The 57,671-nt window shown below is 72.4% G+C and carries 42 protein-coding genes and 1 pseudogene (2 of these 43 running past the window's edge); 21 read left to right on the top strand and 22 right to left on the bottom strand.

The window, feature by feature from the left end; genetic code table 11:
• Both HHX30_RS07045 and HHX30_RS07040 read left to right on the top strand, forming a co-directional pair.
• Positions 1–51 carry the end of an FMN-binding protein gene (locus tag HHX30_RS07045; RefSeq protein ID WP_211591647.1) on the top strand. 615 nt of this gene lie to the left of the window's left edge, so the window shows 51 of its 666 coding nt (coding positions 616–666); its start codon lies off the left edge, out of view; the stop codon is at positions 49–51.
• Positions 48–815 carry an FAD:protein FMN transferase gene (locus tag HHX30_RS07040; protein WP_311922157.1) on the top strand — a complete coding sequence of 256 codons (768 nt, stop codon included), beginning with the start codon at positions 48–50 and terminating at the stop codon, positions 813–815. Before HHX30_RS07045 ends, HHX30_RS07040 begins: the two co-directional genes overlap by 4 nt.
• A 69-nt stretch (positions 816–884) precedes the next feature.
• Here the strand turns inward: HHX30_RS07040 and HHX30_RS07035 are convergent, their stop codons facing one another.
• Positions 885–2,021: an FAD-dependent monooxygenase gene (locus HHX30_RS07035; protein ID WP_169980555.1), complete on the bottom strand. Its 1,137-nt coding sequence runs from the start codon at positions 2,019–2,021 to the stop codon at positions 885–887.
• Positions 2,022–2,104: 83 nt separating this feature from the next.
• Between HHX30_RS07035 and HHX30_RS07030 the strand changes: the two genes are divergently transcribed.
• The 3 genes from HHX30_RS07030 to HHX30_RS07020 all read left to right on the top strand — a co-directional run bounded on the left by HHX30_RS07030 (position 2,105) and on the right by HHX30_RS07020 (position 6,947).
• The gene (locus HHX30_RS07030; RefSeq protein ID WP_169980553.1) at positions 2,105–2,755 is read left to right on the top strand and encodes a TetR/AcrR family transcriptional regulator; all 651 of its coding nucleotides are present in this window, start codon (positions 2,105–2,107) and stop codon (positions 2,753–2,755) included.
• 224 nt (positions 2,756–2,979) lie between these two features.
• On the top strand, positions 2,980–6,072 hold the full coding sequence (locus HHX30_RS07025; protein WP_169980552.1) for a DEAD/DEAH box helicase: 3,093 nt from the start codon (positions 2,980–2,982) through the stop codon (positions 6,070–6,072).
• Positions 6,072–6,947 (top strand): SWIM zinc finger family protein, encoded by an 876-nt coding sequence (locus HHX30_RS07020; RefSeq protein ID WP_169980550.1) that lies wholly within the window; start codon positions 6,072–6,074, stop codon positions 6,945–6,947. Before HHX30_RS07025 ends, HHX30_RS07020 begins: the two co-directional genes overlap by 1 nt.
• Before the next feature lie 60 nt (positions 6,948–7,007).
• Here HHX30_RS07020 and HHX30_RS07015 read toward each other — a convergent pair whose 3' ends face one another.
• From HHX30_RS07015 to HHX30_RS07005, 3 genes are all read right to left on the bottom strand, one after another.
• Positions 7,008–7,937 (bottom strand): diacylglycerol kinase family protein, encoded by a 930-nt coding sequence (locus HHX30_RS07015; protein ID WP_169980548.1) that lies wholly within the window; start codon positions 7,935–7,937, stop codon positions 7,008–7,010.
• A 102-nt stretch (positions 7,938–8,039) separates the two neighbouring features.
• Positions 8,040–10,796 carry an immune inhibitor A domain-containing protein gene (locus tag HHX30_RS07010; RefSeq protein WP_169980547.1) on the bottom strand — a complete coding sequence of 919 codons (2,757 nt, stop codon included), beginning with the start codon at positions 10,794–10,796 and terminating at the stop codon, positions 8,040–8,042.
• Between the two features lie 213 nt (positions 10,797–11,009).
• Positions 11,010–12,212, bottom strand: coding sequence for an RNA-guided endonuclease TnpB family protein (locus tag HHX30_RS07005; RefSeq protein WP_169980545.1), 1,203 nt, complete (start codon positions 12,210–12,212; stop codon positions 11,010–11,012).
• 155 nt (positions 12,213–12,367) lie between these two features.
• Between HHX30_RS07005 and HHX30_RS07000 the strand changes: the two genes are divergently transcribed.
• From HHX30_RS07000 to HHX30_RS06965, 8 genes and pseudogenes are all read left to right on the top strand, one after another.
• Positions 12,368–13,720 carry an FAD-linked oxidase C-terminal domain-containing protein gene (locus HHX30_RS07000; protein ID WP_311922155.1) on the top strand — a complete coding sequence of 451 codons (1,353 nt, stop codon included), beginning with the start codon at positions 12,368–12,370 and terminating at the stop codon, positions 13,718–13,720.
• A gap of 54 nt (positions 13,721–13,774) precedes the next feature.
• Positions 13,775–15,640 carry a serine/threonine-protein kinase gene (locus tag HHX30_RS06995; RefSeq protein ID WP_169980544.1) on the top strand — a complete coding sequence of 622 codons (1,866 nt, stop codon included), beginning with the start codon at positions 13,775–13,777 and terminating at the stop codon, positions 15,638–15,640.
• Positions 15,641–15,805: 165 nt separating this feature from the next.
• Positions 15,806–17,404, top strand: a complete 1,599-nt coding sequence (locus HHX30_RS06990; protein ID WP_169980542.1) for an acyl-CoA carboxylase subunit beta — start codon at positions 15,806–15,808, stop codon at positions 17,402–17,404.
• A gap of 67 nt (positions 17,405–17,471) precedes the next feature.
• A pseudogene (locus HHX30_RS06985) lies at positions 17,472–19,448 on the top strand (acetyl/propionyl/methylcrotonyl-CoA carboxylase subunit alpha); the annotation flags it as partial.
• 389 nt (positions 19,449–19,837) lie between these two features.
• A complete protein-coding gene (locus HHX30_RS06980) occupies positions 19,838–20,638 on the top strand; it encodes an enoyl-CoA hydratase-related protein (protein ID WP_169980538.1) in 801 nt (266 codons plus the stop codon).
• Positions 20,635–22,545 (top strand): acyclic terpene utilization AtuA family protein, encoded by a 1,911-nt coding sequence (locus HHX30_RS06975; protein WP_211591646.1) that lies wholly within the window; start codon positions 20,635–20,637, stop codon positions 22,543–22,545. Before HHX30_RS06980 ends, HHX30_RS06975 begins: the two co-directional genes overlap by 4 nt.
• Before the next feature lie 41 nt (positions 22,546–22,586).
• On the top strand, positions 22,587–22,820 hold the full coding sequence (locus HHX30_RS06970; RefSeq protein WP_169980536.1) for a hypothetical protein: 234 nt from the start codon (positions 22,587–22,589) through the stop codon (positions 22,818–22,820).
• Positions 22,821–22,868: 48 nt separating this feature from the next.
• A complete protein-coding gene (locus HHX30_RS06965; RefSeq protein WP_169980535.1) occupies positions 22,869–23,714 on the top strand; it encodes a helix-turn-helix transcriptional regulator in 846 nt (281 codons plus the stop codon).
• Positions 23,715–23,814: 100 nt separating this feature from the next.
• Here HHX30_RS06965 and HHX30_RS06960 read toward each other — a convergent pair whose 3' ends face one another.
• From HHX30_RS06960 to HHX30_RS06925, 8 genes are all read right to left on the bottom strand, one after another.
• Positions 23,815–24,231: a ferritin-like domain-containing protein gene (locus tag HHX30_RS06960; RefSeq protein WP_169980533.1), complete on the bottom strand. Its 417-nt coding sequence runs from the start codon at positions 24,229–24,231 to the stop codon at positions 23,815–23,817.
• A 62-nt stretch (positions 24,232–24,293) separates the two neighbouring features.
• Entirely contained in the window at positions 24,294–26,489 is a 2,196-nt protein-coding gene (locus tag HHX30_RS06955; RefSeq protein ID WP_311922153.1) for a transglutaminaseTgpA domain-containing protein, read from the bottom strand.
• A complete protein-coding gene (locus tag HHX30_RS06950; RefSeq protein ID WP_169980531.1) occupies positions 26,486–27,658 on the bottom strand; it encodes a bifunctional glycosyltransferase family 2/GtrA family protein in 1,173 nt (390 codons plus the stop codon). The genes HHX30_RS06955 and HHX30_RS06950 overlap by 4 nt, the downstream gene beginning before the upstream one ends.
• Before the next feature lie 220 nt (positions 27,659–27,878).
• Positions 27,879–28,964, bottom strand: a complete 1,086-nt coding sequence (locus HHX30_RS06945; RefSeq protein ID WP_169980530.1) for a hypothetical protein — start codon at positions 28,962–28,964, stop codon at positions 27,879–27,881.
• Complete coding sequence (locus HHX30_RS06940) at positions 28,954–29,946, bottom strand: transporter substrate-binding domain-containing protein (protein ID WP_169980528.1); 993 nt, start codon at positions 29,944–29,946, stop codon at positions 28,954–28,956. Before HHX30_RS06940 ends, HHX30_RS06945 begins: the two co-directional genes overlap by 11 nt.
• A gap of 289 nt (positions 29,947–30,235) precedes the next feature.
• A complete protein-coding gene (locus HHX30_RS06935) occupies positions 30,236–31,666 on the bottom strand; it encodes a cell wall metabolism sensor histidine kinase WalK (RefSeq protein WP_169980527.1) in 1,431 nt (476 codons plus the stop codon).
• Entirely contained in the window at positions 31,663–32,382 is a 720-nt protein-coding gene (locus HHX30_RS06930) for a response regulator transcription factor (protein WP_169980525.1), read from the bottom strand. The genes HHX30_RS06935 and HHX30_RS06930 overlap by 4 nt, the downstream gene beginning before the upstream one ends.
• Positions 32,383–32,484: 102 nt before the next feature.
• The gene (locus HHX30_RS06925) at positions 32,485–34,020 is read right to left on the bottom strand and encodes an NAD(P)/FAD-dependent oxidoreductase (RefSeq protein ID WP_169980523.1); all 1,536 of its coding nucleotides are present in this window, start codon (positions 34,018–34,020) and stop codon (positions 32,485–32,487) included.
• Positions 34,021–34,315: 295 nt separating this feature from the next.
• On the opposite strand from HHX30_RS06925, the gene HHX30_RS06920 reads away from it, so the two are divergent.
• The 3 genes from HHX30_RS06920 (at position 34,316) to HHX30_RS06910 (ending at position 38,169) form a co-directional block, all read left to right on the top strand.
• Positions 34,316–35,218, top strand: a complete 903-nt coding sequence (locus tag HHX30_RS06920; RefSeq protein ID WP_169980511.1) for a pseudouridine-5'-phosphate glycosidase — start codon at positions 34,316–34,318, stop codon at positions 35,216–35,218.
• Positions 35,215–36,114 (top strand): PfkB family carbohydrate kinase, encoded by a 900-nt coding sequence (locus HHX30_RS06915; RefSeq protein ID WP_311922152.1) that lies wholly within the window; start codon positions 35,215–35,217, stop codon positions 36,112–36,114. The genes HHX30_RS06920 and HHX30_RS06915 overlap by 4 nt, the downstream gene beginning before the upstream one ends.
• 75 nt (positions 36,115–36,189) lie before the next feature.
• Positions 36,190–38,169, top strand: a complete 1,980-nt coding sequence (locus tag HHX30_RS06910; RefSeq protein WP_169980509.1) for a hypothetical protein — start codon at positions 36,190–36,192, stop codon at positions 38,167–38,169.
• Between the two features lie 75 nt (positions 38,170–38,244).
• Here HHX30_RS06910 and HHX30_RS06905 read toward each other — a convergent pair whose 3' ends face one another.
• Both HHX30_RS06905 and HHX30_RS06900 read right to left on the bottom strand, forming a co-directional pair.
• On the bottom strand, positions 38,245–38,688 hold the full coding sequence (locus HHX30_RS06905; RefSeq protein ID WP_169980507.1) for a GNAT family N-acetyltransferase: 444 nt from the start codon (positions 38,686–38,688) through the stop codon (positions 38,245–38,247).
• Positions 38,689–38,726: 38 nt separating this feature from the next.
• Complete coding sequence (locus HHX30_RS06900; protein WP_169980505.1) at positions 38,727–39,632, bottom strand: LysR family transcriptional regulator; 906 nt, start codon at positions 39,630–39,632, stop codon at positions 38,727–38,729.
• A gap of 93 nt (positions 39,633–39,725) precedes the next feature.
• Here HHX30_RS06900 and HHX30_RS06895 point away from each other — a divergent pair, with 93 nt between their 5' ends.
• Positions 39,726–40,091: a nuclear transport factor 2 family protein gene (locus HHX30_RS06895; protein WP_169980503.1), complete on the top strand. Its 366-nt coding sequence runs from the start codon at positions 39,726–39,728 to the stop codon at positions 40,089–40,091.
• 102 nt (positions 40,092–40,193) lie between these two features.
• On the opposite strand, the gene HHX30_RS06890 is transcribed toward HHX30_RS06895, so the two are convergent.
• On the bottom strand, positions 40,194–41,168 hold the full coding sequence (locus HHX30_RS06890) for a YafY family protein (RefSeq protein WP_169980501.1): 975 nt from the start codon (positions 41,166–41,168) through the stop codon (positions 40,194–40,196).
• Between the two features lie 120 nt (positions 41,169–41,288).
• Between HHX30_RS06890 and HHX30_RS06885 the strand changes: the two genes are divergently transcribed.
• Positions 41,289–41,684, top strand: a complete 396-nt coding sequence (locus HHX30_RS06885) for a RidA family protein (RefSeq protein ID WP_169980773.1) — start codon at positions 41,289–41,291, stop codon at positions 41,682–41,684.
• A gap of 280 nt (positions 41,685–41,964) precedes the next feature.
• Here the strand turns inward: HHX30_RS06885 and HHX30_RS06880 are convergent, their stop codons facing one another.
• From HHX30_RS06880 to HHX30_RS06865, 4 genes are all read right to left on the bottom strand, one after another.
• Positions 41,965–43,113 (bottom strand): acyl-CoA dehydrogenase family protein, encoded by a 1,149-nt coding sequence (locus HHX30_RS06880; protein WP_169980499.1) that lies wholly within the window; start codon positions 43,111–43,113, stop codon positions 41,965–41,967.
• Between the two features lies 1 nt (position 43,114).
• A complete protein-coding gene (locus HHX30_RS06875) occupies positions 43,115–44,008 on the bottom strand; it encodes a hydroxymethylglutaryl-CoA lyase (RefSeq protein WP_169980497.1) in 894 nt (297 codons plus the stop codon).
• On the bottom strand, positions 43,999–45,954 hold the full coding sequence (locus tag HHX30_RS06870) for a biotin carboxylase N-terminal domain-containing protein (protein WP_169980771.1): 1,956 nt from the start codon (positions 45,952–45,954) through the stop codon (positions 43,999–44,001). Before HHX30_RS06870 ends, HHX30_RS06875 begins: the two co-directional genes overlap by 10 nt.
• Positions 45,955–46,230: 276 nt before the next feature.
• Positions 46,231–47,805: a carboxyl transferase domain-containing protein gene (locus HHX30_RS06865; RefSeq protein WP_169980495.1), complete on the bottom strand. Its 1,575-nt coding sequence runs from the start codon at positions 47,803–47,805 to the stop codon at positions 46,231–46,233.
• Between the two features lie 46 nt (positions 47,806–47,851).
• Between HHX30_RS06865 and HHX30_RS06860 the strand changes: the two genes are divergently transcribed.
• Entirely contained in the window at positions 47,852–48,442 is a 591-nt protein-coding gene (locus HHX30_RS06860; protein ID WP_310741905.1) for a TetR/AcrR family transcriptional regulator, read from the top strand.
• Between the two features lie 81 nt (positions 48,443–48,523).
• Here HHX30_RS06860 and HHX30_RS06855 read toward each other — a convergent pair whose 3' ends face one another.
• Both HHX30_RS06855 and HHX30_RS06850 read right to left on the bottom strand, forming a co-directional pair.
• A complete protein-coding gene (locus HHX30_RS06855) occupies positions 48,524–50,869 on the bottom strand; it encodes a GDSL-type esterase/lipase family protein (RefSeq protein ID WP_169980493.1) in 2,346 nt (781 codons plus the stop codon).
• Positions 50,870–51,025: 156 nt separating this feature from the next.
• Positions 51,026–53,242 carry a transketolase C-terminal domain-containing protein gene (locus tag HHX30_RS06850; RefSeq protein WP_169980491.1) on the bottom strand — a complete coding sequence of 739 codons (2,217 nt, stop codon included), beginning with the start codon at positions 53,240–53,242 and terminating at the stop codon, positions 51,026–51,028.
• A 205-nt stretch (positions 53,243–53,447) separates the two neighbouring features.
• Here HHX30_RS06850 and HHX30_RS06845 point away from each other — a divergent pair, with 205 nt between their 5' ends.
• Both HHX30_RS06845 and HHX30_RS41395 read left to right on the top strand, forming a co-directional pair.
• Positions 53,448–54,776: a hypothetical protein gene (locus HHX30_RS06845; RefSeq protein ID WP_169980489.1), complete on the top strand. Its 1,329-nt coding sequence runs from the start codon at positions 53,448–53,450 to the stop codon at positions 54,774–54,776.
• A 208-nt stretch (positions 54,777–54,984) separates the two neighbouring features.
• A complete protein-coding gene (locus tag HHX30_RS41395; RefSeq protein WP_311922151.1) occupies positions 54,985–57,441 on the top strand; it encodes a protein kinase domain-containing protein in 2,457 nt (818 codons plus the stop codon).
• 11 nt (positions 57,442–57,452) lie between these two features.
• Here HHX30_RS41395 and HHX30_RS06835 read toward each other — a convergent pair whose 3' ends face one another.
• Positions 57,453–57,671, bottom strand: partial view of a magnesium and cobalt transport protein CorA gene (locus tag HHX30_RS06835; protein WP_249349728.1) — the final stretch only. It continues 873 nt past the right edge of the window; the window shows 219 of its 1,092 coding nt (coding positions 874–1,092); the start codon falls outside the window, past its right edge — the gene reads right to left on this strand; its stop codon occupies positions 57,453–57,455.

The raw sequence follows: 57,671 nt of genomic DNA, 5'->3' as shown, positions 1-57,671 counted from the left end.
GACGGCTACATCCGCTCCCTGCAGAGCGCGCTCGACAAGGCGGGCCTGTGACACGCCACGTCGAGCACGTGATGGGCACCGTGTTCTCCTTCGACGTACGCCCCATCGACGGGCACCACGACGACGGGCGCCACGACGACGAGGCCGGGCCGCGGGTCGCGGCGGCCCTGGCGGAGGCGGTGGCCTGGCTGCACCACGTCGACGCGGTGTTCTCGACCTACAAGCCCGGCAGCCCGGTGAGCCGGCTGGGCCGGGGCGAGATCACCCTGGCCGACTGCCCGCCGGAGGTGGCGGACATCCTCCGCATGTGCGAATCGGTGAGCCGCCTGTCCCACGGCTACTTCACCGCCTGTCCCGGAGGCCGCCTCGACCCCTCGGCCATCGTCAAAGGCTGGGCGGTCGACCGGGCCTCCGTCATCCTGCGTGAGGCGGGCCTGCCCGACCACTGCGTGAACGGCGGCGGAGACGTGCGACTGTCCGGCGCGGCGGCCCCCGGCCGTACCTGGCGGGTCGGCGTCGCCCACCCGCTCCGCCCGGGGGACCTCGCCGCCGTGGTGTCGGGCCACGACCTCGCGGTGGCGACCTCGGGCACGGCCGAGCGCGGGGCGCACGTCCTCGACCCCCACACCGGCCGGCCCGCGACCGAGCTTGCCTCGGTGACGGTCATCGGCCCGGACCTCGCCCTCGCCGACGCGTACGCCACCGGAGCCCTCGCCATGGGCGGCGCGGCCAGGGAGTGGGTGGAGGGACTGGACGGCTACGAGGCCTTCGCCGTCACCGCCGCCGGCGCCACCTGGCACACGTCCGGCCTCTGAGGGGACGACCCGCGGCCGGCGCCGGACCCGCGCGGCCGGCCGAGTCCGCCACCGGCACGACGCCCTCGCTCACCACGCGAGAGCGTTCTTGAGCCGCGTGGTGGCGGCCACGACGGGCCACAGGCGGGTGGCCAGGTTCCTGGCGAGGATGCCGCCTCGCGTCGCGGGGACCAGAAGTGCCGACGCCTGAGCGACGTTGCGCTGCTTGGGGTCCACCAGGCGCCGGTGCGCCGCCTCGTACCGCCGGAAGGCCGCCGCGGGATCGCCGGAGTGGGCGGCCAGCGCCTCGGCGAGGGTGAACGCCCCCGCCATGGCCAGGGTGGAACCGTCCCCGAACAGCGACACGCAGGACGCGGCGTCGCCGAGGAGAGCGATGCGGCCCTTCCACCACCGCGGCAGGCGCACCTGGCTGACGGAGTCGAAGTAGAGGTCGCCGGCGGTGCGTACGTGTCCGAGCAGTTCCGGCGCCCGCCAGGACACGTCCGCGAAGGCTTCGATCAGCATCCGCCTGTGCTGCTCGGTGTCGCGGTGGTCGAACTCCGGCGCGGCCGGGCTGCGGTAGAGGAAGAACGCGCCCGCGGGCCGCGGATTGACGGCGATCGCCTTACCGGGCGTGTTGTGCATGAGGATGTCCCGGCCCGCTCCGGCCGCCCCGTCGGCGAGCGGCGTCGTCGCGACGTACAGGCCCATGTGGCGCACGAGATCACCCTCTTGCCCGAACGTCAGGCGCCGCGTCACCGAGTGCAGGCCGTCGGCTCCGACCACCAGGTCGAAGCGGCGGGGGGCGGCGTGCTCGAAGGCGACCTCCACCCCGTGCTCGTCCTGGCCGAGCGCCGTGATGGAGTCGTCGAAGAGGAACTCGGCGTGGTCGCGGCTCGCCTCGTAGAGGATCGACGCGAGGTCGCCGCGCGGCACCTCGACCTCGTCCGGCCGTTGCACGGCGCGCATGTCCATCCGGCCGACCCGCCTGCCGGCCGCGTCGACGAAGCTGACCCCCGTCGTGCCGGTGGCGGCCCGGCGCAGCCGGGGCATGACGCCCATTCGTTCCGCGACCGCGACGGCCGGTCCTCTGACGTCCACCGGGTTGCCGCTGGACCTGGGCTCTCCCCCACGTTCCACGACCGTGACCCGGAATCCGTGTCTGGCCAGCCAGTAGGCCAGCGTCGGGCCCGCGATCCCGGCCCCCGAGATCAGCGCTGTGCTCATGCCGCACCCCCTAACCGGAAGATTTTCCTCCGAATAAACGACGGTATCCTAACCGGAGGAAAATCGTCCAGATCCTTCGCGAGGTGGCAGTGGAGAAGGGGCTGCGCGCCGACGCGCGCCGCAACCGGGACCTGATCGTCGCCGCGGCCCGGGAGCTGTTCCTGGAGCAGGGCGTCGACGTGCCGCTGGAGGAGGTCGCCCGCCGGGCCGGCGTGGGCGTCGGCACGCTCTACCGCCGCTTTCCCGATCGGGACGCGCTCCTCCGGGCGGTCGGCGAGGAGAGCCTGCGCCGGCTCGCGGACCTGGCGGAGACGGCCTGGCGCGATGAGCCGGACGCCTGGCACGCGTTGTGCCGTTTCCTGCGCGGCTCGGTGGCACTGCGGCTGGGCGTGCTGCCGGCGAAGCTCGAACCGCACCTGCACCAGCGGATGCGCGTCGGCCCGGACCTGCACGAGATGCGGCAGCGAGTGATCGCCGCCGTCCTGCGGATGATCGAACGGGCACAGGCGGACGGTGCGCTGCGCACCGACATCGGCCCCGGCGACGTCGCCCTGTTGATGACCCTGAACGTGTACACGCCGCCGGGCATGCACAGCGAGCAGGCCATGGGACGCGTGGTGGAGATCGTGCTGGACGGCCTGCGCGCCGACGCGGGATCGCCCCTCCCTGGAACTCCGCTCGACGAGGACGACCTGCGCCACTACACCGCCGTACGGCTCCCGCCCGCCGAGTGACGCTCGGCCACTGGAATCTCTCGGTCACCCGCGGCTCCAGGCGACGCGGGTCCTCGTACGGTCGGACACGGGCCGAGGTGATTCACAGCCGAGTCCGAGGCGGCCGGAATGCGGAGGAAAGAGGCCGTGGACCTGCTGCGCGGGCCTGGCCGGACGGCTGACGACACCCGGTCCGAAGGCTCCGGAACCGCTGCTAGCGTTCCGAGGTGGCGGGAGGAGACGGCGTGCTCGTGATTCACGCGGCCTGGGACGGCGGACGGCTCGTACTCTGGGCGGAGAACTCCGCCGGCGCCGGGCCGAGCGCCTCCCGGGCCAAGGTTCGGCCCCACCCCTTCGCCGCCCCGGCGAGCGCCCTCGCCGCCGCACTGCCGTGCTGGGGGGACGCGGCGGCCGAGGCGGCGGGCAAGGCCGTGTCCGGCGAAGCCGTGCTGCTGCTGCCGAGTTCGGCGACGAGTCCCCTCCCTTCTTCGGAGACCGGCCTGCGGATCACCGCGCGCCGGGCCGGGATCAGGCCGTGGCGGGTGCCCGCGCTGCTGGTCGACGCGGGCGCGGCGATGCGCCTGCTGACCACGCTCGGCAGACCGGAGGCTTACGAGGCGGCAGGCCCTTCGACGGAGTCGCCGGAGCCGGAGGATCGTCTCGCCGACATTCTCCCCGGGCCGTCCGTACGTTATCTCGCGGTCGTCGCCGCCCACGCCCGTGACCTGGTGCGGCACGGCCGGGTGCTGCCCCAGCTCGTCACCGAGGACGGCGGCTACGCCGCGCGCTGGCGGCCCGTCCTGACCGGCCCCCACGCCGCGCGCTTCCGGGAGCTGGCCGCCGCCATGCCGCCGGTCTGCCGGGCCGTGGCCGAGGAGCGGCCCTCGTCCCACGTGCTGATCGAGGCGGTGGCGGGCCTGGCCGACGCCGCCGTACGGCAGGCGCTGCCGGAGCGCCTGCTGGGCGGGCACCGTCCCGGGCGGCGCGGTCCCCTGGCCGACCGCTGGACGGTGGCGCTCACCGGGGACACGGCGGCCCTTCCCGGAGTGAGCGACCAGGAGGCGGAGACGCTGGCCCGGCCGCTGGAGGACTGGTTCAGGGCCGCTCACCAGCTCGACGGCCCGGTCAAGGTGTGCTTCCGTCTCGTCGAGCCTCTCCTGGCCGAGGAGCGCCCCGGGCAGGAGGCACCGGACGCCGGAACCTGGCAGGTGGAGTTCGCCCTCCAGTCGGCCGAGGATCCGAGCCTGTACCTGCCCGCTCCCCTCGTCTGGGCGGGCGAGACCATGCCCGGCCTGCCCGGGCGCCCGGACGAGACGCTGCTCGCGGGCCTGGGCCGGGCGGCCCGCCTGTACTCGAAGATCGATGACGCGCTGCGGGAGGCCCGGCCGACGCACGTGGGCCTGGACGCCGCGGGAGCCTTCCACTTCCTCCGCCACGCCGCGCCGCTGCTGCAGTCGGCCGGGTTCGGCGTGCAGCTGCCCGCGTGGGCCGGCCGCACCCGGCTCGGCCTGAAGCTCACCGCCCGGTCCCGCTCCGGGCCCGGCGCGGCCGCCGGCCAGGGGTTCGGGCTGGCGCAGCTCGTCGACTTCACGGCCGAGCTCGCCGTCGGCGACGAGACGATCAGCGAGGAGGAGCTGGCCGAGCTGGCCCGGCTGAAAGTGCCGCTGGTCCGGCTGCGGGGGCAGTGGGTCGAGCTGGACGCCCGGCAGCTCGGGGCGGCGCTGAAGGCGGTGGAGCGACGCGGGTCGGGGCAGATGACGGTCGGCGAGGTCATCCAGCAGGTCGTCCACGGCGGGGACGACGAGCTGCCGCTCGTCGAGGTGGACGCCGACGGACTGCTCGGCGATCTGCTGTCCGGCGAGGCCGACCGCCGTCTGGAACCCGTCGCGACCCCGGCCGCCTTCCACGGCACGCTGCGGCCCTACCAGGAGCGCGGCCTGGCCTGGCTCGACTTCATGTCCCAAATCGGACTCGGCGGCATCCTTGCGGACGACATGGGCTTGGGCAAAACCGCCCAGACGCTGTCACTCCTCACAAAAGAACGCGAGTCGGGCGAGCGGGTCGGGGCGACGCTGCTGGTGTGCCCGATGTCGCTGCTCACCAACTGGCAGAAGGAGGCCGCCCGCTTCGCGCCGTCGCTGGACGTCTACCTCCACCACGGCGCCGGCCGCCTGCGCGGCGAGGAGCTGGCCGGGCGGGTCGCCGGGGCCGACCTCGTCCTCACGACGTACGGCACGGCCCTGCGGGACCGCGACGCCCTCGCCGGGTTCACCTGGGCCAGGGTCGTCTGCGACGAGGCCCAGGCCATCAAGAACGCCGCGGCCAGGCAGGCCCAGGCGGTGCGTTCGCTCCCGGCGCGGACGAGGCTTGCGCTGACCGGCACTCCGGTGGAGAACCACCTGGCCGAGCTGTGGTCGATCATGGAGTTCTGCAACCCCGGCCTGCTCGGGTCGGCCCGGGCCTTCCGCGACCGCTACCAGGAGCCGATCGAACGGCACGGCGACGAGACCGCGACCGCCGCGCTCAAACGGGCCACCGGCCCCTTCGTCCTGCGGCGGCTCAAGACCGACAAGACGATCATCTCCGACCTGCCGGACAAGCTGGAGATGAAGGTCTGGTGCACGCTCACGCCGGAGCAGGCCAGCCTCTACCAGGCGGTGGTCGAGGACATGATCGGCAAGATCTCCGGCAGCGAGGGCATCGAGCGGCGCGGCAACGTCCTGGCCGCGATGGCCAAGCTCAAACAGGTCTGCAACCACCCGGCCCACCTGCTCAAGGACGGCTCCCGGCTGGCGGGCCGCTCGGGGAAGCTGGCCCGGCTGGAGGAGCTGGCCGAGGAGCTCCTCAGCGAGGGCGACAAGGCGCTGATCTTCACGCAGTACGCCGAGTTCGGCTCGATGCTGCAGCCCTACCTGGCGGCGCACCTCGACCGCCCGGTGCTGTGGTTGCACGGCGGGCTGCCGAAGAAGGCGCGCGACGCGCTGGTGGAGCGGTTCCAGACCGAGGACGAGCCGATGATCTTCCTGTTGTCGCTCAAAGCCGCGGGCACCGGGCTCAACCTGACCGCGGCGAACCACGTGGTCCACGTGGACCGGTGGTGGAACCCGGCGGTGGAGGACCAGGCGACCGACCGGGCGTTCCGCATCGGGCAGACCAGGAACGTGCAGGTCAGGAAGTTCATCTGCACGGGCACGCTGGAGGAGCGGATCGACGAGATGATCGAGCGCAAGAAGGCCCTGGCCGAGAGCGTCGTCGGGACGGGCGAGGACTGGATCGCCGAGCTGTCCACGGCGGAGCTGCGCGAGCTGTTCCGCCTGTCGCCCGAGGCGGTGAGCTGATGCCGGTCGGCAGGGACGGGTGGTTCGAGGCCGCGCGGCCCATCAGGGTCGAGGGCGGCATCAAGGCGCGCTCGAAGCGCGGGTCCATCGGCGAGCAGTGGTGGTCGCGGCGGTTCATCGACATCCTGGAACGCGTCTGCGACCCGGGCAGGCTGAGCCGGGGCCGTGCGTACGCCCGGCGCGGCCAGGTGCTCGACCTCGACCTCGGTCCCGGGCTGGCGAAGGCCAGGGTGCAGGGGTCGCGCCCGGAGCCGTACGACGTGAGCGTGCGCATCACGGCGTACGGCGAGCGGGAGTGGGCGGGGCTGATCGAGGCGCTGGCCGCGCAGGCCCTCCACCGGGCCAAGTTGCTCGCCGGGGAGATGCCGCCGGAGATCGAGGACGTCTTCGCCGGGTGCGGGCTGCCGCTGTTCCCCGGCGAGCGCGGGCTGGACATGGACTGCACCTGTCCCGACTGGGGCTTCCCGTGCAAGCACCTGTCGGCGGTGCTGTACCTGCTGGCCGAGGCGTTCGACGACGACCCGTTCCGGGTGCTGGCCTGGCGGGGCATGGCCAGGGAAGCGCTACTCGACGCGCTGCGCCGCAGCGGCGGCGAGGCCGGGGCCGCGACCGCGGGCGATGCCGGGCCGCCGGGGCTTCTCGACGTGGCCGACGTCCCGTTCGCCGAGCGTCTCGGCGACTTCTACGAGCCGGGCGCCTCAGCGGCTCGCCTCGGCCCGCCGCCCGGCCCCGAGGGGCATCCCGACCTGCTGCTGCGCGCGCTGGACCCGCCGAAGGTCAAGGCCAGGCACATCCCGCTCCTCGACCTGCTGCGGCCGGCGTACCGGGCCTTCGCGGCCGGGGAGAACGAGGAGGCCGAGGGGAGTGTCTCGTGATCTTCTGCCGTAGCGACCGCAGTGGGCCGGAGAGATCACGGGACACGACCCCGGCGGCGATCAGGTGTCCTCGAAGCTCTGCGGGACCATCACGCGGACGCCGTTCGGGATGGTCCTGAGCACGAGCGGGGTGCGCAGCCGCACCTCGCCGTCGATGTCGGCGGCCATGGGCGGGTCGGTCTCCAGCAGCATCTCCTGCCCGGTGACGAACGGCCCGCCCGCGAGGCTGGTCCACCTGCCGGTGGTCGCCCGTACGAGCGTCTCCCCGAGCAGGCGCAGCCGCTTGCCCGAGCCGAGCTGGTAGGCCACCAGCTTGCGGTTGTCGATGCTGACGTCCCTGGCGATCTGCCATCCGCCGTGGAAGCGGCCGTTGGCGATGTTGAGCTGGTGGGTCAGCAGCTCGTGCCGTTTGCCGTCCACGGTGATGTAGGCGCGGAACGGCCGGTGCCCGGGCAGGATCGTCAGCGCGGTCAGCGGATAGGCCGCCCGGCCGAGCATCCGCTTGAGCCACGGCTTGACCGTGCCCGCGACCTCGACCGAGACGCCGAAGCTCGCGAGGTTGGCGAAGGGCCGGTCGCCGCAGACGCCGAGATCGATGTCGGCCACCTTGCCCTCGGTGAACACGCCGACCGCCCCGGCGAGGTCGAGCGGCAGCCCGAGACTGCGGGCGAAGTTGTTGGTCGTGCCCAGCGGCAGCACGCCGAGGGCGACGTCGCGGCCGGCCACGTGCTTGACCGAGCTGCTCAGCGTGCCGTCGCCGCCGCCGACCACGAGCAGGTCGGGCTGCGGTTCGAGCGCCCGGGTGATGACGTCGCGCAGCCGGGACGGGTCGGTGACCGGGTGGACGCCGGTGAGCCGGAAGTCCCGGTCCCGCAGCAGCCGCACCACCTCCGCGTAGCGGCGGCGGCCTCGCCGGGATTTCGTGTTCACGACGACGGCGGCCCGCCGCTCCCGGTGGATGGCAGCCGTGTGATCCGCCTTGCTCCGCACGCTCACATGCTAGGGGCCTGCGGGCGCGGGCGCGCATGAGTGTGCCCGGCGGCCGTCCGGTGACGGACGGCGGCCGGGCACGGGGACCGCCGGGAGGCGGTGTTACTTCTTGGCGGGCGTGATCTTGACGAGCGCGCCCAGGTCCGACGGCAGCGGGCTGATCAGCGAGATCTGCACGCCGAGCTGCTTGCCCTCGTCGCCGGGGTTGCCGGTGCCGAGAACGATGCCGTCACCCAGGTCGGTGCCGTACAGCTCCTTCGCCGGAGTGCCGTCCGCGTGGACGATCCTCGTCGTGTAGGGCTGGTTGCCCTTGGACGGGACGACGGCCGAGGAGTCACGCTGGCGGAAGTACAGAGTGTCGTCACGGACCTCCAGGCCGGGGTACCAGCCCTTGGCGTCCGTGAACGCGGTCACCGCGGGCTGCTTGCCGAACGAGGTGCAGTACTCCTTGAACGGCTCGCCCTCGACGCACTCCTTGAACGGGTAGGTGCCGACGAAGTTGAACGCCGCGTTGGACGACTGCGGGCGGGACGGGAGGTTCTTCAGGACGCTCGGGTCCTTCTCCGCCGCCGTGCCCGTACGGCGCAGCGGGTCGAAGTGCGAGTCCACGATGAGGAGCTCGCCCTTCGGGCCCACCGACGGCATGTCGAACGCGGTGCCCGCGACGTCGTTGTTGGCGCGCGCGGTGTCGCGGTACCAGATGAGCAGGCCGGGGGCGTTGTACTTGACCTTCTCGACCTTCCAGGCGCCGTCGCGCAGCCAGGTCGTGTCGTAGGCGTACTGCAGGCCCTTGTCGAACCCGTCGAAGTTGCGCCACTCGGCCAGGTAGTACTGCGCCGCCTGCTCCTGGCCGGAGTGGATGATCCAGCCCGCGCCGGTGGTGTCGGTGAACGTGCCCTTGGTGGCCGTCCAGCCGTTGGCGCCGCCCTCGACGTCGTCGGACCAGACCGCGGTGGCGCCGTTGGTCAGCGAGAAGTCGTCGTTGAACCAGCCGCGGTGCACGGACGCCGCGTCGGTAGCGATGCGCAGGCGGATCTGGACGGACTTCCCGGCGAACGGCGCCAGGTCGACGTAGAGGTGCTGCCAGCCGGCGCTGACCCCGGTGACGCCGTACTTCTTGCCGCCGTAGTCCTTGAGGCGGCCGTTGGGGTCGGTGTAGTCGTCACCGGTGCTGGCGAGGCTGCCGTCCTCGTTGAAGACCTTCTGCTCGGTCCAGGTGGCGCCGCCGTCGGCGGAGACCTCGAAGAAGCCGAAGTCCCAGTCGGCCTCGATGTCCCAGTCGCTCCACCACCGGAACTTCACGTCCGACCCGGCCGGGACGTCGACGGTCCTGGCCAGCTTGTTGTCGGCCCAGTCCTGGTCGCTGTTGGACCACCACAGGTTCGACCCGCTGTGCGGGGTGGACATGACGTTCAGCTTGTCCGGCAGGTTGATCCGGACGCCGTCCTCGGTGCCCTTCGGCGTGCGCGAGGTCTGGCCGACCGCGACGAGCTGGGTGTTGCCGCCCTGCTCGACGACCTTCGGGTTGGCCCAGCCGAGCACCCACTTGTCCCACAGGCCCATGTGCGTCGGCATCGACTGGAAGATCGGCCCGGAGTGCGAGCCGCTCGACATCAGGTCCCAGAAGTCGACGTCGGAGTCGCCGGCGCCGGTGGTGTCGTACAGGTCCGGCAGGCCGAGGTCGTGGCCGTACTCGTGGGCGAACACGCCCACGCCGGAGTCCTCCGGCTGGAGGATGTAGTTGGAGATCTTGATGCCGGTGCCCGGGATCGTGTAACCGCCGGCCACGTCGCTGGAGTGGGCCCACAGGGCCATCGTGCCCTCGTTGCCGCCGCCGCCCGACTTGTCCTCACCGGCGTGGATCAGCACGAGGTGGTCGATGACGCCGTCGGGCTCGTCGAAGTTGCCGTCGCCGTCGGCGTCGGAGACGTCCTCGACGTCGTAGTCCGCCCACGGGAAGTTCGGGTTCGACTTCACGAGCGCGTCGACCGCGTCGACCGCGAGCTGGGCGGCGCCGCGCGGGTTGTCCGGGTGGCCGGTCATGTCCTGCGGGTACGTGTGGCACTTGCCCGCGCCGTACCACGCCTCGGAGTGCGGCACCTTGAGCCAGCCGACGGCCTCACCGGTGACGGTGTAGGCGCCCTTCGACATCTCCTCGTACATGTTCTTCATGGTGTAGCCGGAGATGTCGATGCCCTTCTTGCCGTCCCGGGGATCCTTCAGGTCCGGACGGACCCGGGTCGTGATCCCCTTCGAGCTGTAGAGCATGTCGTTGTAATGGGCGGTGTTGAAGTCCGCCACCCACATCGAGTTGTTGTCCTTGCCCCCGCCTGCGGCGGTCGCGGGGTTGGGGATCGTGTTGTGCAGTGGCCCGTTCAGCTTCGTGCCGGGCGGCTCGGTGACGCAGTCGTCGACGTCGTCGATCGACCTCGGGTGCGACCAGCCCGAGAAGTCGTCGTTGGCCTGGTCGTTGAACTCGACCAGCAGCGTGAGCAGCTTGGCGGTGCGGGTCGTCTTCGCCTTCTTGTAGATGAAGTCGAAGGGGTTCTTCCCGGTGCTGATCGCCTGCTTCTCGTGCTTGGCCAGCACACGCGCCGCGACCGGGTTACCGCTCGCGAACTTGTGGTCGACGGCCCGCGCGAGAGCGGCCGTCCGTTTGGCACCCCTGGCGGGGACCTTCTCCTCGGTGGTGGTGAAGTCGCCCTGCACACGCGGCGGCGCGTAGTTGATGTAGTGGTCCTTGGCGGAGGGCTGATAGCCCGCCGTGGGCGCCGCAGCCGCACCGGCCGCAGCCAGACCTCCTGCCGCCAGCCCGAGCGCGGGCACGATCGCGGCGAGACGCCGGATTCCTCTGGACAACGAGATCCCTTCCCGTCCGGGTTCCCCGGACACCCATGCACGGCGCGCCGGGATGAGCGCGCATGCGGGACCTTAAACGAGGGGGTAAAGGGAGGGTAAAGAGGCAGCCGGTATGGTTGTCAAAATGTGATCTGTACCGAAAACCGTTAATAATTCCGGATGAGACCCGATACCGAACCGTGCCGTAAAGTCCAGACTTGACTTCCCCCCCGCCTACAGGCGGGGGACTCCCGCCCTCGCGGGCTGGGCTTCCTGTTTCACGGCCGACCGCATCCGGGAGGACCCGGAGTGACTTACGTCAGCTCCACAGGCGGACACCGCTCGACCAGCGGCCAGGATGTTCTTGGCGGCGTTGACGTCCCGGTCGTTCCGGGTGCCGCATCCCGGGCACATCCAGTGCCGGGTGGAAAGCGGCAGTGCGGGGAGCAGGTGCCCGCACGCGCTGCACGTCTTCGAGCTGGGATACCAGCGGTCGATCACGACCAGGCGCCGCCCGTACCGCTGGGTTTTGTATTCGAGTTGGCGGCGGAACTCGCCCCACCCGCAGTCGGAGATCACCCGCGCCAGGGACCGGTTGCGAACCATGCCGCGCACGTTGAGGTCTTCGAGCACGATCAGGTCGTGGTCGCGGACCAGCCGGGCGGAGGTGCGGTGCAGGAAGTCTGCGCGGGCGTCCCGCACTTTGGTGTGGGCGCGGGCGACCTTCGCCCTGGCCTTCGCCCGGTTGTTGCTGCCGCGCTGCTTGCGGGCCATCCTGCGCTGGTAGCGGGCCAGGTTTTTGGCCTTGCGCTCCAGATGGCGCGGGTTGGGAATCTTCTCGCCGGTGGACAGGACGGCGAAGTCGCTCACGCCGAGGTCAATCCCGGCCTGGCCGCCGGTGGCGGGCAACGGGTCGGGCTCGGTTTCGGTCTCTATCGCAATGGAGGCGTACCAGCGGCCGTCGCTGTCGCGGGAGACGGTCACCGTGGTCGGGTTGATCGTGGTGGGGTCGACCTCGGGCCAGGACCACACGAACGCGATCGGGTCGTCCATCTTTGCCAGGTGCAGTCGGCCGTCGCCCCAGCGGAACGCCGACCGTGTGTAGGTCGCCGATTGCCTACCATGCCGGGACTTGAACCGCGGGTGTTTGGCGCGTCCGGCGAAGAAGTTCGCGAACGCCTTGTGCTGGTGCCGCAGCGCCTGCTGCAGGGGGACGCTGGAGACCTCGTACAGGAAGTCGTGGCCGCCGTCGCGTTTCAGCTCGGTCAGGTACCGGTCGGTCTGCGCGTAGGAGGTCTTCACGCCCTCGGCACGGTAGCGGGCCTGCCGCCACGCCAGGACGGTGTTCCAGACCAGGCGTACGCAGCCGAAGGTGCGGTTCAGCGCCGCGGCTTGTTCGGCGGTGGGATAGGCCCGCACCCTGTACGCCGTACGCATTTTCGCATTTTGCCATCCACTTGCCTGACCGGTGAGCGAAAGGAGAAAGACATGAGCGCTTCGTGCTCTGGGCTGTCCCGGCTTCGCCGGGACAGCCCTTGTGGGGCCCGGATTCCTCCAGGCCCTGAAGGGCCGGGCTTCCTCCGGAGGGTTCGGTGAACGAGCTGACCTCCGCGCTCGCCGCGGCCCTGCCGGACGGGCGTGTCCTCACCGATCCCGGCGTCACCGGCTCGTACGCCGGGGACCGCACGTTCGTGCCGCCGGGCACGCCGCTCGGGGTGGTCCTGGCGGAGTCGCGCGACGACGTCGTGGCCACGATGCGCTGGGCGAGCGAGCACCGCGTGCCGGTGGTCCCGCGCGGCGCGGGCACCGGGCTCGCCGGCGGGGCGACCGCCGTCGACGGCTGCGTCGTCCTGTCGCTCGCCCGGATGACCGCGATCCGCGAGCTGTCGCCGCAGGACGAGATCGCGGTCGTGGAGCCCGGCGTCATCACCGCCGACCTCGACCGGGCGGCCCGCGAGCACGGCCTGATGTACGCCCCCGATCCCTCGTCGTACGAGATCTCGACCATCGGCGGCAACCTGGCGACGAACGCGGGCGGCCTGCGGTGCGTGAAGTACGGCGTGACCCGCGACTCCACGCTCGGGCTCGAGGTCGTGCTGGCCGACGGCCGCGTGCTCACCACCGGCCGCCGCACGATGAAGGGCGTGACCGGCTACGACCTGACCGGCCTGTTCGTGGGGTCGGAGGGGACGCTCGGCGTGATCACCGCCGCGACGCTGCGGCTGCGGCGGGCGCCGGGCGAGACGGCCACGGTCGCCGCCGAGTTCACCTCGCTGCGCGACGCCGCCGCGGCCGTGGCGGCGATCGTCGCCGCGGGCTGCCAGCCGTCGCTGCTCGAACTGATGGACCGCACGACCCTGAAGGCCATCGACGACTGGAAGAGCATCGGGCTCGAGCCGTCCACCAGGGCGATGCTCATCGCCCAGGCCGAGGGCCCGCCGGACGAGACGGCGGCCCGGATGGCGGACCTGTGCGCGGCCGCCTCGTTCGTGGCGGTCTCGTCCACCCCGGAGGAGGCGGCCGAGCTCATCGGCGTCAGGCGCCTGGCCTACCAGGCCAAGGAGCGGCTGGGCCAGTGCCTGGTGGAGGACGTGTGCGTGCCCCGCTCGGCGCTCCCCGACATGATCACCACGATCGAGGAGGTCGCGGCCCGGCACAACGTGATGATCGCGACGGTCGCGCACGCGGGGGACGGCAACGTCCACCCGGTGTTCGTGTTCGACCGCGGCCTGACCGAGCCCCCGGCGGAGGTCTGGGCCGCGGCCGACGAGGTCTTCCGCGCCGCGCTCGATCTCGGCGGGACGCTGACCGGCGAGCACGGCGTCGGCCTGCTGAAGAAGCGCTGGCTCGAATTGGAGACCGGTCCGGTGGCCGCCGAACTTCACCGGGGCATCAAGCAGGTGTTCGATCCACTGAACATCCTCAACCCCGGTAAAGCCATCTGACCGCTGGTAGCGTTTGCCTCCATTGTGAGGTTTTAGTGGTAATCGGGGGCAATAGTGGCGTTAGAGGCTGGTGATCCGGCACGCCTGGGCCCGTTCGCTCTTGTCGACCGGATCGGCGAGGGCGGCCAGGGGGTCGTCTTCCTCGGCCGGGGCCCGGCGGGCGAGCAGGTCGCGGTCAAGTTGCTGCACACCCGGCTGACGGCCGATCCGGAGGCTCGGGAGCGGTTCCTGCGCGAGGTCGCGCTCGCGCAGCGGGTGGCGCCGTTCTGCACGGCCCCCGTCCTGTACGCCGACCTCGCCGGCAACCAGCCGTTCATCGTCAGCGAGTTCGTGTCCGGGCCGTCGCTGCGGCAGCTCGTGGACCGGGAGGGACCGCGCCGGGGGGCCGCGCTCGAACGGCTCGCCATCAGCACGGCGACGGCCCTGGCCGCCATCCACCGGGCGGGGATCACCCACCGCGACTTCAAGCCGGCCAACGTCCTGATGGGCCCCGAGGGCCCGGTCGTCATCGACTTCGGCGTGGCCAGGGCGCCCGACTCGCCGCAGGCCACCGCGACCGGCGCGTCCATCGGAACGCCCGCCTACCTGGCCCCCGAGGTGCTCTCGGGCGGCACGGCGGGCGCCGCGGCCGACATGTTCGCCTGGGGCGTCACGATGGTGTTCGCCGCCACCGGCAGGCCCGCCTTCGGCGCGGACACGATCCCCTCGGTGATCACGCGGATCCTGCACGCGCAGCCCGACCTGGGCGATCTCGCGATGCCCCTGCGCGACATCGTGGCCGCCTGCCTGTCGAAGAACCCCGCCCTGCGTCCCTCGGCCGAGGACGTCGTCGCGCGGCTCACCGGACAGCCCACCACGCCCGTACGGCCCGCCGCCGCGCCGCAGCCGCCCCCACCGCAGGCCGCGACACCCGGACCTCACACACCGGGACCTCAAGCACCAGGCCCCCACATACCGGGACCCCACATACCGGGACCCCACGCACCGGGACCCCACGCACCGGGATCGCACCTACCCCCGTCGGGGCCGGGGGGTGCGGGGGCGCCGGTCCCGCCCGTACCGCGCCGGTCCGGCACCGGCGGGACGAGGCCGCGGCGGCCGGTGCTGACATGGGCTGTGGCCGGGGTCGGGGTGTCGGCCCTCGCGGCGGCGGCCTTCCTCGTGCCGACGTGGGTGTCCGCCAAGCAGATCTCCTCCGAGGACGCCCTCGGCCCCGCCGCGTCGCCCACGGTGACGCCGTCCCAGGACGTGGAGATGCCCATCCCGCAGCCGTCCGAGCTGGTCACCCCCACCGGGCGCAAATCCGGCAAGCCCTCACCGAGCCCCTCGGCACGACGGCTCCAGCCGAGCGCGAAGCCGGCCGTCTCCCCCACGCGCACCCGTCAGGCGCAGCCGTCGCCTTCCAAGGGTCCGGCCCAGGCCAAGCCCACCGCCGCCACCAAGCCGACCGTCAAGCCCACCGGCGCCGCCGAGGTCACTCCTCCGCCCGCGAAGACCACCCCCGCGCCGACCAAGGCGACCCCGGCGCCGACGAAGGCCACCACGGCCCCCAAACCCAGCGCGACGGCCACCCCGACGAAGACCGCGGCGCCCAAGGCCAACACCTACACGGCCACGGGCGTGTGCGGCAGCGGGTACCGCGTCGTCGACTCGCATTCCTATGGGCAGGCGACGACGTATCTGCTCTACAACGCCGCCAACGGCTACAACTGCGTGATCACCCTGTCGAAGTACGTCATGTCGAGCAAGATCAAGATGACCGCGGTGCTGAAGGTCCAGGGCGGGTCGTCGAAGACCGACTCCGGCAGCTACACGGTCTACGCCGGGCCGATCCGGCTGCCCGCCAAGGCCAAGTGCGTCATCTGGGGCGGCGGCTACGGCACCGCCGCCTGGAGCAGCTCATGGTCGCACTGTGGTTGACAATCGGTGGTTGAAAATCGGTGGTTGAGAATCAGTGGTTGACAATCGGCGGCTGACGACCGGTGGTTGACGATCGGCCGGGACGGGAGGCCGGGCCCGGCTCGTTGACGCGGCGACGGGTCACCAGGAGGATCATCGCGTGACAGAACTCGGTTCGGTGATGCCATGACGGTGCTCGTGAGCCGGCTGGACCCCTCCAGCGGCGAGTACGGCGCGCGGCGCGAGGCCATGCTGGCGAAGCTCGCCGAGCTCGAGGCCGAGCACGCCAAGGCCGTCGCCGGAGGCGGGCCGAAGTACGTCGAGCGGCACCGGGAGCGCGGCAAGCTGCTGCCCCGCGAGCGGATCGAACTGCTCGTCGACCCCGACTCGCCGTTCCTGGAGTTGTCCCCGTTGGCGGCCTGGGGCACCGAATATCCCGTCGGCGCGAGCGTCGTGACCGGCATCGGGGTGATCGAGGGCGTCGAGTGCGTCGTCACGGCCAGCGACCCGACCGTGCGCGGCGGCGCGTCCAACCCCTGGACGCTGCGCAAGACCCTGCGCGCCGCCGAGATCGCGCTGCGCAACCGCATGCCGTACGTGAACCTGGTGGAGTCGGGCGGCGCGGACCTGCCCTCGCAGAAGGACATCTTCATCCCCGGCGGCCAGGTGTTCCGCGACCTGACCCGGCTGTCGGCCGCCGGCGTCCCGACGATCGCGCTGGTCTTCGGCAACGCCACCGCGGGCGGCGCGTACGTGCCGGGCCTGAGCGACCACGTCGTGATGGTGCGGGAGCGGGCCAAGGTGTTCCTCGGCGGCCCGCCCCTGGTGAAGATGGCGACCGGCGAGGAGTCCGACGACGAGTCGCTGGGCGGCGCGGAGATGCACGCGCGGGCCTCCGGCCTGGCCGATCACCTCGCCGCCGACGAGTACGACGCGCTGCGGATCGGCCGTCGCATCGTGCGGCGGCTCAACTGGCGCAAGGCGGGGAACGCTCCCGCGGCCGGCTACGCGGCCCCGCTGTACGACGAGGACGAGCTGCTGGGCATCGTGCCGGAGGACCTGAAGGTCCCCTTCGACCCCCGCGAGGTCCTGGCCCGGGTGGTGGACGGCAGCGACTTCGACGAGTTCAAGCCCCTCTACGGGCCGAGCCTGGTCACCGGATGGGCGAGCGTCCACGGCCACCCGGTCGGGGTCCTCGCCAACGCCCGGGGTGTGCTCTTCGGGGAGGAGTCCCAGAAGGCCGCCCAGTTCATCCAGCTCGCGAACCAGTCGCGTACACCGCTCGTCTTCCTGCAGAACACCACGGGGTACATGGTCGGCAGGGAGTACGAGCAGAGCGGCATCATCAAGCACGGCGCGCTGATGATCAACGCGGTGGCCAACTCGACCGTGCCGCACATCACGATCGTCATGGGCGCCTCCTACGGCGCGGGCAACTACGGCATGTGCGGGCGGGCCTACGACCCTCGCTTCCTGTTCAGCTGGCCGAGCGCGAAGTCGGCCGTCATGGGACCGGCCCAGCTCGCGGGCGTGATGTCGATCGTGGGACGGGCCGCCGCGCAGGCGCGGGGGCAGGTCTACGACGAGGAGGCCGACGCGGCGATGCGCGCGGCGGTCGAGGCGCAGATCGAGTCGGAGTCGGCGGCGTTCTTCCTGTCCGGGCGGCTGTACGACGACGGGGTCATCGACCCCCGGGACACCCGTACGGTGCTCGGGCTGTGCCTGTCGGCGGTCGCGGGGGCGCCCGACGCCGGCCGGGCCGGCTACGGCGTCTTCCGGATGTGACCGGCATGCGCATCGACACCGTTCTTACCGGCAGCGGGCTCATGCGGATCGGCGGGGGTGAAGGGTCATGATCGGGCGGCTGCTGGTCGCGAACCGCGGGGAGATCGCCCGGCGGGTCTTCCGCACCTGCCGGGAACTGGGCATCGAGACCGTCGCCGTCTTCACCGACGCCGACGCGTCCGCCCCGCACGTCGCCGAGGCCGACCGGGCCGTACGGCTGGGCGGCCCGTCGGCGTACCTCGACCCGGAGCGCGTCGTCGAGGCGGCCCGCAGGTCGGGAGCCGACGCGGTCCATCCCGGGTACGGCTTCCTGTCGGAGAACGCCGGCTTCGCCCGGGCCGTGCTGGACGCCGGGCTGACCTGGATCGGCCCCTCCCCCGAGGCCGTCGCCGCGATGGGCAAGAAGATCGAGGCCAAGGCGCTGATGGCGGAGGCCGGGGTGCCGGTCCTGCCGACCATCCCGCTGTCCCCGGACGCCCCGCCCCACATGATCGAAACGCAGATGACCGAGACGCAGATCGCGGCCCCCGTGCTGGTCAAGGCGTCGGCGGGCGGCGGCGGGCGCGGCATGCGGGTGGTGCGCGACCCGGCCGATCTGGCCGGGGCCGTCGAGTCGGCCCGGCGGGAGGCGCTGTCGGCGTTCGGCGACGGGACGCTGTTCGCCGAGCCCCTGGTGGAAGGCGCCCGCCACATCGAGGTGCAGATCCTCGCCGACGCCCACGGCACGGTCTGGGCGCTCGGCGAGCGCGAGTGCTCGATCCAGCGCCGCCACCAGAAGGTGATCGAGGAGGCGCCCTCCCCCGCCGTCGGTCCCGAACTGCGGCGCGAACTGAGCGAGGCGGCGATCCGGGCCGCCCGCGCGATCGGCTACCAGGGCGCGGGCACGGTCGAGTTCCTGCTGTCGGACGAGGGGTTCTTCTTCCTGGAGATGAACACCCGCCTCCAGGTGGAGCACCCGGTCACCGAGTGCGTCTACGGAGTCGACCTGGTCCGGCTGCAGATCGAGGTGGCCGAGGGCGCCCACCTCGCCGCGCTGCCGCCGAGCCCGGTCGGGCACGCCATCGAGGCCCGCCTGTACGCGGAGGACTCCGAGGGCCGCCCGCGCAGCGGCGTGCTGCACCGCTTCGAGATTTCCGGCGTGGACGGAGAGTTCGGTCTCGGGGCGCGGCTGCGGCTCGACTCCGGGGTGGTCTCCGGCACCGAGGTGGGCGTCCACTACGACCCGATGCTGGCCAAGGTCGTCTCGTACGGCCGGGACCGGGCGGAGGCGGCCCGGCGGCTGGCGAGCGCGCTCGCCGGGGCGCGGATCCACGGGCCGGCGACCAACCGCGACCTGCTCGTGGGAGTGCTGCGGCACCCGGACTTCCTGTCCGGGGCGCTCGACACCGGGTTTCTCGAGCGGCACCCCGTTCCGGCGTCGCTCGCCGGTCCCGAGGCCGTACGGCTGTCCGCGCTCGCGGCGGCGCTCGCCGGGGCGGCGGCGGGCCGCGCGGCCGCCCGGCGCGACGGGGTGCTGGGCGGGCTGCCGAGCGGCTGGCGCAACGTCCCCTCCCAGCCGCAGCGCACGGCGTTCGGCACCGAGGACGGCGGACGCCTGGAGATCGCCTACCGGCTGACCAGGGACGGGCTGCGGGCCGAGGGTTTCGAGGCCGTCACGCTCGTGGCGGCGGACCCCGGACAGGTGGTGCTGGAGACGGCGGGCCTGCGGCACACCTTCGAGGTGGCCGCATATCCGGGCCCCGACGACCGGCGGCTCGTGTACGTCGACTCCGCGCTCGGTCCCGTGCGGCTCACCCCGGTCGAGCGGCTGCCCGAACCGGCCGCGCACGTCACTCCGGGGGCACTGCCCGCCCCGATGCCGGGTACGGTCCTGCGTGTCGAAGTCAAGCCCGGCGACGTGGTCGAGGCCGGGCAGCCGGTGGTCGTGCTGGAGGCGATGAAGATGGAGCATCTGGTCGTGTCCCCCGCCTCGGGCACGGTGACGGCCCTGCACGTGACGCCGGGCGCGCAGATCGAGGCGGGCGTGCCGCTCGCCGTGATCGAGCCGTCGCCCCCGGGGAATCCCGGCGGCGGCCCGCACCCGGAAGGGCCGGGCGCGCAGACCGGCCCAGAGATGGGCCCGGACATTCGCCCTGAGATCGGCACAAGGACCGGTACGGCGACCGGTGCGGCGGATGACCAGGGCCCGGACGCGGCAGGCGGCCCGGAGACCGGCTCCTCCGCAGGCCCGGACAGCGGCTCCTCCGCAGGCCCGGAGACGGGCCGCCCGCCGACCCCGGAGACCGGCCTCCCACCGACCCCGCAAACGGCGCCTGCGGCGGCCCTGGAAGCGGCCCCTCCCGGGAGCACGGAGATCGGCACCGAAATCGGCACCGAGACCGGCGCGCAGGGCACGGACACCGGTGCGAATCCGGGCAGGGAGGCGACGCAGCCGTGAGCGAACCCCAGGATGTCCTGGTACGCCGGGAGCAGGCGGGCGGCGTGGCCACGATCACGCTCGACTCGCCGCACAACCGCAACGCCCTGTCGTCCCGGCTGCTGCGGCAACTCGACGACGCGCTGTCCTGGGCGCTTGACGACCCCGCCGTACGAGTGATCGTGCTGACCGGCACGGGACCGGTGTTCTGCGCGGGCGCCGACCTGAAGGAGCAGCGCGGCGGAGGGGCGCCGGTCACCGCGTCGTTCCCCGACATCATGTCGCGGATCTGGGAGAGCCCGAAGCCGGTCGTGTGCCGCCTGAACGGCACGGCCCGGGCGGGCGGCCTCGGCCTGGTGGCGGCCTGTGACTTCGCCGTCGCCCCGGCGACCGCGTCGTTCGCCTTCACCGAGGTGCGGCTCGGAGTGGTCCCGGCCATGATCGCGGTCACCTGCCTGCGCCGTCTGGAGCCCCGGGCCGCGGCCGAATACTTCCTCACCGGAGAGGTCTTCGGCGCCGCGCGCGCAGTGGAGATCGGCCTGCTGACCCGGGCCGTCCCGGCCGACGACCTCGACGCGACCGTGGCGCACTACACCGGCATGCTGCTGCGCGGCGGCCCCGAGGCGCTGGCGATCACCAAGCGGCTCGTGCGGGAGGTGCCGCTGCTGCCGGTCGAGGAGGGGTTCCGCGCGATGGCCGCGCTGTCGGCCGAGCGCTTCACCTCCGAGGAGGGGCAGGAGGGCATCCGGGCCTTCGCGGAGAAACGGCCCGCCGCCTGGGTCCCGTCGGAGGCCACGGCCACAGAAGCCGGGCGATGACGGCGGAGGCCGGGCGGCCGGGACCGATGCGGGTCGCGAACTGCGGCGGTTTCTACGGCGACCGGCTGTCGGCCGCCCGGGAGATGGTCGAGGGCGGGCCGATCGACGTGCTCACCGGCGACTGGCTGGCCGAGCTCACTATGTCGATCCTCGCCGGCAACCGGCTGAAGGGCCGTCCCGGCTACGCCCGTACCTTCCTCACGCAGATGGAGCAGGTCCTCGGCACCTGTCTCGACCGGGGCATCAGGGTCGTCGCCAACGCGGGCGGCCTCGACCCCGCCGGCTGCGCGGAGGCGGTGTCGGCCCTGGCCGGCCGGCTCGGGCTGCGCGCGGCCGTCGCCCACGTCACCGGCGACGACCTCATGCCGCTCGCCGCGCCGCCGGTCCACGCGGACACCGGCGAGACCCTGCGGGCGACTCCGCTGACCGCCAACGCCTACCTTGGCGGCCGGCCGATCGCGGTGGCGCTGGAGCACGGCGCGGACGTCGTCGTCACCGGGCGGGTCACCGACGCCGCCCTGGTCACCGGGCCCGGCATGTGGTGGTTCGGCTGGGGCCCCGGCGACCTCGACCCCCTGGCCGGTTCCGTCGTCGCCGGGCATGTGATCGAGTGCGGTTGCCAGGCGACCGGCGGCAACTACGCCTTCTTCGAGGAGGTGCCCGACCTCGCCCACTGTGGCTTCCCCATCGCGGAGCTGTACGCCGACGGGTCGAGCGTGATCACGAAGCACCCGGGCACCGGCGGACTGGTCTCGATCGGGACCGTGACCGCGCAGCTGCTCTACGAGATCGCCGCACCGCGCTATCTCGGACCGGACGTGACCGCCCGGTTCGACACCATCCGGCTGGAACAGCAGGGGCCCGACCGGGTCAGGATCACGGGCGTGCGCGGCGAACCCCCGCCGGACACCCTGAAGGTCGCCGTCACCTACCTGGGCGGCCACCGCAACACGATGACGCTCGTGCTCACCGGCCTCGACCTCGCGGCCAAGGCCCGGATCGCGCAGGAGGCGATCTGGGCCCGCGTCCCGCGCGAGTCGTTCGAACAGGTCCACGTGGAGCTGACCCCGCTCGGCGCGGGTGGCGGCTCCGGCTCCCCGAGCGGTCCGGAAGCGAGCGGCGCAGGCACAGGCGGCGCGGGCACGGGCGATCCGGGCACGGGCGATCCGGGCACGGGCGATCCGGGCACGGGCGATCCGGGCACGGGCGGCTACGGCGCCCTGAGCGGCCCGCAAGAGGGCGGCACGGGCACGAACAGCGTCGGCGCGGCCGGGACCGCGTTGCTGCGGATCACGGTCATGGACCCCGATCCGCGCACGGCCGGGCGGGCGTTCTCCTCCGCCGTGGTGGAGACCGGCCTGGCGAGCTACCCCGGCTTCTACGGCCTGACGCCGCCCGGCGACGCCTCCCCCTACGGCGTCTTCTGGCCCTCGTCGGTCGAGGCGCGGGCCGTGCTCCCCGTGGTGGCCGTGGACGGGCTCCGCGTCGAGGTGCCGTACGCGCCGCCCGGCCCGGTGCTGGGCGAGCAGGCGGGAGGACCGCCCGGCGACGCCGTCGTGCCGCCGTACGCCGGGGATCTGCCGGCCGGGGTGGTCAGGCCGCTCGGCACGGTCGCCGGCGCCCGCTCGGGCGACAAGGGCGGCGACGCCAACCTCGGCGTCTGGGTGCGCGATCCCGCCCATTATCCGTGGCTCGCGGCGTTCCTGACCGTGGACCGGCTCAGGGAACTGCTGCCGGAGGTCGGCGGCCTGCCGATCGACCGGTTCGCGCTGCCGAACCTGCACGCGCTGAACTTCGTCGTCCACGGGCTGCTGGGCAGAGGCGTGGCGGCCAGCCCGCTCCTCGACGCGCAGGCCAAGGCGCTCGGGGAGCGTCTTCGCGCCGTGTGCGTGCCCATCCCATCGTGACTAGGATTGCCCGCGATTGCCGCGAATCGGGAGAAAAGGACATGCGATTGCGCTTTCTCGGCTCCACGTCCGAGGCGGGGGCCTGTCCCCCCCTCTACGAGACCGACCGCGGCACGATCGTCGTGCAGGGCCTGGAGGTCGTGGACCGTGAGGCCCGCGCCGACCTGCGCCACGTGCTCGACGGGGAGACCGCGGTCGAGGTGCCGAGGAACTGCTCGTCGAGATCGCCCGGCGGGTCCTGTCCGATCACGATTGAGGGCCGCCGTCTGGCATGATCCGGCGTGCCGGGTCTACCTTGGACCGCACCACGGCCGGAGGTGGAAGTGAGCGGTTTCCATCAGGCCCGCATGGACCTGGGAGCCCAGCTACGCCAGTTGCGGGAGAACGCCCGCCTGTCCGGGAAGGACCTCGCCGAGCGGCTGCGCTGGCAGCCGTCGAAGGTCTCGCGCATCGAGAACGCGCGCCAGACCGCCACCGAGGACGACGTGGCCGCGTGGGGAAAGGCGGTGGACGCCGACCCGCATGCGATCGACGACCTGATCCGGCAGGCGGCCGGCCTGCTCGAGCGGCACGACTCCTGGCGGCAGCGGCACAGGAACGGCCTGGCCGCGCTCCAGGAGGACATCCGCGAACTGGAGACGCGCACCCGGCTGTTCCGGGCGTTCGAGCCGGGTGTGGTGATCGGCCTGCTGCAGACCACCGAATACGCCAGGCACATCTTCGGCAAGGTCAGGCGGGTGCACGAGTCCACCGACGACGTGGACGACGCGATCCGGATCCGGATGCGCCGCCAGGAGATCCTGTACGACCCGGCGCGGCGGTTCCGGTTCGTCATGCCGGAGGCGGTGCTGCGTTACCGGCTCGCGCCCCCGGACGTGATGCGCGGCCAGCTCGACCGGCTGATCGCGGTGACCACGCTGCCGAACGTGGAGTTCGGGCTGCTGCCGTTCGAGGCGCAGCTGCCGTCCGCCCTGATGAACTCGTTCTGGATCTACGACGACTGCATGGTCGGAGTGGCGACCAGGACCAGGGACCTGCTGCTGCGCGACGCCGCGGACGTCGCCTTCTACGCCCAGGCGTTCGAGGAGTTCTGCGAGGTCGCGGCCTTCCGCGACGACGCGAGGGCGTTGATCGTGCGGGCTCTCGACGACTATGCCCGGCCGCGCTGATCCACCACACGCGACCCGAGACGAGCCACCAGCCGACCCACCGCGCCGACGCCGCGCCGCCGGGGCACACGCCGTGCCCCGGCTCGCCCCGCCCGTCAGGTCACTTGCCGAGGGCGGTCTGCAGGTCCATGACGTGGTCCTGCGTCTGCTGCAGCAGCGGGCGCAGCGCCTCGGCCACGTCGCTCAGGCCGAGCTCCTGGGCCTGCTCCACGCGCTCGCGGTAGCGGCGAAGCTGCTCCTGCTCCAACTCCAGGTCGAGCCGGAGCGCGTCCGCGCCGTCGGTCGCCACCGGCACCTCGGGGACGAGGACGCTCGGCACGCCGCCGAGGAAGTCGATCTGCCCGGCCAGCGTGCTCGCGTGGTTGAGTTCCTGGCCGAGGTGCTGCTTGAGCTCCTCGGTGATCGACAGGTACTCCGCGCCCTTGATGGTGGCCGCGTGCTGCACGTACTGCACGATCGAGCGGTATTCGCTCTCCAGGTCCTCGTTCAGCAGGGCGATGAAGCCCTCCGTGTCCATGGGAATCCTTTCGTCGGTCCAAAGGCCCATCACGTACCCGCTGAGGAGGCGGCCGAACGCCGTCAGCCCAGCTTGTAGAGCACCGAGCCGCCCCCGACCGTGCCCCCGTCCGTGCCCCCGTACTCCGCGGCCTCCACCCGCGTGCCGTGCGCCTTCACCCACTCGTTGACGTCCGCGCTCGCCCCGCGCGAGGGTCCGGAACCGCCGTCGCCGAGCAGGATGTACCGCAACTCGCCCTCGGACACGTACCGCTGCAGTTTCTCCACCGTCATCGCCGGGTCGGAGCCGGTGAACCCGCCCATCGCGATGACCGGCTCGCCCGTGGACAGGATCAGCGACGACGCGCTCTGCGCGCTGTCCACCGCCACCAGCCAGGTGGCGCTCCCCTTGTTGCGCTTCAGGTACGCCGCCATCGCGGCGTCCACCCGGCCGCCGGGCCCGCGCATGCCCCGGCCGTCCGGCCCGTTCCCGTCCGGCGCGTTCCCGTCCGGCGCGCTCCCGGGAGTCGTCGTGTCTCCCGCCGGTCGCGTGCCCGCCGTCGGCGCCATGCCACCGGGTCCGCCCCGTCCGGACGGTCCTCCCATGCCCTGCGACGGTCCCGCCGTGGGGTTGGTGCCGTTCACCGCCGAGCCCAGCGGCGTCAGCGCGTACGCCGCCGGACCGGCCAGCCCGGCCACGACCGCCGCGGCCAGCGCCACCGCCGTCACCCGCGCGGCCGTCCGAGCCCCACGCACGGCCGGGCCACCGCGCTCCGGTGTCCTGGAGGCGCGCGCCGTGACCGCCAGGGCGAGCACCGCGACGGCGCTCGCGCCCGCCACCGCCCAGGCGAGCCACGGCACAAAGTCGGGCGTACGGCGCAGCACGACGAACGACCAGACTCCGGTCACGGCGACCGCGGCGGCCAGGACCAGCCGCCAGACGGCCGAGGCGCGTGCCGCCCGCCACATCAGCACGCCGCCGATGCCGGTCAGCGCGGCGATCGCGGGGGCCATCGCGGTGGAGTAGTACGGGTGGAAGGTCCCGCTGGAGAAGCTGAAGACGGCGTAGTGCACGACCAGCCAGCCACCCCACAGCAGCAGCGACGCGCGGACCGCGTCCCCGGCCGTTCCATCCGACGGCTTGGGGCCCGGCCTCGCGACCAGGACGAGGCCGCAGACCAGGGCCACGGCGGCGAACGGGAGGAGCCAGGAGATCTGCCCGGCCATGACGTCGTTGAACAGCCTGCCCGCGCCGGACGCGCCGCCGAAGCCGCCACCCCCACCGAAGCCGCCACCAGGTCCACCAGGGCCACCGGGACCACCAGGGCCACCGGGACCACCAGGGCCACCGCCCATGCCATCGAGGGCACGCGTCAGGCCTTCCGCGGTGTCCGCGGGAAGTCTTCCCGGGCCGCCGCCGTTGCCCGCGCCGCCGAAGATCCTGCCCAGGCCGTTGTATCCGATCACCAGGTCCCAGACGGTGTTGTCCGTGCTGCCGCCGATGTACGGCCGCGAGGACGCGGCCCACCGGTCGACCACGACCATCCACCACGCACTGGACACCACGAGGACCGCCCCGGCGGCCGCCAGGCGCCCGATCCGGCGTACGACCGTCCCCGGCGCGGCGTAGAGATAGGTCAGCGCGAACGCCGGCAGCACGAGGTACGCCTGGAGCATCTTGGTGTTGAAGGCGAGGCCCACCAGCGCGGCGGTGACCAGCAGCGTGCGCAGCCGCCCGGTGCGGATCGCCTCCAGGCAGAACCATCCGGCCGCCACCAGCAGCAGGACGAGGACCGTGTCCGGGTTGTTGTCCCTGTTGATGGCCACGGTGATGGGGGTCAGCGTCATGACGAGCGCGGCAAGCAGGGCCGCCGCCCCGGCCGCGCGGGCACCGAGCCCGAGCAGCGCCCGCCCTACGGCGGAGTGGACCAGGGCGACCGAGGCCACGCCGGCCGCCGCCTGCGGCAGCAGCATGCTCCACGTGCCGAACCCGAAGATGCGGGCCGGCAGGCCCATCACCCACAGCGCGAAGGGCGGCTTGTCGACCGTGATGTACGACCCGGCGTCCAGCGCGCCGAAGAAGAACGCCTTCCAGCTCTTCGTGCCGGAGTAGATCGCGGCGGCGTAGTAGTCGTTGGCGTACCCGTTGCGGCCGAGCGCCCAGGTGTGGAGCACCGCCGCGAGCGCGAGGACGGCCCACTTCCCCCAGCGCGGCAGCGGCGTCACGCGGTCCGCCGGGGCCCGGTGGCCGATCGGGGTCGCGGGGGCGAGTGCGGTCACCGGGAGTCCTTCCGGGGCGCGAAGACCCAGGATCGCAGGAGCAGGAAGCGCAGCAGGGTGGCGAGACCGTTCGCCACGATGACGGCGGCGAGCTCGGCCGCCCGCGACGCGCCGCCGGGCAGCGCGGCCAAACCCCCGCTGGTCAGCGCGAGACCCGCGACGAAGGCGACGAGCCCGCCGAGGTGGTGCCGCAGAGCGCCCGCCCTGCCCCGTACGCCGAAGGTGAAGCGGCGGTTGGCCGCGGTGTTGGCGACGGCGGTGACCAACAGCGCGATCGCGTTGGCGGCCACGGGCGGCAGCATCGAGCGCAGCATCCAGAACAGCGCCAGGTGCGCCACCGTGCTGATCGCCCCGATCACGGCGAACGCCGGGATCTGCGTGCGCACCGATGTCCGGGACGGCGGCGCGGCCGGGGCCGCGAGACTTCCCCGGGCGACCCGCCACATGCCCTTCAGGTCGTCGACCGCCGTCCTGACGATGTCCACCCGGCTGTCGGGGTCGTCCACCCAGTCGACCGGCACCTCGTGGATGCGCAGCCCGTGCTGCTCGGCCAGCAGCAGCAGCTCGGTGTCGAAGAACCACGCCTCGTCCCGCACGGCGGGCAGCAGGGCCTGCACGACCTCGGTGCGGGCCGCCTTGAACCCGCACTGCGCGTCGGAGAACCGCGCCCCCATCAGCGAGCGCAGCAGCAGGTTGTACGACCTGGAGATGACCTCGCGCTTCGGGCCGCGCACCACGTTGGACCACGGGGACAGGCGGGTCCCGATCGCCAGGTCGCTGTGACCGGTCATCAGCGGCGCGACCAGCGGAAGGAACGCGTCCAGGTCGGTCGACAGGTCCACGTCCATGTAGCCGACCACGTCGGCGTCGCTGGCCTCCCACACCCGCCGCAGCGCCCGGCCGCGGCCCTTCTGGTCGAGGTGTACGGCCCGCACCCCCGGCAGCTCCCGGGCCAGCCGCCGGGCGACCGCCCACGTGCCGTCCGTGCTCGCGTTGTCGGCGATCGTCACGCGGAAGCCGTACGGGAAGTCACCGCTCAGGTAGGCGTGCAGCCGCTCCACGCTCGCGGCCAGGACGCGCTCCTCGTTGTACACGGGGACGACGACCTCGACCAGGCGGGTCCTGCGGGACGCCCCCGCCACCGGCCCGGACACCATCGTCACGCTCATGCCACCTCCTCGCCTGACGGCTCGGAGTCGCATGAGCGAATCGCACTGTACCTATCGATTCGCTCGCTCATGCGCCCACGCTCGCGGCGCGGCATGGGACGCCCATGAGGCGTTCGTTAAGGCCGCATGAGAACGCCCCGACGGGCTCTGGCCGGCAGTGGCACGAGCCGCGCCTGTCGCAGGAGCAGGAGCTGGAGCTGGAGCTGGAGCGCGCCGGGGATCAGGGTTGACGACCGCCCTGGGCTCGCCCCTCCGGAGCACCCGCGGAGACAGCCGCCTCGTCGTGGGTGAGGTCGTCCGGTGTCGCCGGACGGCCCTCGCAGCGGGAGTCGAGCGGGATCGCCACGGGCGCGGGAGCCAGCCAGGAAAGTGCGCTCTGCTCGACGTTCCACTGGTGGAGATGCACGGTGGTGTGCGGGACCGCGCCCGGCTCCGGGCAGAGCACCTGGGACACCAGCAGGTCGTTGCGTACGAAGCGGACCGCGCCGGAGCGTTCGAGGATGGTGACGAGACGGTCGTCGCTGGCGATCACATACCCGACCGTGACCTGCACGGCCTCGCCGTCCGGCTCGGCGGCGATCTCCACGGCCGTGAGTGGCAGGATCGGCGAACGCAGGACCACCGCTCCGGCCACCAGCGGAAAGAGCACAGCGAGCGTCCAGGTGAGGCCGTGCACCACCAGTGGCGCGGCGGGCGCCGGCACCGGCCCGGTGACCAGCGGAGCGAGCACGGGGGGCGCGGTGAGCAGGATCAGGGTGGAGACGTCGGCCTGTTCCAGCGCCTGCGTGACCGCCGGGCGCAGCGCCAGGAGGACGAGCACGCCGGAGACCACCGGCAGCACCAGGCAGACGGCCCGGATCCCCGTCCGGTCCAGCGGGCGGCGTTCTCGCAGAGTCAGCCCGGCCACCGCGAGCGTGAGCATGAGCAGAGTCGGCAGGAAACGAAGCTGCCAGCCGAGCAGCCCGACGCCCACGGCCACCGCGACCACCCAGTCGGGCACCCGGTCGGCGGCCCGCGCCACCCAGACGGAGCGCCGGGTGCTGAGCCGGTACAGGGGCCCGAGCACCCGGCCGGCCAGCACCACGGCGGGCAACACCCACACAAGCGTCAGCAGCACCGTGGTGAGCAGACCGAGCGGACTGACGTACTGCACGAGCAGCAGCAGCGTCTGCGTGTCCTGCCGGCTGGCGTACCACAACCGCATCACCAGCAGCACCAGCGGGAAGGCGGGCAGGAGCGTCAGCACCCACTCCTGGTTGCGCTGCGGCGCGCGGCCCCTGCCTGTGTTCCCCGCCTCAGCAGCCATCGTCCGAAAGGGCTCGCTCCCACGGCCACCGGCGAACCTGCGGCGCTTTCAGGCACGGCTGGGTGCTCTGGGCCACGTTCACCCCGGGATTGGCCACGAGCAGCGGGCGGATATGCCGGTCGTAGGCCTCTTCCCACGTCCTGTTCTGGGGGTCGGCGTAGGAGCGGTACAACGCGAGCTCGACCAGAGTGCGCAGGGAGGTGTTCGTGCCCGCGTTCACCCCCCACATCTCGGTCTTCTCCAGGCCGATGTCGTGGTGTCTGAACTTCCCGCCGGACCGGGCGACGAATCCCGCCATGATCGCGGCGTCCGTGCTGACGGCGTCGTACAGGTGACCCTCCAGCCCCTCGAAGCAGGCGCTGATCTTGTTCTCCGCGGTCACCTTGGCGCCGCTCTCGGCCAGGGGACCCTCCGAGGTCGAGGTGCCGAGGGTGCAGACCTTCTCGCCGGTGAGCTGGCCGAGGGAGGTCACCCGGGGGTGGTCGGCCCGTGTCACCACCGACTGCTCGGTGAACAGATAGGGGCTGGAGAAGCCGACCGACGGATCCTGCAGCCGACCGGGGGTGATGCTGAACGTCGCCACCACCAGGTCGACGGTGACGAAGTTCCCGTCGGCGTCGGTGGCCTGGCGGCGGGCCCGGTCCTCGGTCTCGATCGACAGGAACTCCACCTGCTCGGGCCGGAAACCGAGCTCGCCGGCGATCATGTACGCGATGTCGATGTCGAAGCCGGAGAAGGCGCCGGTCTTGTCGCGCAGGGCGATGCCGGGGGTGTCGTCCTTCACCCCGATCAAGAGCTTCTTCTTCCCCGTCAGCCGGGCCTGCTCGCGTAACTCGGCCTCGGTCGGCGGCCCGGCGGCGAAAAGGATCCAGCCACCGACCAGAACCGCCGCCAGGATGGCGGCGAGCCAGCCGTACAGCCGCAGCCAGTCTCCTCTGCGACGAGGAGGCGGCTCGGCCTCCGGCGCCGGGGGCTCCGGCATCGGCTCGGGGCTCGGCGCAGCGGGTTCCGTTCCGGGCCGCACCCGCCGCGGCTGCCGTCCGAATCGCTTCCCCAACTCCACCCGAACAGCCTCCGTCGCACCGTCCAGCCGCTATTTTCACGGGATCATCCGGACTAGCGTATTCCCCGCGCTCGAGGGCCGGGGCCGCGCGAAGGCGTCACGGTGGACGACCCGGTGGGCGCGCTCACGGCGACCGCGGAGGGGATGGCGCCGCACGGCCACGGGGTGGCGGGGTGACACGACCGAGCGCCGGCCGTGCCCAGGCAGGTCAGGCCAGGGGCGGGGTCCCGGGGAGCTCGACCGTGGCGAGCGTCCCGCCGCCGGGGGCGTTCTCGATGGTGACCCGTCCCCCGGCGTCCCGTACGGCCTGCGCCACGATCGCCAGGCCGAGGCCGGAGCCGGGCAGGCTGCGCGCCGACGGCGAGCGCCAGAACCGCTCGAAGACGTGCGGCAGTTCGTCCTCGGGGATGCCGGGACCCTCGTCGCGCACGGTCAGCACGCCGCCCGTGAGGCGCACGGTCACCAGGCCCCCGGGCGGGCTGAACTTCACGGCGTTGTCGAGCACGTTCACCGCGGCCCGCTGCAGGCCGCGGGCGTCCCCATGGACCTGCCACGGCTCCAGGCCGACGTCGAAGCGCAGCCCGGGACCGCGCCGCCTGGCCCGCTCGACCGCCGACGCCGCCACCTCGTGCAGGTCGATGCCGGACGACAGCTCGCCGTTCTCCGCCTTCCTCGACAGCTCCAGCAGGTCGCCGATGAGGCTCGACATCTCCTCGAACTGCTCCTTGACGTTCGCCAGCAGCCGCCGCTTGGCCGAGGGCTCGATGGCCCGGCCGGTGTTCTCACTGCGCAGCAGCAGGTCGATGTTGGTGCGCAGGCTGGTCAGCGGGGTGCGCAGCTCGTGCCCGGCGTCGGCCACGAGCCGCCGCTGGCGCTCCTGCGAGCTGGACAGGGCGGCGGTCATCGTGTTGAACGACCTGCTCAGGCGGGCGATCTCGTCCTCCCCCTCGACCGGGATCGTCACGCTCAGGTCCTCCGTCCTGGCCACGTGCTCGACCGCGCGGGTCAGCCGCTCCACCGGGCGCAGCGCCGTACGGGCCAGCCAGAGCCCGGCCACGGCGGCGCCGAGCACTCCGAGCACGCAGACCGAGCCGAAGACGAGGGCGAGGATGTCCAGCGTCTTGTCCATCTCGGCGGTGGAGCGGAACACGCTGACCGTCACCGGGCCCTCCGGCAGGGGCGGCTCCGCGAACTGCGCGGCGTCCTTCGGCGGGCCGCCCGGAGGCGGCTCGTACCTGAAGGTGTAGACGAGCACGGAGGTGCCGTCGGTCGTGACCGCGTCGCGCAGCACGGGCGCGCCTCCGGAGACGGCCATCGCCCGCTCCCGCGCGGTCGGCGTCACCAGAGCCGACCCGGACGCGACGCACACCGAGCCGTCCGCCGTGACGACCTGCCAGCTGCGCCCCGAGGGGTCCCAGTCGGGTCGCGGCCCCTCCTTGCGCCCATGGCCGGCGCAGTCCCACAGCGCGAACCCGACCTGCTGCGCCGGCGGCCGCAGGTGCGTGATCGAGTCGGCGATCCGGCCGCGCATCTCGCCGCGGACGAGCAGCCAGCACACCGCCGCCGCCACCGCGACGGCCAGGGCGACCGCCGCCGCGATCAGCAGCGTGAGCCGGGATCGGAGCGTACGGCGTCTCAAGGCGACGACCGCAGCACGTAGCCCACGCCGCGCACGGTGTGGATGAGGCGGGGCAGTCCGCCCGCCTCGGTCTTGCGTCGCAGATACATCACGTACACGTCGAGCGAGTTCGACGACGGCTCGAAGTCGAAGCCCCACACCTCCCGCAGGATCTGCTCACGGGTGAGCACCTGCCGGGGATGGGTGAGGAACAGCTCCAGCAGCAGGTGCTCGGTGCGGGTGAGGTCGAGCCTGCGGCCGGCCCGGGTGACCTCCCAGCTCACGGTGTCCATCCGCAGGTCGCCGAAGGCGAGGACGTCGCCGCCGGCCTCGCTCTGCCCGTACTGCCCGCCGCGCCGCAGCAACGCCCGCACCCGGGCGAGCAGCTCGTCGAGTTCGAACGGCTTGACCAGGTAGTCGTCCGCTCCGGCGTCCAGGCCGGAGACGCGGTCGCCGACGGCGTCGCGCGCGGTCAGCATGAGGACCGGCACCCGGTTGCCGGAGGCGCGCAGCCGGCGGCAGGTCGTCAGCCCGTCGAGCCGGGGCATCATGACGTCGAGGAGCATCGCGTCGTACTCCCCCCGGTTCTGTGCGGCGCGGTCGAGGAGGTCCAGCGCGGTCAGCCCGTCGGCGGCGCTCTCGACCGTGTACCCCTCGAACTCCAGGCTGCTGCGCAACGCCTCCCTCAGGGCCGGCTCGTCGTCCACTACCAGCAGTTTCGCCGATTCCTCACGCACCGGCACAAGTTATCCGAGGGTCATGAGAATCCGGTTAAGCCCGCGGATCCGGGGGGTGAGGCGGGGCGCCGCCCGCGCCGCGCGTGGCAGGGTGTGGAGTCGTCAGGCGCCGCCGAGAACGGCCATGGCGGCGTTGTGACCGGGGATGCCGCTGACGCCGCCGCCGCGCCGGGCGCCCGCCCCGCACAGCAGCACCCGCTCGTGCGCCGTCTCGACGCCCCACTGAGCAGGCCGAGCCCCGTGGTCGCCCTCCTCGCCGTACGGCCAGGACAGGTCGTGGTGGAAGATGTGGCCGCCGGGCAGGCCCGCCTCCCGTTCCAGGTCCAAGGGGGTCTTGGCCTCCAGGCAGGGCTCGCCCGAGGGCGCGCGCAGCAGGCAGTCCTCGATGGGCTCGGCGAGCACCGAGTCGATCGAGGCGAGCGTGCGGGCCAGCGCCTCCCGCTTGGCCTCCGGGTCGGCGAACAGCCGCGCCGGCATGTGCAGGCCGAACAGCGTCATCGTGTGCGCCCCCGCCTCCCGCAACTCCGTGCCGAGGATCGAGGGGTCGGTGAGCGAGTGGCAGTAGACCTCGGCGGGCGGCAGCTCCGGCACCTTCCCCGCGGCCGCCTGCGCGTAGGCCGCGGCGAGCTGGTCGCGGCTCTCGTTGATGTGGAAGGTGCCGCTGAACGCCTCGGCGGGGTCCACCGCGGGGTCCCGCAGCCGGGGCAGCCGCGACAGCACCATGTTGATTTTGAGCTGTGCACCCTCGGGCCGCTCGGGCGTCTCCCCGAGCAGCCGGGCGAGCACGGCGGGCGGCAGGTTGGCCAGCACCTTCCCCGCGGTCACCACGTGCTGGGCGCCGTCGTCGAACGTGACCTCACCCGTGTCCGGGTCGATCGCCAGGACCTCGGCCCCGGTGCGGATCTCGGCGCCGTGCCGCCGCGCGACCTCGGCGAGCTCGGCCGTCACCGCGCCCATGCCGCCGACCGGCACGTTCCATTCGCCCGTGCCGTCGCCGATCACGTGGTAAAGGAAGCACCGGTTGGCCAGCAGGTCGGTGGCCGTGTCGGCGAAGGTGCCGATCAGCGCGTCGGTGAGCACGACCCCGCGGACCGTGTCGTCGGCGAACCGCTCGTCCACGACCTCGCCGATCGGCCGTTCGAACAGGTCGCGCCACGCCTCGTCGTCCCCCACGGCCTCGCGCAGGGCCGTACGGCCGGGCAGCGGTTCGAGCAGCGTCGGCGCGACGCGCCGGGCCACGTGGGCGGTCATCCCGTAGAACCGCTCCCAGGCCGCGAGGTCGTGCCGTCCCCCGGTCACGGCCTCGAAGGACGCGGCGGTGCGCGCGGCGTCCTCGTTGTCCACGAGCAGACCCGTGTCGCCGGCCGGGGTGTAGGAGGCGAAGCGGCGGCGGCGCAGGTCGAGGCGCAGCCCGAGGTCCTTCACGACCTTGGTGGGCAGCAGGCTGACCAGGTAGGAGTAGCGCGAAAGCCGCGCGTCCACGCCGGGGAACGCCCGGGCCGAGACGGCGAGGCCGCCCACGTGCCCGAGGCGTTCCAGGACCAGCACCTCTCGCCCCGCCCGGGCGAGGTAGGCCGCGGCGACGAGGCCGTTGTGCCCGGCCCCGGCGATGACGACGTCGTAGTGCGAGCGTGGCATGCAGCGTTCTCCCGGGTCGTACGTGGCTCGGTGTCGCGGGACGGGCCGCCCGGACGCGCGCGGGCCGGATTCGGGCCGTGCGGGCGGGCGTGGGATGGTCTCGGGAAGGTCGCGAATGGATTCGGAGGAGGTGTCGTCGGGGCGGGCCTGGGCGGATGCCCGCAACCTACCGCAAGTTCCCCCACAAGACCCGGGCAGAATATGCCGAAGCGGACAATCCTCCGCTGATGCGAAGACAACCGAGCGATCCGGAGGGGAGTGAGCGCCCCGATGGTGAGCGGGAAGCAGGAGAGGTATGCGCGTTTCCGATGAGGTCGCCGAGGCGCTGGCCACCGGCCGTCCGGTCGTCGCCCTGGAGTCCACCATCATCTCCCACGGGCTGCCCCAGCCCCGCAACCTTCAGGTCGCCCTCGAACTGGAGGACATCGTCCGGCAGGCGGGGGCCGTGCCGGCGACGGTGGCGGTGCTGGACGGCGTCCCCCGGGTGGGCCTGGACAAGGACGGGCTGGAGCGGATCGCGACCGAGCCGGACCTGCGCAAGCTCGGCTTCCGCGACCTCGCCCCGGCGGCCGCGCTCGGGCTGAGCGGCGCCACCACCGTCTCGGGCACCTCGTTCCTGGCCGCCCGGGCGGGCGTGCGGGTGTTCGCCACCGGGGGGCTCGGCGGCGTCCACCGCGGCTGGACCACGGTGCAGGACGAGTCGGCCGACATCGACACGCTCAGCCGCACCAGGATCACGGTCGTGTGCGCCGGGGTGAAGTCGATCCTCGACGTGCCCGCGACCCTGCAGCGGCTGGAGACCAAGCAGGTCACCGTCGTCGGCTACCGGACCGACGAGTTCCCCGGCTTCTACCTGCACAGCTCGGGCGAACCGGTCGACTGGCGCATCGAGACGCCGCAGGAGGCCGCCGGCGTCATGCGGGCCCAGGACACGCTGGCCGGGCTGGAGACCGCGCTGATCGTGGCCAACCCGGTCCCCGCCGACCTGCAGCTCGACCCCGGCCTGCACGACCGGGTGCTCGCGGAGGGCCTGCGCGCCGCCGAGGAACGCGGAATCACCGGGCAGGCCATCACCCCGTTCCTGCTGGAGTACCTGGTCGAGGGCACGGGTGGCGCGTCGCTGGAGGCCAACCTCGCGGCCGTACGCGGCAACACGCGCCTGGCCGGGGAGATCGCCGCCGCCTGGGCGGCCGGGTGAGCGCTCTGCTGGTGATCGGCGACGTGGTCACCGACGTCGTCGCGCTGCACGACGGCCCCGCGGCCACCGGCACCGACACGCCCGCCGACATCGCGTTGCGGCCGGGCGGCTCGGGGGCGAACACCGCCTCCTGGGCCGCCCGGCTCGGCGCCGACACCCGCCTGCTGGCGCGGGCGGGGTACGACACCGGCGAGTGGCACGCGGCCGAGCTGGCCAAGGTCGGGGTCCGGCCCCACCTGCGGATCGACCCGGAACGGCCCTCGGCAGTCGTGATCGCGATGGTCGACGCCACCGGGGAGCGGTCCATGCTCACCAACCGCGGGGCGAGCGGCCACATCGGGGTCGGCGACTGGGCTCCCGCTCTCCTCGACGGGGTCGGGCACCTGCACCTGTCGGCGTACACGATGTTCGCCGAGCCGGGCCTCGAACTCGCGCGGCTGGCCATGCGCGAGGCCGCCGGGCGCGGCATCTCCATCAGCGTCGATCCGGCCTCCTGCGGGCCCCTGCGCGCGTTCGGCCCCGAGCGGTTCCTCCGCGAGACCGCCCCGGCGGGCGTCGTGATCCCCAACCTGGAGGAGGCGCTGCTGCTCGCGGACGCCACGGATCCCGAGACGGCGGCACGCACGCTCAGCGACCACTACGGCGCGGCGGTGGTAAAGCTGGGGGCCGGCGGTGCCGTGCTGGCCCGCGATGGCCGTATAGTCGCCAAAGCGGCCGCGCCCGCGGTGGAGGTGGTCGACTCGACGGGCGCGGGAGACGCGTTCGCCGCGGGGTTCCTGGTCGCCTCGATGGCCGGGTGCGCACCCGGCGAAGCCCTGCGCAAGGGGTGTGAGGCGGGGGCCGCGGCGGTCGCCCAGGTCGGCGGCCGGCCGGAGCCGGGAACTTTACCCTATTGACACCAATTGCTGGTTTGCGGCGTAAGCTGCACCATTAGCAACATGCGTCACTCTCGGGAGGGTGCGGTCATACCGATGGACGCCGAGTCAACGATCTGCCTGAGCGACCTGGTCCCGGCCCTGCGCTGGAGCCGTCCTCAGCAGGTGGCCGAGATGCTGGCCGACCCGCGCCTGCCCGGCGGCTGGTGGGCATCCGTCGGGGTCGGCCGCGCGATGCGGGCGACCGGTGTTGACTGGCTCTGCGAGCGGCTCGCGCGCCTGGCCGTCGGCCGCTGGGATCACCTACCCCTCACCGACCTGCTCCCGGCGCTCCAGGTGCACACCGTGGACCCGGCCATGCCCGGCTGGCCCGACCCGGTCCGCACCGTGGTCAACCAGCTCGGCGGGTGGTACCGGCTGCGCCGCCTGACGCCGTGCGATCTCCAGGCTCCGGCCGCCCCCGCCTCGCCCGAGGTCCTGCTGACCACGGTCTTCCGTGAGGTGTTCGGGCGTCTGGAGAGCGAGCTGGCCTCCGGCGCGGCCGCGCAGGCGCTCGCGGGAGACGAGAAACCCGCGCAGGCTCAGGCACCGGCCGGTCCCGCCGCCGAGCCGTTCCCGCAGGCCCCCGCCCCGGGCATCACCTCCCAGCCGTTCCCGCAGGCCGCGCCCGGACCGGTCTCCCAGCCGTTCCCCCAGGCCGCCCCCGGCACCGCGGCACAGCCCTTCGCCCGGCCGGCCGCGCCGGCGCCCGGACAGGCCGCCCAGACACCCGCGCAGCAGGAGCAGGCGCCCGGACGACCGGGACAGGAAGCGCCGGTCCCGCCGCCCGCCGCACCGGCGCCTGTCGCGGAGCCGGCCAAGCCCGTCACCCGGCCCTTCGCCCGGCAGGCCGGGGCGTCGCAGCCCGCGGCCTCGCCCGCCCAGCCCGCCGCCGAACCGGCGCCGGATCGGCAGCCGCCCGACCTCAGTGCGCACCCGATGGTCGCGGTCGTCGAGGGCCTGTTCCGCGACTGGGACCCGCTCGCCAGGGCCGTCGCGGCCGAGCGGCTGTTCGCCGCCGAACCCGTGAGCCTCCGCACGCTGGCGCACAACCTCAACGTGGACCGGGAACTGCTCTCCCAGGCCCAGCGCACGGCCGAGGAGCGGGTGCTGCTGTGGCTGCGCTCCCCCGACTCCGCGCCGCTCACCGGCCACCTGTTCGGGCTCACCGAGTGGCTGGGCGCCGCCGCCACGCAGGAACAGCTCATCGCGGCGGACCCGTCCCACCCCGTCGAGGTCCCGGCCCTCGGCACATCGCTGTGGCGCGTGCTGGTCACGCTGATGCCGGACCGCCGCCTCCAGGACGGCTGGCTCGTGGTCGGCGACCTGGCGGGGCTGCGCGAGAAGACCCGCCAGCTGCTGGCGCACAAGCCCGCAGACGCCGACGTCGTGGAGCTGCTCGGTCAGCTCGGCATCCGTGCCCATTCGGCCAAGGCGTGGCTGGACTCGATGCCGAAGGCGAGCTCCCCGTCCGAACCGGGCCCCCTGCCCACCCGGAACGGGTCCGAGCAGGCCGCCAAGCCCACGCCGCTGCCCCGCCGTACGCCCGGCGCGAACGGGCACCACCACGGCCGCGGCGGGATCCCGGTCCCCTCTCAGGCCAACAACGGGCCCGACGCCGCCACCGCGCTCGCCGCGCTCAACGCGCTCACGAACGGCAACCTGAACGGCAACTCGAACGGGAACCTGGCGGGAGGCGTGCCCCGGCCGCATCTGGTGCCGAACCCCCGCCCCACCTCGAGCCCGGCCTCCGACCCGCGCCGCTGGCAGCGGATCGACGTCACCAGCGGCCATCTGCGCGGCGAGCCGGTGGCGGTCCCCGAGGGGTACGCCGCACAGCTCGGCATGCGCCCGGGGACGCTGCTGTCGGTCACCGGCCCGGGGGACAACGCCGTCGTCCTGGTGTGGCGCGACCGGCAGCCGGTGTTCGACTCGCTCCAGCCCGTCCTGATGCGGCTGAACGCGCGGCCCGGCGACTCCGTCTACGTGACCGTGGACGGATACCGCCTGGACGCCCAGCTCACGTCCTCGGTCTGACCGCCCCCGCCCGCGCGTGGCGTACCGCGCGACGCGCGGGGGTCCGGGCAGGCGCGGGTCAGGCGGGAGAGGAAGTCAGATCTTCGGTCTGAGCATCTTGCGGTAGTAGGTGGCCGAGACCTCGTAGCCGAGAGCGCCGTAGAACTCGGCGGCCCGCCGGGTCGCCAGCGCGACGTACCCTGCCTGCCGTGAGCGTGCCCACGTCTCGAACTCCTCGAGCAGCCTGCGCCCGATGCCGTGACGGCGGTAGCCGCTCTCGATCATGGCCTCCTCCACCCACGCGACCCTGCCGTTCGCGAACAGCGTGAGGTGGGTGAAGCCCAGCAGATAGCCGCGTACGGTCCCGTCGACGGTGGCGACGATGAGGAAGGCGTCCTCGTTCTCCAGGAGTTGCGGCAGCGCGGCGTCGAACGGCGCGCGCTCGGGGCGGAAGGTCACCGCGAACTCGCGGGCGAGCGCGAAGATCTCGTCCGCGTCGCTCTTCTCGGCCCTCCGGAGCTGGAGATCACCAGACGTCATGAAAGGGACTCTAGGAGTACCTGGGCACATACGTCCAATCAGGGGGTCTCCTGCGATTTTCGCGCCGGCACGACTGCGAAGGCTCGACGGGCCTGCCGCACGAACTCGCGTACGGCGGGGCCGTGCCCGCCCCGCCACACCAGGGCGAGCAGGGCCGGTGACTCGGCGTCCGCGATGGTGAGCGCGATGAGCCGGTCGCGGTGGGCCGCCGCCATCGACTCGCTGAGGACGGCGACGCCGAGCCCGCGGGCCGCGAGATCCGCGACGGCGCCGGCCGCCCCGGCCTGCAGCGCGATCACCGGCTGGAGGTCCCGGGCCGCGCAGGCCCGGTCGAACACCGCACGCAGACCGGTGCCGGCGGGCATGCAGACGATCGGGTGCGAGCCGAGATCGCGCAGGGTGACGACGCCCCGGCTCGCGAGGGGGTGGTCCGGCGGGACGGCGGCGACGAGCCGCTCGCTGACGAGCGTCAACGTCTCCAGGTCGTCCGGGACGGCGGCGAGCCCGGCGAGGGCCAGGTCGAGGGCGCCGGACCGCACCCCGTCGACGAGCCGGTCGGAGTTGTCCTCCAGCAGGGCGATCTCGACCCCCGGATGGGCCCCGTGGAACGCGGCGAGGGCGTCGAACAGCGGCGTGACGGTGCAGCCGACGACCATCCCGACGGTGAGCCGGCCCCGGATGAGGCCGGTCACCTCGCCCACCGCCTGTCCCAGCGCCCCGGCGGCGGCGAGCGCGGCGCGGGCGTGGCCGAGCGCGGCCTTCCCCGCGACGGTGAGCGTGACGCTCCGCGCCGACCGGTCGAACAGCTCGGCGCCGAGTTCGCGTTCGAGCTGCCGGATCTGCGCGCTCACGCCGGACTGGCTGATGTGCACCCGCTCGGCGGCGCGGGTGAAGTTGCGCTCCTCGGCGACCGCGACGAAATACTCCAGCTGACGCAGCTCCATAACCACTGATTCTAGATTCCATCTGATCCATCTGTTGGACTTCTCATCGGCCACTCGACAGGCTGGAGACCGTACGAGAGATCGGGAGGAACCATGCCGGAGTACGAGAAGGCCATGCGGCCGGAGGACATCACCCGCCTGTTCGTCGAGCGGTCCAACGCCGGGGACGCCGCGGGCGTGTCGGCGCTGTACGAGGAGAACGCGGTGCTGGCCTACCCGCCGGGCAGCGTGACGGTCGGCCGGGAGGCGATCCGCGGCCTGTGGGAGAAGGTCCTCGCGAACCGTCCCCGCTTCGAGCCCGAGGAGCCCCTCCCGACCCTGGTCAGCGACGGCCTCGCGCTGACCTCGACCCCGCCGAAGGACGGCGCGGGCGCCCGGGCCCAGGTCGTACGGCGCCAGCCCGACGGGAGCTGGCTGCGCGTGCTCGACCAGCCCGAGTTCGTGCCGCCCTCCCGCTGACCCGGCGGCCCCGAGGGGCCCCGGCCGGCCTCGGACATCGTGGTCGTTTTCGTCGTGCGGCAACGCGGACTCCTCGAAGGGGCCCGGCCGGCGCGGCGGCTCTCAGGATGACGGTCCGTAGCGGGTGGCGATCGCGGCGGCGCGGACGTGCAGAGAGTCGCGCAACCACTGCGGCGCCAGGGCTTCCGCGTCCGTGGCGAGCTGCCACAGCGCCCATTCGGCGTGTCTCGGATCCTGGAAGTCCACCTCCAGCCGCAGCCAGCCGTCCGAGTCGGCTTCTTCGGCGCGGACGGCCAGCGCGGTGCTCACCAGATCCTCCCGACGTGCCGGGTCCAGCCGTACCAGCACGGTGACCTGGTCGCCGCCGGTCCGGAACCGCGTGCTGCGTTCCTGCCAGGCCCGGTCGAGATCGACCCGCTCCGGTCGCTGCGCGGGTTCGGCGAGTTCCTCGGCGGCCAGGATCCGGGACAGCCTGTAGGTGCGGTCCGCGCCGGACCTCGTGGCCAGCAGGTAGCCCCGATCGCGTACGGTGACCAGGCCGATTGGATCCACCGTGCGCCATTTCGGCGTCTGGTCCGCGGCCGCGTAGTGGATGCGCAGCCTGTGTCCGGCGAACACCGCGCGCAGGACCTCGGTCGCGATGGCGTCAGGCACCTCCTCGGCGACCAGCCGGCGCGAGAGGAGATCGGTCTCCGGGTCGACGAGCAATCGCTCGGCCGCACCGGCCGCGGTGTCCCGATAGCTTTCGGGTAGCGCGTCGACCACCTTGAGCATCGCCGAAGCGAGCGCCGAGCCGAGGCCGAACGCCTGCGCGCCACGCCGCGATCCGGCGACCAGCAGGGCAAGGGCCTCGTCGTGGTTCAGTCCGGTGAGCTCGGTGCGGAAACCGGGCAACAACGCGAAACCGCCGTGCCGCCCGCGCTCGGCGTAGACCGGGACGCCGGCCGCGGACAGCGCCTCGATGTCGCGCAGCACGGTGCGGGTGGACACCTCCAGCTCGCGGGCCAGCGCGGCCGCGGACAGCCGGCCGTGCCGCCGTAGCAGCAGTACCAGCGAGACCAACCGGTCGGCGCGCACAGCGAAAACCTACCGAAATACACGACACAGGATGTCGTGATTCGTTGGGAGGCTCGTCGACGCGGCTAACGAGCCGATCGACGTACGTGATGTCGACGAATCGAAGGAGCAGACGTGGCAATGGAGCGAACGGCGGTCAACCCGTGGGCGTGGTCGACGACGCTGGGATACAACCAGGGTGAGATCGTCTCCGGGCACACCCGGACCCTCTACTGCGCCGGGCAGACCGCGATGGGCGGCGACGGCACACCCCGGCACCCCGGGGACATGGCGGCGCAGCTGGCGCTGAGCCTCGACAACCTGGAGGCCGTGCTCGGCGAGGCCGGCATGTCCCTCGCGAACCTCGTCCGGCTCAACGTCTACACCACCGACGTCGATCGGCTCTTCGAGCACTACGGCGTGCTGGCGTCGCGGCTGGGCGTCGCAGGGGTGGCACCCTCCACCACGATGCTCGGGGTGACCCGGCTGGCGATCCCCGACCTGATGGTCGAGCTTGAGGCGACCGCCGTCGCCTGATGCGACCTCGCCCGCCTCCGGCAGGGCCGCCTGTCGGAGGCGGCACGAGCCCCGCCGAGTGCTATGCCGCGCGACGGTAGCGGCGGCGATCGCCGGCCCGTCCAGCCTCGGCTCCACGCTGCACGTTGACTGGGCGAGCCGGCCATGGACGTCGTGGTGGTTCGGTTGCGCTACGCGGCGCAGAAAAATCCCCGCCGGTCCCTAGGAACGACGGGGAGGAATCGCGGTCAGCTCACAACGGGTGAGTTGCCGAGCTCGGGTGGGCCAAGGCGGGACGGGCTCAGGCGGGCAGGCCGAGTTCGCGGGCGATGAGCATGCGCTGCACCTCGCTGGTGCCCTCGCCGATCTCCAGGATCTTGGCGTCCCGGTAGAAGCGGCCGACGGGGAACTCGTTCATGAAGCCGTAGCCGCCGAAGATCTGGGTGGCGTCGCGGGCGTTGTCCATGGCGGCGTTGGACGACACCAGCTTGGCGATCGCGGCCTCCTTCTTGAACGGCAAGCCCGCCAGCATGCGCTCGGCGGCGTGGTAGTAGGCCAGACGGGCGGTGTGCGCCCTGGCCTCCATGTCGGCGATCTTGAACTGGATGGCCTGGTAGTGGCCGATCTCCTGGCCGAAGGCCCGGCGCTCGCCCACGTAGCGCAGCGACTCGTCCACGCAGCCCTGAGCGAGGCCCACCGACAGCGCGGCGATGGCCACCCGGCCCTCGTCGAGCGTCCGGAGGAACTGCGCGTAGCCCCGGCCGCGCTCGCCCAGCAGGTTCTCCTCCGGCACCCGGCAGTCGGTGAACGACAGCTCCCGGGTGTCGGAGGCCGACCAGCCGACCTTGGAGTACTTCTTCGACACCGTGAAGCCGGGCGTGCCCGACGGCACGAGGATCGTGGAGATCTCCGGCCTGCCGTCCTCGCGGCGGCCGGTGATCGCCGCCACCCCGACCACGCCGGTGATGTCGGTGCCGGAATTGGTGATGAACGCCTTCGAGCCGTTGATCACCCACTCGCCGCCGTCGAGAACGGCCGTGGTGCGCATCCCGCCCGGCACGTCGGACCCGCCGCCGGGCTCGGTCAGGCCGAACGCCCCCAGGACCTCCCCCGCCGCCATCTTCGGCAGCCACCGCTGCTTCTGGGCATCGGTGCCGAATCGGAGGATGGGCATTTCGCCCAGCGAGACCGCCGCCTCCAGCGTGATCGCCACCGAGGAGTCGACCCTGGCCAGTTCCTCCAGGGCCAGGCACAGCGCGAAGTAGTCGCCGCCCATGCCGCCGTACTCCTCCGGGATCGGCAGGCCGAACAGGCCCATCGCGCCCATCTTGCGGACGATGTCGTACGGGAACTCGCACCGCTCGTAGTAGTCCCCGATGACGGGGGCCACCACCTCGCGGGCGAACTCCTCGACCGACTTGCGCAGTTCGACGTGCTCGTCGTTGAGCATCTCAAATCTCCTTGGCGAGAGCCTGGACGACGCGGGAAGGGCTTGGCCGGCCCAGGATTCCGGCGAGCCAGAGGCTGGTGGCGGCCAGCGACCTGACGTCCACCCCGGTCTCGGCGCCGAGACCGTCGAGCATCCAGACGAGGTCCTCGGTCGCGAGGTTGCCGGTGGCGCTCTTGGCGTACGGGCAGCCGCCGATGCCGCCGGCGGAGGAGTCCACGACCGTGATCCCCCGCCTGATCGCGGTGAGCGTGTTGGCCAGGGCCTGGCCGTAGGTGTCGTGGAAGTGGACGGCGAGCCGGTCCGGCCCGACCCCGGCCTCGGCGAAGGCGTCGAGCAGCGCCTCGACGTGCCGTGGCGTGCCGACGCCGATGGTGTCGCCCAGCGACAGCTGGTAGCAGCCGAGGTCGAGCAGCCTGCGGCCGACGCGGGCGACCTGCGCGGGCGCGACCGGTCCCTCCCAGGGGTCGGCGAAGCACATCGACACGTACGCCCTGACCCGCATGCCGTGGGCGAGGGCCCGCTCGACGACGGGGGCGAACATCTCGAACTGCGACTCGACGGTCCGGTTCAGGTTGCGCTGGGCGAACGACTCGGTGGCGCTGCCGAAGATCGCGATGTCGGTGACTCCCTGCTCCAGCGCCCGGTCGAGGCCGCGCTCGTTGGGGACGAGCACGGGATAGCGGACGCCGGGCACCCGGGGCAGGCTTTCCAGCAGTTCGCCGGCGTCCGCAAGCTGGGGCACCCACTTGGGGTGGACGAAGCTCGTCGCCTCGATGGTCGTCAGCCCGGCCTCGGCCAGCCGCCCGATGAACTCGCGCTTGACCTCGACCGGCACGACGGCGGACTCGTTCTGCAGGCCGTCGCGCGGGCCCACCTCGTAGATCGTCACTCGCACGGCGTCACCCTCGCCAGGACCGCGTCCAGTTCCACCGTCTGGCCCGGCCGGGCCCGCAGCTCGGCGAGCACGCCGTCGGCCGGCGCCGTCAGGGTGTGTTCCATCTTCATCGCCTCCACGACGACCAGCGGCTGTCCCGCGCTGACCCGGTCGCCCTCGGCCGCCTTCACCAGCAGCACCGTTCCCGGCATCGGACTGCGTACGACCCCGTCGCCGGCGTGCGCCCCTCCCTGCCGGTCCTTCGGATCACCCGGCTCGTGCCGCGTGAAGGGCCAGGCGCGGCCACCCGCGGCGAGCCACACCGTGTCGCGGTTCCGGGCCACGGCGTACCTGCGGGTGACACCGCCGAGGGTGACCGCCGCCTCCTCGGAGCCGGTCCACTCGAGCCGCGCCCGGCCGAGTGAACGCTCGTTAACTTCGACCTCCGCGTCTCCCGCGGCGCCCCGCACCCGTACGGGCACGCCGAGCCGGTGCACGGTCCAGGCGGGCTCCCCCACACGCCAGCCGTCCGCCACGTCCCACGGGTCGCCGGAGGCGGAGCGGTCGAAGCCGGAGTGGAAGACGAGCGCGGCCGCCGCCAGCACCTCGTCCGGCACCTCGCCGCCGACGACGTCGGCGAGCCGCCGCTCGACCAGCCCGGTGTCGAGCCGCCCGGCCGCGACCTCCGGGTCGGCCAGCAGCCCACGCAGGAACCCGATGTTCGTGGTGACCCCGAGGATCACGGTCGAGGCCAGCGCCCGGTCGAGCGCCGCGAGCGCTCCCGTCCGGTCAGGAGCCCAGGCCACCGCCTTGGCCAGCATCGGATCGTAGTCGCTGCCCACGGTCATCCCGCCGGCAAGCCCCGAGTCGAATCGCACGCCGAACCGCACGCCCTCGCCCGCGGGCTCCCGCAGGGCCAGGATCCGGCCGCCCGTCGGCAGGAAGTCGCGGGCGGGGTCCTCGGCGTACACGCGGGCCTCGACGGCGTGGCCGCGCAGGCGCACCTCGGCCTGTCCGAACGGCAGCGGCTCCCCCGCGGCGATCCGCAGCTGCAGCTCGACCAGGTCGAGGCCGGTGACCATCTCGGTGACCGGGTGCTCGACCTGCAGCCGGGTGTTCATCTCCATGAAGAAGAACTCGCCGGGACGGGAACCGGGGACGATGAACTCGACCGTGCCGGCGCCGACGTAGCCGACCGACCGGGCTGCCTCCACCGCCGCCGCGCCCATGCGGGCCCGCGTCTCCTCGTCGAGCAACGGCGAGGGCGCCTCCTCGACGATCTTCTGGTGGCGCCGCTGGAGGCTGCACTCGCGCTCGCCCAGGTGGACGACGTTCCCATGGTCGTCGGCCATGACCTGGATCTCGATGTGCCGGGGCCGGTCCACGAACCGCTCGATCAGCAGGGTGCCGTCCCCGAAGGCCGCCGTCGCCGTACGGCGGGCCGACTCGACGGCCGCGGCCAGTGCGTCGGCGGACTCGACCCGCAGCATGCCCTTGCCGCCCCCGCCCGCGGACGGCTTGATCAGCACCGGGAAGCCGATGCGCGCGGCGGCCTCGGCCAGGTCGTCGTGCGGTTCCGCACCGCCGGGCACGACCGGCACGCCCGCGCGGGCGACCGTCTCCTTGGCTCGGATCTTGTCGCCCATGGCCTCGATGGCCCCGGCCGGCGGGCCGACGAACACCAGGCCCTCGGCCGCGCAGCGGCGGGCGAACTCGGCGTTCTCGGCGAGGAAGCCGTAGCCGGGGTGGACGGCCTCGGCGCCGCTCGCGCGGGCGGCTTCGACGATGCCGTCGATGTCGAGGTAGCCGCGCGGGAGCCGTACGGCGAGGTCGGCCTCGCGCACGTGGCGGGCGTCGCGGTCGGCGTCGCTGTGCACGGCGACGGCGCGCACGCCCAGCGCCCGCAGCGTCCGGATGATCCGGACGGCGATCTCACCCCGGTTGGCGATCAGGACACTGGAGAACATCACGAGAGAACCCGACGCAGTGAGCGGAGTGAGCGGTGAGGAACGAGCCGCTCGCGAAGCGAACGAGGAACTGGTGAACGAGTCATCAGCACAGAGAGAACCCGACGCAGTGAGCGGAGTGAGCGGTGAGGAACGAGCCGCTCGCGAAGCGAACGAGGAGCTGGTGAACGAGTCATCAGCACAGAGAGAACCCGACGCAGTGAGCGGAGTGAGCGGTGAGGAACGAGCCGCTCGCGAAGCGAACGAGGAGCTGGTGAACGAGTCATCAACACTGCCTCACATCCGGAAGACGCCGTAGCCGACGGGTTCGAGGGGTGCGTTCGCGGCGGCGCCGAGCGCCAGGCCGAGGACGGTCCTGGTGTCCACCGGGTCGATCACCCCGTCGTCCCACAGGCGTGCCGTCGAGTAGTAGGGATTGCCCTGGTGCTCGTACTGTGCCCGGATCTCGTCGGCGTCGGCGTCGCCGACCATGGTGAGCACGGTGGCCGCCTGCTCGCCGCCCATCACCGAGATGCGGGCGTTCGGCCACATCCACAGGAATCGGGGCGAGTAGGCGCGGCCGGCCATCGCGTAGTTGCCCGCGCCGAACGAGCCGCCGATGATCACCGTGAACTTCGGCACCCGGGCGCAGGCGACCGCCGTCACCATCTTCGCGCCGTGCTTGGCGATGCCCCCGGCCTCGTACGCCTTGCCGACCATGAAGCCGCTGATGTTCTGCAGGAACACCAGCGGGATCGAGCGCCGGTCGCACAACTCGACGAAGTGGGCGCCCTTGAGCGCCGACTCGGCGAACAGGATGCCGTTGTTGGCCACGATCCCCACGGGATGCCCGTGGATCCGGGCGAACCCGGTGACCAGGGTCGGGCCGTACTCGGCCTTGAACTCCAGGAACCGGCTGCCGTCGGCCACCCGGGCGATCACCTCGCGCACGTCGTACGGCTGGCGCGTGTCCTGGGGGACGAGGCCGTACAGGTCGCGCGGATCGTAGAGCGGCGGCTCGGCCGGGCCCACGTCCCAGGGGCGAGGGCTCTGCGGGCCGAGCGACGCGACGATGTCCCGCACGATCTTCAGGGCGTGCGCGTCGTCCTCGGCGAGGTGGTCGGTGACGCCGCTGACGCGGGCGTGGACCTCGCCGCCGCCCAGTTCCTCCGCGGTGACGGTCTCGCCGGTCGCGGCCTTCACCAGCGGCGGCCCGCCGAGGAAGATCGTGCCCTGATCGCGCACGATCACCGCCTCGTCGCTCATCGCCGGGACGTACGCCCCGCCCGCGGTGCAGGAGCCGAGCACGGCCGCGATCTGCGGGATGCCCCGGGCCGACATGGTGGCCTGGTTGTAGAAGATGCGGCCGAAGTGCTCACGGTCGGGGAAGACCTCGTCCTGCTTCGGCAGGAAGGCGCCGCCCGAGTCGACCAGATACACGCACGGCAGGTTGTTGTGGAGGGCGACCTCCTGGGCGCGCAGGTGCTTCTTGACCGTCATCGGGTAGTACGTGCCGCCCTTGACGGTGGCGTCGTTGGCCACGATCACGACCTCGCGCCCGGCGACCCGTCCCACGCCGGTGATGATCCCGGCGGCGGGGGCCTGGTCGTCGTACATGCCGGTGGCCGCGAGCGGGGACAACTCCAGGAATCGCCCGCCGGGGTCGAGGAGCGTGTCGACGCGGTCCCTGGGCAGCAGTTTGCCGCGCTGAACGTGCCTGGCCCGGGCCCGCTCGGGGCCGCCTCGCGCCGCCGCCGCGAGCCGTTCCCGCAGGTCCGCCACCAGGCGCTCGTTCGCCTCCGCGTTGCGCTTGTACGGCTCGCCGCCCGGGTCGCACCGGCTCTCCAGCGCCGGCCAGTCACTCGTGCTCATGCCAAGATGTTAGTCATCGTTAACAGACTCCGTCTACCATGGTGCCGTGAAGACCGGAAGGACCGTGAAGACCCCTACCCGCAACCGGCGGGCCGAGATCCTCGACGCCGCCGCGGGCCTCTTCGCGGCGCGCGGCTTCCACGGCGTGTCCATCGAGGACATCGGCGCGGCCGTGGGCGTGTCGGGGCCGGCGCTGTACCGGCACTTCAGCGGCAAGGAGGCCCTGCTCACCGAGATGCTGCTGGACATCAGCGAGCGGCTGCGCGAGCAGGGGGCACGGCTGGCCACCACCGCCGACCCGGACACCGCCGAGGCCGCGCTCGACGCGCTGCTGTCCGGGCACATCGAGTTCGCGCTGAATCACCCCGCGCTGATCCGCGTGCACGAGCGCGAGCTGGACAACGTGCCGGAGCAGGCCCGGCGGGCCATCCGGCGGCTGCAGCGGCTGTACGCCGAGGAGTGGGTGACCGTGCTGTCCGAGCTGCACCCCGCCTGCCCGCCCGCGCGGCTGCGCGCCGCCACGCACGCGGTCTTCGGCCTGCTCAACTCCACCCCGCGCAGCGCCGGAGAGCTCGCCCCCGAGGCCATGGCCGGCCTCCTGCGCGCCATGGCCCGCGCCGCACTGTCCCGGCTCTGAGTCTCCCCGGTCGTACGGCCCGGGCGGATCGGCGCTTCCGGCCGCGGGGCGGGAGAGCGGTGTCCGCTGTCCGCGATGTCCTCAGCCGAAGTTGGTCCAGGCTCGGGTGGCTCCGGTTCGGGGATCGACGTCGAGGTAGTCGGCCCGGCCGTCGCCGTCGAGGTCGGCCAACTGGATCTGTCTGCCGTCGACGCCGACGCCGCTGGCTACCTGTCCGCCGGGGATCCAGTACCAGTCGCCCCCGCTCGGCTTGGGACCGCCGTTCTGCCAGACCTGAACGGAGCTGTCGTATCCCGCGGTGCCGGGGTCGCTGAGGCCGCCCATCCGAACGTAGTCCGCGGACCTGGTGCCGTAGAGCGGGGCGAAGCGGATACGGCTTCCGGGTGCGCCGACGCCGCCGGCGATGGTGCCCTGCGGCCACCAGTACCAGTCGCCCCCGCTCGGCTTGGGGCCGCCGTTGAGCCAGGCCTGGACCGAGCTGTCGTCATTGACCTTCAGGTAGTCGGCCCGGCCGTCGCCGTCGAGGTCGGCGAACTGGACATGGCTGGCGGGTGCGCCGACGCCGCCGGCGACGGTGCCCTGCGGCCACCAGTACCAGTCGCCCCCGCCGGGCTTCGCACCGCCGTTCAGCCAGGCCCGCACGGAGCCGTCGTAACCGACCACCAGGTAGTCGGCCCGGCCGTCGGCGTTGATGTCCGTGAAGTGGACATGGATGCCGATCGCGCCGACGCCGCCGGCGATGGTGCCCTGCGGCCACCAGTACCAGTCGCCGCCGCCGGGCTTCGCACCGCCGTTCAGCCAGGCCCGGACCGAGCTGTCGTCGTCGATCTCAAGGTAGTCGGCCTTGCGGTCGCCGTTGATGTCGGCGTAGACGACCCGCCTGTTGAAGTCGGTGAAGGTCCCGGACGCGATCGTGCCTTGCGGAAACCAGCCCTTGACGGGACCGGCAGCCGGCGTCCCGCCGCCGGGTCCTGCGATCCATCCGGCCCGCCCCACGTCCACCAGGCCGCGGTAGAACAATGCCGCCATCTTCAGGTAGCCGGAGTCGTTGGGGTGCAGGAGGTCGGCCAGATCGGTGAGCGTCACCGGGCTCATGTTGACCATGTAGACGTGCTTGCCGGCGGCCCACCGCGACCCTGTCTCCGACCGGATCGCCTCGTTGAACCGCAGGATCCGCGCCTGGGTCGCCCCCCAGTTGGACGGGACGATGGTCGAGACCAGGAGGGTCACATTGGGGTCGGCCCGGAAGATCTGGTCGATGAGGCTGCCGAGCCTGGCCGGCGCGCCGTCCGGGTTGTCGTTGTTGTTCATGTCGTTGGTGCCTATGTGCAGCAGCACGACATTGGGCCGATACGTGGCCATCGCCGAGTCCGTGATACCGGCGATCTGGGAGATCGTCCAGCCGGAGCGTCCCTCATGGGCGTCGGGCGCCGGGCCCGAGTGCTGTGAGCCGACGAACGTGACGGTCGCCCCGTCCTCTCTCAGCATGTTGCTGAGAGTCGACCGGTAACCGCCTCCGTTCGAACTGCCCGCGCCGTAGGTGATCGAGTCGCCCAAGGCCATGATCCGCAGATCCCGCTGGAGGTTCGAGGTGACCCCGGCCCATGCCGCCGTCTCTTCGGCGATGAGGGCTTCCAGCTCCTGGAACCGCCAGCCGAGCTGCTCCACCCTGCCGGCGACCACGCCTCCGAACCAGGAGTCGAGCCAGGGCACCTGGGACCTGATCCAGATCCCGGCCCTCTTGATGGCATCGGCGAGGTTGGCCTTCGCCCACGGGGCGAGGTACTTCTCCCAGAGGAAGCCCCCGGCCAGCCCGAGTATCCCGGCGATGATGATGTCCCTGGTCGCCTCGGGGGTGCCCAGGTCTCCCGCGAACGCGTGCGTCACGAGTGCCGCCATGATGCCGGTTACGGTGGTCTGAAGGGGGGTGCAGACCAGCGGAACGGTCGCGGCGAGCACCCCGCTGGCTGTCAAGGAGCCGATGCAGAGCATCCTGAGCCCGTATCCCACGATCCAGGCGATCGCCGTGGCCGCGACCTGCTGCCAGAAGCCGGAGGTGGTGATCTCCGCGGCCGGGATGGTCAGGACCAGACCGGCGCCGTTGGAGGTCACGTTCACCGTGCCGCTGAAATTCGGCCACACCGAGGTGTCGACGGTGATGCTCACCGGGCTTTGGCTGTCCGCGATCGCCTGCTTGAGCGTGTCGCCCAGTCCGCCGTGCTCTGTGATCTCCGCCTGCATCTCCGGGACGATGTCCCGCAGGACGGCGGGGTTCACGCCGAGGTCGGAGGCGTTGAGAGTGATGGTGACATCCCGGGCGGCCGCTCGCGCCGGTGTGACGGGAGCGAGGCACACCAGCATCGCGATGGACAGCACGACGATCTGGACATGACGGGATAACAACGCCAGTCCGCTGGTCTTATGCATATTCCACCCAAACGAGAAGGAATGGGCGGCTAGGGCTGAACAGGGAAATCGGCCACCCATGAAGGTGGCGCTATTCAAATGACGGCGACCGGAGGCTGGATGACCACAGGATGAACCCCGTGGAGAAGACCGATGAAGATCGTGGCGTTCTACCGGTCAGCCGAGCAGCATCTTCCGGGCGGCGCGTTCGATGTCGGACTCCGACAACAGGACGGTGTCGGCGGCCGGGCCGAGTGGCACGAAGCTGTCCAGTGAGGTCACACGGCTGATCGGGCCGCGGAAGCCGTTGTCGACGAGCGCGGTGATCACACTCTCGGAGACGCCGCCGCTGCGGCGGGTCTCGTCGGCGATCAACACCCGGCCGGTCAGTTCGGCCGCGCGCATGAGGTCGTCGACCGGCAGCGGCGACAGCCACCGCAGGTCGAGCACCCGGCAGCTCATGTCCTCCGCCGTGAGCTTCACCGCCGCCCGCAGGCTCATGCGCAGGCCGTTGCCGTAGGTAACGATGGTCAGGTCGCGCCCGTCGCCGTAGGAGCGCGCGCGGCCGACCGGGACGTGGGTCTCGGCCCAGCGCGCCGGCGGCGCGTACGGCGCGAGCCAGCCGCCGTCGCCCTCCTCGAAGAGGTCACGGGTGTGGTAGAGCGCGATGGGTTCGAGGAACACGCAGACGCTGCCGTCCGCGCGGGCGGCGGCCAGGCAGGTGCGCAGCATCGCGGCGGCGTCGTCGGCCCGGGCGGGAGACGCCACGATCACGCCGGGAATGTCGCGCAATGCGGCTATTGAGTTGTCGTTATGGAAATGTCCGCCAAAGCCCTTCTGGTAGGCATATGAGGCGACTCGTAGGACCAGCGGATTGCGATACGCGCCCTGCGAGAAGAACTGCATGGTCGACGCCTCGCCGCGAATCTGATCAAGGGCGTTGTGCACGTAGGCGAGGTACTGGATCTCCGGCACCGGCAGCAGCCCCGACACCCCGCTCCCGAGCGCCAGGCCGAGGATCGCCTGCTCGTCCAGGAGCATGTCGAAGACCCGCTCCGCCCCGAACCTGCGCAGCAGCCCGCGCGTCACGCCGTACACCCCGCCCTTGCGGGCCACGTCCTCACCGAACACGAGGACCCCGGGGTCCAGCGCCATCGCGTCGGCCAGCGTGCGGTTGACGGCCTGGGCGACGGTCAGCCCGCCCTCCTGCTCCGGCAGGGTGGCGAAGGCGCGCTCGCGCGCCTCGGCGGGCGCGGACCGGACGGCCTCGGCGGCCACCACGTCGGGGCGGCGCGGCGCGAGCGGGGCCGTCACCTCCTCAGCCGTGGCGAGCCGGGGCCGGCGCGCGCACTCCAGCGCGAGCTTCAGCACGTGGTCGCGCTCGGCCTCGTAGCGCGCCAGCAGTTCGTCGGGCTCGGCCAGGCCCGCCTCCACCAGCAGCCGCGCCGTACGGACGAGGGGGTCGCGATCCAGGTCGGCGGCGATCTCGCGGCGGGTGCGGTAACCGATCTCCACGTCGGAACCGGCATGGCCCATCAGGCGCACGGTCTGCAGGTGCAGGAACGCCGGGGCACGGTTGACGCGCACGTGCTCGACGGCGCGCAGCGCCGCGTCGTAGGCGTCGGCCAGGTCGCAGCCGTCGGCGTGGAAATACTCCAGCAGGGGGTGCCTGGCCCGCTCGATCCACTCCGGCGGCGTCTTCACGCTGATGCCGAGGCCGTTGTCCTCGCACACGAACAGCACCGGGATCTGCAGCCCGCGGTGGCGGCCGTACGCGGCGGTGTTCAGCCCGGTCAGCGCGGTGGCGTGGTTCATCGACGCGTCGCCGAAGCTGCACACGGCGATGGCGTCCCCGGGCCAGGGGGAAGGCAGGGCCAGCGTGCGCGCCCGCTCGATGGCGAAGCCGACGCCGACGGCGCGCGGCAGGTGACTGGCGATCGTGGAGGTCTGCGGGATGGCGGCGAGGCCGGGGTGGCCGAACACCTTGTGCCGGCCGCCCGCGATCGGCTCCTCGGCCGACGCCGTGATCCCCAGCAGGACGTCGCGCAGCCCCTCCTCAGCCAGCCGGCCGGCCTGGGCGGAACGGGTCAGGTAGAAGGCGCCGGACCGGTAGTGCAGCAGCGCGGGGTCGTCCACGCGGAGCGCGGCGGCGACGGCGGCGTTCCCCTCGTGCCCCGACGACCCGATCGTGTAGAAGCCCTCGTCCCGCTCACGCATATGACGGGCGGCGACGTCGAGGAGCCTGCTGCCGAGTTGAACGGCGAACAGTTCACGGCACCGCGTGCCCGTCAGGCCCGTGCCCGGCCGTACCGGCAGGTCCGGATCCCGGGCGGGTCCGGGGGTCAGCGCCCCGACGGCCTCGGCGAAATGCGTCTCCACAGCGTCCCGCACCACACGGCCGATTATGTCGCACGATGCACGCTCCGTCCCGCACAGCGACAACTTGGTGCGCCAGCGGTTATGGATCTTCCCGTTTGACACAAATCGATGACGATAGGTCAGACCGCTCAACCGTTGCCGGTATTCGCCCGTCTACTCGTTATGAATGACGTGGCACCCTCAGGCCGCGTTCAACCACCGGGAAGGATGGTTCACCGGAATGTTGAAACGCATTCAAGCCGCGATCGCGGCAGTGGTCTTGGGAGGGGCGGCCCTCGTCGCGCTCCCGGCCACCGCCGGCGCGGCGACGGCAGCGGGTCCGAGCGACCTGACCGTCTCCCCCAATCCCGTGGTCGTCGCCGGCGGTTCGGGCACGACGGCGACCTTCACCTACAAGGCGTCGCAGAAGGGCGCGGCGAGGCTCGTCGACCGCGACGGCCACGCCGTCCCGCTGGACCCCGCCCCCGTGGGCTCCGGCGTCTACTCGGCGAGGTACGGCTTCACCTTCGACGACGAGCCGGGCGTCTGGAAGCTCCAGGTGCGGGCCGACGGCGGCACCGCGAGCAAGGAGTTCCAGGTTCACTGGACCACCGACCTCGACTTCGACGCCTCGCCTGACGTCGTCGACCGGGGCGGCCGGATCCGGCTGACCGGCGCGCTGACCTACCTGGACGGCGACGGCCGGCAGGCGTACGACGGCCAGAAGGTGGACATCGCCTTCAAGCCGGTCGGCGGCTCCTACAGCCGGGTCGGCTCGGTGACGACCGACCGGAACGGCCGGTTCTCCGTCGACGAGAGGGCGGACAGGACCGGCTGGTGGCGGGCCGAGTTCGCCGGCGCCACCGACGCCGAGCCCGCGACGAGCGACAGCGACCGCGTCGACGTCAGGGCCGCGGCCAGCCGCACCCGCATCACCGGATTCGACGCCTCCCCCGAGCCCGTCGACGCCGGTGACACGCTGCGCCTGCGCGGCCGGTTGGAGATCTCCGGCTTCGCCGGCTGGAGCGGCTACCCCGGGCAGAGCGTGAAGATCCTGTTCAAGCCCGCCGGCGGCTACCGCTGGCAGTACGTCACCTCCGACCGGACCGACTCCCACGGCCGCTTCGCGGCGGACGTCACGGCCAGGACCTCCGGCTGGTGGCGGGCCGAGTTCGAGGCGACCGGCGGAGGGTCGTACTCGGCGAGCGCGACCGACTACGTGACGGTCCGCGTGCCCCGGCCGGTGCCTCCGCCCAGGGCCGGCACCCGGGTGATCCTGTTCAACGCCTCCCCGGAGCCGGTGAAGTACCACAGGTACCTCACCTTCCGCGGCAAGCTGCAGGTCTGGGACCATGGCTGGGAGGGCTACGGCCACCAGAAGGTGACCGTCTGGTTCAAGAAGGCCGGCGGCTCCTGGCACTACGTCAAGACGCTGTGGACGAACGGCTCCGGCAAGCTCTGGGGCAAGACCACGGCGTCGGCGTCCGGCTACTGGAAGGTCGTCTTCGCCGGCAACGGCGAGGCCGGCCCGTCCTCCAGCCGGAGCGACTGGGTGCGCGTGAAGCGCTAAGGGATCTGTGAGCCGGCCCGGGGCGTGCGCACGCCCCGGGCCGGTTCATGCCGGCACCGGACCGGCTCACCACGGGGCCTCGCGTTCACCTCCGGGCCGTACGTCGTGGCCAGTGGATTTCCCGGCCGCCCGCATGTGAGCACCGTTCCGATAACAATTGCCCCATTGACACCTACTGCCGATTGGATCGATCCATAACAATGACGATGTGCCGGAGATATCACCTTTAAGGCCGGGAGACCCGCCACAAATCGGTCGTTACACACTTACCGGTCGTATTGGCGTGGGTGGCCAGGGAACGGTTTACCACGCGGTCGACCCCTCCGGGCAGCCCGTCGCGGTCAAGTGGATCCGGCCCGACCTGACCGGCGACATCGCCGGCGCCCAGCGGTTCCTCCGCGAGGTCGCCGCGGCCAAAAGAGTGGCCGCCTTCTGCACGGCCCAGGTTCTGGACACCGGCGTGGAATATGACCGGCCGTATATCGTGAGCGAGTTCATCGACGGCCCCTCACTCCAGCAGAGCGTCGCCACCTCGGGCCCTATCAGAGGAAACGCGCTCTCCCGCCTCGCGGTCGGGACGGCCACCGCGCTCGCGGCGATCCACCGTGCCGGAATCGTCCACCGGGACCTCAAGCCGCCCAACGTCATCATCGGCCCCGACGGTCCGCGCGTGATCGACTTCGGCATCTCCCGCGCGCTCGACACCACGTCGTCACTGACCTCCGTGCCGATCGGAACGCCCGCCTACATGGCGCCGGAGCAGTTCCTCAACCAGGACATCGGCCCGGCGGCCGACATGTTCGCCTGGGCCGGCACGATCGTGTTCGCGGCCAGCGGGTCGGCACCGTTCGGGAACCAGTCGCTGCCCGCCGTCATCAACCGGATCCTGAACGCCCAGCCGGACATCCGGGACATCGAGGGCAGGCTTCGGGATGTGGTGGCGTCCTGCCTCGACAAGGATCCGGCTCGCAGGCCGTCCGCCCAGCAGGTCATCGACGCGCTTATCGAACAGTCGGCTCCCGAACCCGCTCCGCAGAGCACTCACGAGAGTGCTCGGGACGCCGTTCCCGAGACCGCGCCCGAGCCCGCCGAGAGCGCGCGGGGAACCGGGCCCGAGCCCGCCGAGAGCGCGCCGGGGACCGTTCCCGAACCCGCACCTCCGGCGCCCGCCGGGGAGGCACCCGCGGAAGAACCGGACCGGACCGAGTCTCCGGAGACGACCACGGAGCCGTCGCCCGCTCCCGGCCAGGTGGGCGTGAACGCCGCCACCACAGATGCCGCCACAGATCCGGCCACGGGCGCGGCCACAGATCCGGCCACAGATCCGGCCACGGGTGCGGCCACGGACGCGTTCACAGATGCGGCCACGGACGCGGGCGGGCGCGCGGGCCGCCCGGCCGCCAAGGTCGTCGCGACGGTCTGCGCCGCGGTGGCGGCGGTCGCCGCGGCCGTGTTCGTCCTGCCCCAGGGGGAGGACCCGGGCGTGCGGGCGGTCAGGGCGCACACGTCCCTGCCGGGCTCGCCGCCGGCGTCCGCGCTCACCGTCGTACCTGCCGGACAGGCGAACCTCACGCCGGCCACGGATGCCACACCGGTCACGAGTCCGAGCGACCCCCGTCCGCAGGGCACCTCCGGCAAGAGCGGCGGGACGACCGGCGGAGGGACGACGTTCCAGCGCAAGTCCGAGCCCCGCCCCGGCTCCGGCCCGCGTCCGCCCTCGGCGCGGGACGGCGCCGTCCCCACGACGGGCCTCGTCGGCCGGGAACTGCCCGGCGTCTCCGCGGTGCTCCACGAACATCCGAGCGACCCTGTGGCGGTCGCCGCGTATCGGGTGACGGACGCCAAGGGGCGCCTGCGGGGTCTCTACACGAGGAGCTCCCCCGGCGCGAAGTTCCGGAAGTGGACGGGCTACTTCCAGGTCGAGGTCTCCCCCGACGGCAGGTACGCGGCGGGTCTGCCGACGGAGTTCACCGACGGCTACGACTCGGTCGACGTCATCGACCTGGAGACCGGCGACGTCCGCAAGACGCTGACGGTGCGGCAGCCCCTTCAGGGCACCAACATCCAGTGGTCCAGGGACGGCAGGAGGATCCTGCTGACGCTGATCATGTTCACCGGATCCACCGAGGTCACCAGCAAGGGCTTCATCGTGGCCGAGGTGGGAGAGCCGAAGGCACGGGTCGTGACGGTCGCGGACCCGGCGATCGCCCACTCGACGTTCACGTGGGACGCGCGGGACAAGGGCGTGGTCGCGCTCACCGGCACCGGCGGCACCAGAGGAATACGCTTTTTCAGCGCCGCGGGGACGGCGGTGCGCGACATGGCGGCCGGCGCCGTCGCCGACACCGTTCGCGCGGACGAGGTCGGGGTCCTGTTCGCGCCCTCCAGGCGATCGTTCCTCACCGCCTGCGCCGGCCCGGCGCGGACGTACTGCGTCTGGGACGCGGCCACGGGCCGGGAGCTGCGGCGGTTCACCGCGAACTGTCAGTACGTCTACGCCTGGTTCGGCGACGAGCACGTCGTCTGCCAGGCCACCGGGGACGGCGACGACGACGCGATCGTCGTCGCCAGTCTGAACGGACAGACGGTACGGACCATCCTGACGGCCGACGACACCACGATGGAGCGGAAGCTCGAGATCTCCTTCCAGTTCAGGTACTCGTGACCCCGGGGCCGTCAGAGCCAGTCGCGGCGTTTGAAGACCAGGTAGAGCGTGAGGCAGACGACGCCCATCAGCATGATCGCCATGGGGTATCCGAGCAGCCAGTGCAGCTCGGGCATGTGGTCGAAGTTCATCCCGTAGATCGTGCCGACCAGCGTCGGGGCGAACAGGATGGCCGCCCACGCCGAGATCTTCTTGACCTCGTCGCCCTGGGCGATGCTCGCGGCCGTGAG

It is taken from the genome of Microbispora sp. H10836 (assembly GCF_012999525.1).
Classification (GTDB): domain Bacteria; phylum Actinomycetota; class Actinomycetes; order Streptosporangiales; family Streptosporangiaceae; genus Microbispora.
This window is presented reverse-complemented; position numbering and strand designations above follow the sequence as displayed.

Coding starts and splice junctions, on each gene's coding strand:
- HHX30_RS06940 (WP_169980528.1), bottom strand. CDS start 29,946: ATGCCGGAGCCCCCGGCGCCGGAGGCCGAGCCGCCTCCTCGTCGCAGA.
- HHX30_RS06925 (WP_169980523.1), bottom strand. CDS start 34,020: ATGCCACGCTCGCACTACGACGTCGTCATCGCCGGGGCCGGGCACAAC.
- HHX30_RS06905 (WP_169980507.1), bottom strand. CDS start 38,688: ATGACGTCTGGTGATCTCCAGCTCCGGAGGGCCGAGAAGAGCGACGCG.
- HHX30_RS06950 (WP_169980531.1), bottom strand. CDS start 27,658: ATGAGCGTGACGATGGTGTCCGGGCCGGTGGCGGGGGCGTCCCGCAGG.
- HHX30_RS06900 (WP_169980505.1), bottom strand. CDS start 39,632: ATGGAGCTGCGTCAGCTGGAGTATTTCGTCGCGGTCGCCGAGGAGCGC.
- HHX30_RS07005 (WP_169980545.1), bottom strand. CDS start 12,212: ATGCGTACGGCGTACAGGGTGCGGGCCTATCCCACCGCCGAACAAGCC.
- HHX30_RS06845 (WP_169980489.1), top strand. CDS start 53,448: ATGTTGAAACGCATTCAAGCCGCGATCGCGGCAGTGGTCTTGGGAGGG.
- HHX30_RS06895 (WP_169980503.1), top strand. CDS start 39,726: ATGCCGGAGTACGAGAAGGCCATGCGGCCGGAGGACATCACCCGCCTG.
- HHX30_RS06910 (WP_169980509.1), top strand. CDS start 36,190: ATGGACGCCGAGTCAACGATCTGCCTGAGCGACCTGGTCCCGGCCCTG.
- HHX30_RS06970 (WP_169980536.1), top strand. CDS start 22,587: ATGCGATTGCGCTTTCTCGGCTCCACGTCCGAGGCGGGGGCCTGTCCC.
- HHX30_RS06960 (WP_169980533.1), bottom strand. CDS start 24,231: ATGGACACGGAGGGCTTCATCGCCCTGCTGAACGAGGACCTGGAGAGC.
- HHX30_RS07020 (WP_169980550.1), top strand. CDS start 6,072: ATGCCGGTCGGCAGGGACGGGTGGTTCGAGGCCGCGCGGCCCATCAGG.
- HHX30_RS06865 (WP_169980495.1), bottom strand. CDS start 47,805: ATGAGCACGAGTGACTGGCCGGCGCTGGAGAGCCGGTGCGACCCGGGC.
- HHX30_RS06920 (WP_169980511.1), top strand. CDS start 34,316: ATGCGCGTTTCCGATGAGGTCGCCGAGGCGCTGGCCACCGGCCGTCCG.
- HHX30_RS06855 (WP_169980493.1), bottom strand. CDS start 50,869: ATGCATAAGACCAGCGGACTGGCGTTGTTATCCCGTCATGTCCAGATC.
- HHX30_RS06885 (WP_169980773.1), top strand. CDS start 41,289: ATGGAGCGAACGGCGGTCAACCCGTGGGCGTGGTCGACGACGCTGGGA.
- HHX30_RS06870 (WP_169980771.1), bottom strand. CDS start 45,954: ATGTTCTCCAGTGTCCTGATCGCCAACCGGGGTGAGATCGCCGTCCGG.
- HHX30_RS07035 (WP_169980555.1), bottom strand. CDS start 2,021: ATGAGCACAGCGCTGATCTCGGGGGCCGGGATCGCGGGCCCGACGCTG.
- HHX30_RS06880 (WP_169980499.1), bottom strand. CDS start 43,113: ATGCTCAACGACGAGCACGTCGAACTGCGCAAGTCGGTCGAGGAGTTC.
- HHX30_RS06945 (WP_169980530.1), bottom strand. CDS start 28,964: ATGGCTGCTGAGGCGGGGAACACAGGCAGGGGCCGCGCGCCGCAGCGC.
- HHX30_RS06975 (WP_211591646.1), top strand. CDS start 20,635: ATGACGGCGGAGGCCGGGCGGCCGGGACCGATGCGGGTCGCGAACTGC.
- HHX30_RS06990 (WP_169980542.1), top strand. CDS start 15,806: ATGACGGTGCTCGTGAGCCGGCTGGACCCCTCCAGCGGCGAGTACGGC.